The organism is Pseudomonas sp. FBCC-B1565, from assembly GCF_059133265.1.
The window spans coordinates 6,113,428-6,171,098 of sequence record NZ_CP101438.1 but is presented as its reverse complement, the minus strand read 5'-3'; the positions used below and the strand labels follow the sequence as shown (position 1 = coordinate 6,171,098).

The 57,671-nt window shown below is 62.2% G+C and carries 47 protein-coding genes and 3 pseudogenes (2 of these 50 only partly in view); 19 read left to right on the top strand and 31 right to left on the bottom strand.

Features of this window, described 5'->3' with window-relative positions; translation table 11 throughout:
* A protein-coding gene (locus NL123_RS28465; protein WP_371858609.1) for a penicillin-binding protein 1A crosses the window boundary here: on the bottom strand, positions 1 to 353 show its 5' end (the start). Its footprint begins 2,107 nt before the window's first position; only the first 353 of its 2,460 coding nucleotides appear in the window; its start codon is at positions 351 to 353; its stop codon lies beyond the left edge, outside the window.
* 51 nt (positions 354 to 404) lie between these two features.
* Here NL123_RS28465 and NL123_RS28460 point away from each other — a divergent pair, with 51 nt between their 5' ends.
* From NL123_RS28460 to hemE, 11 genes and pseudogenes are all read left to right on the top strand, one after another.
* The gene (locus NL123_RS28460) at positions 405 to 551 is read left to right on the top strand and encodes a hypothetical protein (RefSeq protein WP_494356803.1); all 147 of its coding nucleotides are present in this window, start codon (positions 405 to 407) and stop codon (positions 549 to 551) included.
* A 23-nt stretch (positions 552 to 574) separates the two neighbouring features.
* Complete coding sequence (gene pilM / locus NL123_RS28455) at positions 575 to 1,228, top strand: type IV pilus biogenesis protein PilM (protein WP_248485777.1); 654 nt, start codon at positions 575 to 577, stop codon at positions 1,226 to 1,228.
* On the top strand, positions 1,225 to 1,779 hold the full coding sequence (locus tag NL123_RS28450; protein WP_494356802.1) for a PilN domain-containing protein: 555 nt from the start codon (positions 1,225 to 1,227) through the stop codon (positions 1,777 to 1,779). The genes pilM and NL123_RS28450 overlap by 4 nt, the downstream gene beginning before the upstream one ends.
* Positions 1,776 to 2,741, top strand: a complete 966-nt coding sequence (locus tag NL123_RS28445) for a pilus assembly protein PilP (RefSeq protein ID WP_494356801.1) — start codon at positions 1,776 to 1,778, stop codon at positions 2,739 to 2,741. Before NL123_RS28450 ends, NL123_RS28445 begins: the two co-directional genes overlap by 4 nt.
* A gap of 139 nt (positions 2,742 to 2,880) precedes the next feature.
* A pseudogene (locus NL123_RS28440) lies at positions 2,881 to 4,137 on the top strand (type IV pilus secretin PilQ); the annotation flags it as partial.
* A gap of 4 nt (positions 4,138 to 4,141) precedes the next feature.
* Positions 4,142 to 4,660, top strand: a complete 519-nt coding sequence (gene aroK / locus NL123_RS28435; protein ID WP_003171222.1) for a shikimate kinase AroK — start codon at positions 4,142 to 4,144, stop codon at positions 4,658 to 4,660.
* A gap of 125 nt (positions 4,661 to 4,785) precedes the next feature.
* Complete coding sequence (gene aroB, locus NL123_RS28430) at positions 4,786 to 5,886, top strand: 3-dehydroquinate synthase (RefSeq protein WP_494356800.1); 1,101 nt, start codon at positions 4,786 to 4,788, stop codon at positions 5,884 to 5,886.
* Positions 5,887 to 5,896: 10 nt separating this feature from the next.
* On the top strand, positions 5,897 to 7,456 hold the full coding sequence (locus NL123_RS28425; protein WP_058423662.1) for an SPOR domain-containing protein: 1,560 nt from the start codon (positions 5,897 to 5,899) through the stop codon (positions 7,454 to 7,456).
* 350 nt (positions 7,457 to 7,806) lie between these two features.
* Positions 7,807 to 12,252, top strand: coding sequence for a glutamate synthase large subunit (gltB, locus tag NL123_RS28420; RefSeq protein ID WP_494356799.1), 4,446 nt, complete (start codon positions 7,807 to 7,809; stop codon positions 12,250 to 12,252).
* A gap of 32 nt (positions 12,253 to 12,284) precedes the next feature.
* Positions 12,285 to 13,703: an FAD-dependent oxidoreductase gene (locus NL123_RS28415; protein ID WP_058423660.1), complete on the top strand. Its 1,419-nt coding sequence runs from the start codon at positions 12,285 to 12,287 to the stop codon at positions 13,701 to 13,703.
* Between the two features lie 197 nt (positions 13,704 to 13,900).
* Positions 13,901 to 14,968 carry a uroporphyrinogen decarboxylase gene (gene hemE, locus NL123_RS28410; RefSeq protein WP_012721820.1) on the top strand — a complete coding sequence of 356 codons (1,068 nt, stop codon included), beginning with the start codon at positions 13,901 to 13,903 and terminating at the stop codon, positions 14,966 to 14,968.
* Positions 14,969 to 15,025: 57 nt separating this feature from the next.
* Here the strand turns inward: hemE and NL123_RS28405 are convergent, their stop codons facing one another.
* Entirely contained in the window at positions 15,026 to 16,267 is a 1,242-nt protein-coding gene (locus NL123_RS28405; protein WP_494358350.1) for an MFS transporter, read from the bottom strand.
* A 157-nt stretch (positions 16,268 to 16,424) separates the two neighbouring features.
* On the opposite strand from NL123_RS28405, the gene NL123_RS28400 reads away from it, so the two are divergent.
* Positions 16,425 to 17,318 carry a LysR family transcriptional regulator gene (locus tag NL123_RS28400; RefSeq protein WP_494356798.1) on the top strand — a complete coding sequence of 298 codons (894 nt, stop codon included), beginning with the start codon at positions 16,425 to 16,427 and terminating at the stop codon, positions 17,316 to 17,318.
* Between the two features lie 369 nt (positions 17,319 to 17,687).
* Here NL123_RS28400 and NL123_RS28395 read toward each other — a convergent pair whose 3' ends face one another.
* From NL123_RS28395 to NL123_RS28300, 20 genes are all read right to left on the bottom strand, one after another.
* On the bottom strand, positions 17,688 to 18,137 hold the full coding sequence (locus NL123_RS28395) for a hypothetical protein (protein WP_248485783.1): 450 nt from the start codon (positions 18,135 to 18,137) through the stop codon (positions 17,688 to 17,690).
* A gap of 26 nt (positions 18,138 to 18,163) precedes the next feature.
* Positions 18,164 to 19,390: a beta-ketoacyl-ACP synthase gene (locus NL123_RS28390; RefSeq protein ID WP_058423656.1), complete on the bottom strand. Its 1,227-nt coding sequence runs from the start codon at positions 19,388 to 19,390 to the stop codon at positions 18,164 to 18,166.
* The gene (fabG, locus tag NL123_RS28385; RefSeq protein WP_071492356.1) at positions 19,390 to 20,118 is read right to left on the bottom strand and encodes a 3-oxoacyl-ACP reductase FabG; all 729 of its coding nucleotides are present in this window, start codon (positions 20,116 to 20,118) and stop codon (positions 19,390 to 19,392) included. Before fabG ends, NL123_RS28390 begins: the two co-directional genes overlap by 1 nt.
* Positions 20,115 to 20,576: a hotdog family protein gene (locus tag NL123_RS28380; protein ID WP_248485784.1), complete on the bottom strand. Its 462-nt coding sequence runs from the start codon at positions 20,574 to 20,576 to the stop codon at positions 20,115 to 20,117. Before NL123_RS28380 ends, fabG begins: the two co-directional genes overlap by 4 nt.
* Complete coding sequence (locus NL123_RS28375) at positions 20,573 to 21,739, bottom strand: beta-ketoacyl-[acyl-carrier-protein] synthase family protein (RefSeq protein WP_248485785.1); 1,167 nt, start codon at positions 21,737 to 21,739, stop codon at positions 20,573 to 20,575. Before NL123_RS28375 ends, NL123_RS28380 begins: the two co-directional genes overlap by 4 nt.
* Positions 21,736 to 22,218 carry a hypothetical protein gene (locus NL123_RS28370; RefSeq protein WP_248485786.1) on the bottom strand — a complete coding sequence of 161 codons (483 nt, stop codon included), beginning with the start codon at positions 22,216 to 22,218 and terminating at the stop codon, positions 21,736 to 21,738. The genes NL123_RS28375 and NL123_RS28370 overlap by 4 nt, the downstream gene beginning before the upstream one ends.
* On the bottom strand, positions 22,215 to 22,949 hold the full coding sequence (locus NL123_RS28365) for a class I SAM-dependent methyltransferase (RefSeq protein ID WP_248485787.1): 735 nt from the start codon (positions 22,947 to 22,949) through the stop codon (positions 22,215 to 22,217). The genes NL123_RS28370 and NL123_RS28365 overlap by 4 nt, the downstream gene beginning before the upstream one ends.
* Positions 22,946 to 24,193, bottom strand: a complete 1,248-nt coding sequence (locus NL123_RS28360; protein WP_494356797.1) for an NAD(P)/FAD-dependent oxidoreductase — start codon at positions 24,191 to 24,193, stop codon at positions 22,946 to 22,948. The genes NL123_RS28365 and NL123_RS28360 overlap by 4 nt, the downstream gene beginning before the upstream one ends.
* Before the next feature lie 33 nt (positions 24,194 to 24,226).
* Positions 24,227 to 26,539 (bottom strand): MMPL family transporter, encoded by a 2,313-nt coding sequence (locus NL123_RS28355; RefSeq protein WP_494356796.1) that lies wholly within the window; start codon positions 26,537 to 26,539, stop codon positions 24,227 to 24,229.
* Positions 26,529 to 27,182, bottom strand: a complete 654-nt coding sequence (locus tag NL123_RS28350) for an outer membrane lipoprotein carrier protein LolA (protein ID WP_494356795.1) — start codon at positions 27,180 to 27,182, stop codon at positions 26,529 to 26,531. Before NL123_RS28350 ends, NL123_RS28355 begins: the two co-directional genes overlap by 11 nt.
* A gap of 29 nt (positions 27,183 to 27,211) precedes the next feature.
* Positions 27,212 to 27,637, bottom strand: coding sequence for an acyl-CoA thioesterase (locus NL123_RS28345; protein WP_058423647.1), 426 nt, complete (start codon positions 27,635 to 27,637; stop codon positions 27,212 to 27,214).
* Positions 27,630 to 29,171, bottom strand: a complete 1,542-nt coding sequence (locus NL123_RS28340; RefSeq protein WP_071497129.1) for an HAL/PAL/TAL family ammonia-lyase — start codon at positions 29,169 to 29,171, stop codon at positions 27,630 to 27,632. The genes NL123_RS28345 and NL123_RS28340 overlap by 8 nt, the downstream gene beginning before the upstream one ends.
* Entirely contained in the window at positions 29,155 to 30,090 is a 936-nt protein-coding gene (locus NL123_RS28335; protein WP_248485792.1) for a lysophospholipid acyltransferase family protein, read from the bottom strand. Before NL123_RS28335 ends, NL123_RS28340 begins: the two co-directional genes overlap by 17 nt.
* Entirely contained in the window at positions 30,087 to 30,821 is a 735-nt protein-coding gene (locus tag NL123_RS28330; protein WP_494356794.1) for a glycosyltransferase family 2 protein, read from the bottom strand. Before NL123_RS28330 ends, NL123_RS28335 begins: the two co-directional genes overlap by 4 nt.
* A 167-nt stretch (positions 30,822 to 30,988) precedes the next feature.
* Entirely contained in the window at positions 30,989 to 32,659 is a 1,671-nt protein-coding gene (locus tag NL123_RS28325) for an ApeI family dehydratase (RefSeq protein ID WP_494356793.1), read from the bottom strand.
* Complete coding sequence (locus NL123_RS28320) at positions 32,656 to 33,201, bottom strand: COG4648 family protein (RefSeq protein WP_248485795.1); 546 nt, start codon at positions 33,199 to 33,201, stop codon at positions 32,656 to 32,658. The genes NL123_RS28325 and NL123_RS28320 overlap by 4 nt, the downstream gene beginning before the upstream one ends.
* Positions 33,198 to 33,452: an acyl carrier protein gene (locus tag NL123_RS28315; RefSeq protein WP_016979215.1), complete on the bottom strand. Its 255-nt coding sequence runs from the start codon at positions 33,450 to 33,452 to the stop codon at positions 33,198 to 33,200. The genes NL123_RS28320 and NL123_RS28315 overlap by 4 nt, the downstream gene beginning before the upstream one ends.
* Before the next feature lie 9 nt (positions 33,453 to 33,461).
* A complete protein-coding gene (locus NL123_RS28310; protein ID WP_058423641.1) occupies positions 33,462 to 33,731 on the bottom strand; it encodes a phosphopantetheine-binding protein in 270 nt (89 codons plus the stop codon).
* A complete protein-coding gene (locus tag NL123_RS28305; RefSeq protein WP_248485796.1) occupies positions 33,709 to 34,521 on the bottom strand; it encodes a lysophospholipid acyltransferase family protein in 813 nt (270 codons plus the stop codon). The genes NL123_RS28310 and NL123_RS28305 overlap by 23 nt, the downstream gene beginning before the upstream one ends.
* Positions 34,497 to 35,216, bottom strand: a complete 720-nt coding sequence (locus NL123_RS28300; protein WP_058423639.1) for a beta-ketoacyl synthase chain length factor — start codon at positions 35,214 to 35,216, stop codon at positions 34,497 to 34,499. The genes NL123_RS28305 and NL123_RS28300 overlap by 25 nt, the downstream gene beginning before the upstream one ends.
* 349 nt (positions 35,217 to 35,565) lie before the next feature.
* Between NL123_RS28300 and NL123_RS28295 the strand changes: the two genes are divergently transcribed.
* The gene (locus NL123_RS28295; protein ID WP_248485798.1) at positions 35,566 to 36,336 is read left to right on the top strand and encodes a ParA family protein; all 771 of its coding nucleotides are present in this window, start codon (positions 35,566 to 35,568) and stop codon (positions 36,334 to 36,336) included.
* A gap of 128 nt (positions 36,337 to 36,464) precedes the next feature.
* Here the strand turns inward: NL123_RS28295 and trxC are convergent, their stop codons facing one another.
* The 6 genes and pseudogenes from trxC to NL123_RS28265 all read right to left on the bottom strand — a co-directional run.
* Entirely contained in the window at positions 36,465 to 36,899 is a 435-nt protein-coding gene (gene trxC / locus NL123_RS28290; RefSeq protein ID WP_494356792.1) for a thioredoxin TrxC, read from the bottom strand.
* 218 nt (positions 36,900 to 37,117) lie between these two features.
* Entirely contained in the window at positions 37,118 to 38,581 is a 1,464-nt protein-coding gene (gene selO / locus NL123_RS28285) for a protein adenylyltransferase SelO (protein ID WP_494356791.1), read from the bottom strand.
* Positions 38,582 to 38,629: 48 nt separating this feature from the next.
* Complete coding sequence (mscK, locus tag NL123_RS28280; RefSeq protein WP_494356790.1) at positions 38,630 to 41,968, bottom strand: mechanosensitive channel MscK; 3,339 nt, start codon at positions 41,966 to 41,968, stop codon at positions 38,630 to 38,632.
* 50 nt (positions 41,969 to 42,018) lie between these two features.
* Positions 42,019 to 43,761 (bottom strand): potassium/proton antiporter, encoded by a 1,743-nt coding sequence (locus NL123_RS28275; RefSeq protein ID WP_058423526.1) that lies wholly within the window; start codon positions 43,759 to 43,761, stop codon positions 42,019 to 42,021.
* Positions 43,762 to 43,996: 235 nt separating this feature from the next.
* A pseudogene (locus NL123_RS28270) lies at positions 43,997 to 44,596 on the bottom strand (methyl-accepting chemotaxis protein); the annotation flags it as partial.
* 303 nt (positions 44,597 to 44,899) lie between these two features.
* Positions 44,900 to 45,556 (bottom strand): annotated as a pseudogene (locus NL123_RS28265) (MCP four helix bundle domain-containing protein); the annotation flags it as partial.
* A 343-nt stretch (positions 45,557 to 45,899) separates the two neighbouring features.
* Between NL123_RS28265 and NL123_RS28260 the strand changes: the two are divergent.
* Positions 45,900 to 46,130 carry a hypothetical protein gene (locus tag NL123_RS28260; RefSeq protein ID WP_494356789.1) on the top strand — a complete coding sequence of 77 codons (231 nt, stop codon included), beginning with the start codon at positions 45,900 to 45,902 and terminating at the stop codon, positions 46,128 to 46,130.
* Positions 46,127 to 46,420, top strand: coding sequence for a cell division protein ZapA (locus tag NL123_RS28255; protein ID WP_071492333.1), 294 nt, complete (start codon positions 46,127 to 46,129; stop codon positions 46,418 to 46,420). Before NL123_RS28260 ends, NL123_RS28255 begins: the two co-directional genes overlap by 4 nt.
* Here NL123_RS28255 and NL123_RS28250 read toward each other — a convergent pair.
* Positions 46,417 to 48,219: an acyl-CoA dehydrogenase gene (locus NL123_RS28250; protein WP_494356788.1), complete on the bottom strand. Its 1,803-nt coding sequence runs from the start codon at positions 48,217 to 48,219 to the stop codon at positions 46,417 to 46,419. The two genes, NL123_RS28255 and NL123_RS28250, sit on opposite strands and share 4 nt — an antisense overlap.
* A 204-nt stretch (positions 48,220 to 48,423) precedes the next feature.
* Entirely contained in the window at positions 48,424 to 52,377 is a 3,954-nt protein-coding gene (gene putA / locus NL123_RS28245) for a trifunctional transcriptional regulator/proline dehydrogenase/L-glutamate gamma-semialdehyde dehydrogenase (protein ID WP_494356787.1), read from the bottom strand.
* 81 nt (positions 52,378 to 52,458) lie between these two features.
* Between putA and NL123_RS28240 the strand changes: the two genes are divergently transcribed.
* The 4 genes from NL123_RS28240 (at position 52,459) to NL123_RS28225 (ending at position 57,211) form a co-directional block, all read left to right on the top strand.
* Complete coding sequence (locus tag NL123_RS28240; protein ID WP_248485806.1) at positions 52,459 to 52,848, top strand: hypothetical protein; 390 nt, start codon at positions 52,459 to 52,461, stop codon at positions 52,846 to 52,848.
* Positions 52,838 to 54,322 (top strand): sodium/proline symporter PutP, encoded by a 1,485-nt coding sequence (gene putP / locus NL123_RS28235; protein WP_058423520.1) that lies wholly within the window; start codon positions 52,838 to 52,840, stop codon positions 54,320 to 54,322. Before NL123_RS28240 ends, putP begins: the two co-directional genes overlap by 11 nt.
* Positions 54,323 to 54,527: 205 nt before the next feature.
* A complete protein-coding gene (locus NL123_RS28230; protein ID WP_494356786.1) occupies positions 54,528 to 56,501 on the top strand; it encodes a type VI secretion system Vgr family protein in 1,974 nt (657 codons plus the stop codon).
* 26 nt (positions 56,502 to 56,527) lie between these two features.
* Positions 56,528 to 57,211, top strand: coding sequence for a DUF4123 domain-containing protein (locus tag NL123_RS28225; RefSeq protein ID WP_248485808.1), 684 nt, complete (start codon positions 56,528 to 56,530; stop codon positions 57,209 to 57,211).
* On the opposite strand, the gene NL123_RS28220 is transcribed toward NL123_RS28225, so the two are convergent.
* Positions 57,197 to 57,671, bottom strand: partial view of an O-acetylhomoserine aminocarboxypropyltransferase/cysteine synthase family protein gene (locus tag NL123_RS28220; protein ID WP_494356785.1) — the 3' portion only. 803 nt of this gene lie beyond the right edge of the window; the window shows 475 of its 1,278 coding nt (coding positions 804-1,278); its start codon lies beyond the right edge, outside the window; it ends in the stop codon at positions 57,197 to 57,199. The genes NL123_RS28225 and NL123_RS28220 overlap by 15 nt on opposite strands.

Genomic DNA, 57,671 nt, shown 5'->3' with positions numbered 1-57,671 from the left:
CCGCCGGATTGAATGTGTCCGCTTTTTACCAATTGTGTGGCCGCACGCACCAGGCTGCTGGGGTCGACACCATAGTGGTTGGCAAAATTATCGTCTTCGGCCGAGAGCAGGGCGCTGATGAAATTGGGTGGAATATCGGCAAAACGGATCGGTGTGCGGCGCATTTCGCCGAACTCCGCGATCAGTTTTTCATCGCTGCTGTAGACCCGTAAAGGAATCTGCAACTGGATACTTCTGAGGGCCTCTACGGAGGGCAAACCCGGACTAAGGTAGAGGTAGGCCCCGCTGAGCACGAGCAGCAGCCCGCAAACGATGGCGACAATGGAGTACCCGAAAAACTTCAGCAGACGAATCAAGGCTTTTGGATTTCCAGAGAAAAGAATGGGTTAGGCGTCGGGGCTGGCATGGCAAACGATGGATCGACCCGAGCTGCAGATAAAAAGCGGCAAAAAACGCTGGGCATTAAAGCATTTTTCGACTTGGGGCGTCATTCGCACCTGCTCAACAAGTCGACCGAATGCATGACGCCCGGCGGCAATCAGGCGGTATGACAGGCAAAGCTTTAGGGAGTTTTATGGGAAAAGGATTTTTCACGGGAAAACTCGACACCTTGCTGGGCGTCGACATCAATGACACGGCAATTCGGCTGGTGGAGCTGGGCCGTTCAACCTCTGGTTACAACATTCGCGGCTACGTCACCCAGGCATTGCCGATACGCTCGGTGGTCGACGGCACATTCCTGGATCTCGAAGGCGTGGGACGCACCTTGCGCAGTGCATTGTCACGGTTGGCGACGTCGGTCCGTGGCGCTGCCGCTGCGGTGTCCGGGCCTTCGGTGATCACGCGCATGATCGAGATGGAGGCGGGGCTGACTGACGATGAGATGGCCTGGATGATCCAGATGGAGGCAGACCAGTACATTCCTTATCCATTGGATGACGTGGCCATCGACTTTCAAGTGCGTGGGCCTACCGCCCTGGACCCAGGTCGTGTCGAGGTGCTGCTGGCGGCGTGCCTGAAGGAACATGTCGAGGCACGGGAGGCGGTTCTGGCGCTGGCCGGGCTGGTGCCGAGGGTGATCGATGTCGAAGCGTTTGCATTGGCGCGCGCTTGCAGTCAGGATTTCGCCAGCTTCACGCCGAGCCATCGAGTCGATGGTGCACAATGGGCCGTGGACGCCCAGGGGATGGGAATTGCTTGCGGGTTGGCCCTGAGGAGTTTCGCTTGAAGACACGAATCAACCTTTTGCCTTGGCGCCAGGCGCTGGCGGAGCGGCGACGCAAGTACCTGCTGGCGTGTTTGCTGGCGTTCGCCTGCGCGGCGCTTGCGGCTGTGTGGCTGGCGGACCAGGTGATCGACCAGGCCATTGACCGGCAAGTGACCCGTAATGACCATCTGGGCAAGCAAATCACCGGCCTCGATTCGCGCATCAGGACCATCGACGACCTGCAGGAGCAAAGCCAGCAGTTGGCACAGCGCATGAAGGTTGTGCAGGACCTGCACGACTCCCGCTCGTCCGGCGCGCAATTGTTGGATCAGTTGGCGCGCGCAGTACCCGATGGTGTGCATCTGCATGAAGTGGTGGCGAAGGGCGATACGGTGAGTATCAGCGGCAGTGCCGAATCCAGCCAGGATATCGCCCAACTGATGCGTCGCCTGGAGGCCGCACAAGGCGCCCATTCCACGCGGTTGCAACAGGTGCGCACCGAAGGTGCGCGCGGCAACAATGAATTCCAGTTGATGGTGCGACAGGGCGAGCCCGCCGAGGCGCAACCTTGAGCCCGTTGAGGCTCAATCTTTCTGCACTCACTCACAACGCTGCAAAATGGCCCCTACCTGGCAAGGCCCTGTTGGGCTGTGCGCTGGCGAGCCTGATATTTGTGGTGGGTGACCTTGTGTGCCTGAGCCCGTCGCGGCAACGGTTGCATCAGGTTGAGGTGCGGGAAGTAGCCCTGCAACAGCAAGTCGCTGAAAAGACGGCCCTGGCTGCCACCCTTGAGGCGCGCGTGCAGCAGTTCCAATTAATGCAGGCGAAAGCGGATGAGCTTTTCCGGGCGTTGCCGGGGAAATCCGAAATGCCCGGCTTGCTCGAAGACATCGCGCACTTGGCAGTGGCCAATGGTCTGGTGGTCGAGAGTGTCACGCCATCGGACGAACAGTCTCAGCCGTACTATCACGAGCAGCCGGTACAGGTCGGCGTGGCAGGGGCTTACCACGACCTGGCGACGTTCCTGAGTAGCCTGGGTGGTCTGGCGCGAATCGCGACGGTGCACGATGTTGTCCTGCGACGTGATGGCAATCTGCTGCGCCTTGATGTGCTGGTCAAGACCTATTGGCAGCCGGGCGGCGGGGGAGGTGGTCAGGCCCGCCAGGGGCAACTCTTTGTCTACGAGGCTTCCGGGCTGCGCGACCCTTTTCAACGGCTTGCCGTTCAGGTCGATCACCTGCCTGGGCGGCCCGCGCGTGCGCCAGACCTCGCCCGGCCACGCGCAGCCCTGGAAAGCCTTGCGTTGGACCAGTTCGAAATGGTCGGCACGCTGTCCCGCGGGTCGCAGGTCTTCGCCTTGCTGCGTGCGGCCTCCACGGTGCATCGCCTGGCGGTCGGTGACTACCTGGGGCCGGACCATGGCCGGGTCACGGCCATCGATGAGCGTTACATAGAGCTGGTCGAGCTGTTTCCCGATGGTCAGGGGGCATGGCTGGAGCGCCCGCGAACCCTGGTGTTAAACGTCAACTCATAACGGAATCGAATCAATGAAAAGGATTTTCTCGTCCTTCGGTGTAGCGCTATGGATAGCGTTCACGGCGCCGATGGCTATTGCTGTGCCCAATCGTGTAGACCTGATCCAGTTGCCACCGCCTGGCAATGCCACGTCGGGCGCCTACACCGGCGATAAGCTGAACCTTAACTTCCAGAGCATCGAGTTGCGCACCGCGCTGCAACAGATTGCCGATGTAGCGGGCCTCAATCTGGTAGCCAGCGACGATGTGCAGGGCTCGATTACCCTGCGCCTCAAGGATGTGCCCTGGGATCAGGCGTTGGACCTGGTGCTGCAAGCCAAGGGCCTGGATAAGCGGGTAAAGGCCGGTGTATTGCTGGTCGCGCCGGCCGAGGAGTTGGCGGCGCGTGAGCTGCTGACCCTGGAATCGCGCAAGCAAATGGCTGAACTGGCGCCGTTGCGTCGGGAGCTGTTGCAGGTCAATTACGCCAAGGCGGCGGACCTGGCCAAGTTGTTTCAGTCAGTCACGGGCCTTGAGGGCGTCACCGACGAGCGTGGCTCGGTGGCGGTGGATGATCGCACCAACAACATCATCGCCTATCAGACTGGCGAGCGGCTGGAGGAGCTGCGCAGGATCGTGGCGCAGTTGGATGTGCCGGTGCGCCAGGTGATGATCGAGGCGCGGATTGTCGAGGCCAATGTCGATTACGACAAAAGCCTGGGCGCTCGCTGGGGTGGGCGGCTCACTCGCGGCAACTGGGGCGCCGGCGGTATTCCGAAGCCTCTGGCGGATGGCGCGGAGCCTGCGGAAAACCCACCCAGTTCACCTTTTGTGGACTTGGGGTCACTCACCGGCTCATCGGGCCTGGGCATCGCCTTTATCACCGACAACCTGCTGCTGGACCTGGAGCTCACCGCCATGGAGAAAACCGGCAACGGCGAAATCGTCTCGCAACCCAAGGTGGTCACTTCCGACAAGGAAACCGCACGCATCCTCAAGGGCACCGAGATTCCCTACCAGGAATCCAGCTCCAGCGGCGCGACCTCGGTGTCGTTCAAGGAAGCCTCGCTGTCGCTGGAGGTCACCCCGCAAATCACCCCTGACGACCGCGTGATCATGGAGGTGAAAGTCACCAAGGATGAGCCCGACTACCTGAACAAACTCAACGATGTGCCGCCGATCAAGAAAAACGAGGTTAACGCCAAGGTGCTGGTCAAGGATGGCGAGACCATCGTCATTGGCGGGGTTTTCTCCACTACCCAAAGCAAAGTGGTAGATAAAGTGCCATTTTTGGGCGATGTGCCGTATCTTGGCCGCCTTTTCCGGCGCGATGTGCTGGCGGAGAAAAAATCCGAGCTGCTGGTATTCCTGACTCCGCGTATTATGAATAACCAGGCGATTGCTGTGAGTCGTTGATTCTGTGCGAAATTTGATTCTTGTAGGACCGATGGGGGCTGGAAAAAGCACCATCGGCCGTTTGCTGGCCAAAGAGCTGCGCCTGCCGTTCAAAGATTCCGACAAGGAAATTGAATTGCGCACGGGCGCCAATATCCCATGGATCTTCGATAAGGAAGGCGAACTGGGCTTTCGTGACCGCGAGCAGGCGATGATCGCCGAGCTGTGCGGCTGCGATGGCGTGGTATTGGCGACAGGTGGTGGCGCGGTGATGCGTGACGAGAACCGCCGCGCGCTGCATGCCGGTGGTCGGGTGGTCTACCTGCATGCGTCGGTCGAGCAGCAAGTGGGCCGCACCGCCCGTGATCGCAATCGCCCGTTGCTGCGTACGGCCAACCCGGAGAAAACCCTGCGGGATCTGCTGGCGCTGCGAGATCCGCTGTATCGGGAAATTGCCGATCTGGTGGTAGAAACCGATGAGCGGCCACCCCGGATGGTGGTCCTCGACATTCTTGAGCGCCTGCAACGGCTGCCACCCCGTTAAAGCCAGGCCCGAAATGCGCTATTCTCGGCGGCGCGCCAACACCTCCCAAGGTGTGGCGTAGAGCCATCAGGCGACGTCAGCGTTTGACGTTGCCGGTCGTCAATACATCTTCAACGCGGGGACACATGCAGACACTTAAGGTCGATCTAGGCGAGCGCAGCTACCCGATCCATATTGGCGAAGGTCTGCTGGACCAGCCCGAGTTGCTCGCACCGCATATTGCCGGGCGGCAAGTGGCGATCATCTCCAATGAAACGGTCGCGCCGCTGTATCTTGAGCGTCTGAGCCGCAGCCTCGCGGCGTACTCCGTTATTTCTGTGATCCTGCCCGACGGCGAGGCCCACAAGAACTGGGAAACCCTGCAACTGATCTTTGATGGCCTGCTGACTGCACGCCATGACCGCCGCACCACCGTGATCGCCCTGGGCGGCGGTGTGATCGGCGACATGGCCGGCTTTGCAGCGGCCTGCTACCAGCGTGGCGTGGACTTTATCCAGGTGCCAACCACCCTGCTGTCCCAGGTCGATTCGTCGGTGGGCGGCAAGACCGGCATCAACCACCCGCTGGGCAAGAACATGGTTGGCGCGTTCTACCAGCCGCAAGCCGTGCTGATCGACACCGCGACCCTCAACACCTTGCCGCCGCGTGAGCTGTCGGCGGGCCTGGCGGAAGTCATCAAGTACGGGCTGATCTGCGACGAACCGTTCCTGACCTGGCTGGAAGAACATGTCGACGCGTTGCGCAACCTGGACCAGGCGGCACTCACCGAAGCTATTTCCCGCTCCTGCGCCGCCAAGGCGCTGGTGGTGAATGCCGACGAACGGGAGTCCGGCGTACGGGCCACGTTGAACCTTGGGCACACCTTCGGCCATGCGATCGAAACCCACATGGGCTATGGTGTGTGGTTGCATGGAGAGGCCGTTGCGGCTGGCACAGTGATGGCATTGGAGATGTCGCAGCGCCTGGGCTGGATCAGCGCCCAGGAGCGTGACCGTGGCATCCACCTGTTCCAGCGCGCCGGTTTGCCGGTGATTCCGCCTGAGGAAATGACCGAGGCGGATTTCCTCGAACATATGGCAATAGACAAGAAAGTGATCGACGGTCGACTGCGACTGGTGCTGCTGCGCCACATGGGCGAAGCGGTGGTGACCGACGATTATCCGAAAGAGATTTTACAGGCCACGCTGGGAGCGGATTACCGCGCCCTGGCCCAGCTTAAAGGTTAATAAGATCCCGATGACTAGTTTGCATGCCGACGAGGCGTTCCTCGGCCATTACCAGTTAAGCCACGACCCTTTTGCTCCACGGGTGCCTGGTTTCAAATTTTTCCCGGCCCAGCGCAAGCCAGTGCTCGGTCAACTGCACCATCTCGCGCGCTACAGCCAGTTGCTGCTAGTCGTGACCGGCCCGCTGGGCAGCGGCAAGACCCTGCTGCGCCAGGCCCTGGTGGCCAGCACCAACAAGCAGTCGGTCCAGAGCGTGGTGGTGTCGGCCCGTGGTGCCGGTGATGCGGCAGGTGTCCTGCGCCAGGTCGCCCAGGCACTGGACGTGGCCACTGCCGAGCCTAACGCGATCCTCAAGCAGGTGGTGCAGCTGGGCCTGACCGGCCAGGAAGTCTACCTGCTGGTGGATGATGCCGAGCAGCTCGACGAATCCGCCCTCGAAGCGCTGCTGGCGCTGGCGGCGGGCACGCCGGAAGGCCGTCCGCATGTATTCCTGTTCGGTGAGTCGTCGCTGATCGCCGACCTGGAGCAGATCAGCGGTGATCAGGAGCTGTTCCACGTCATCGAACTGCAGCCGTACGAAGAGGAGGAAACCCGCGAATACCTGGCTCAACGCCTGGAAGGTGCAGGGGCGGGTATCGAACTTTTCTCCGCTCAACAGATCTCTGATATTCACGAAAGCTCCGACGGCTGGCCTGGCACCATCAACCAGGTTGCCCGCGATGCCATGATCGAAGCCATGATTGCCAGCCGCACCGCGGTCAAGCGTCCAAAGATGGGGTTCACTATGCCTAAGAAACACGTATTGGCTATTTCCGCCGTTGTTGTGGTCGCTGTTGCCGCCGCCTGGTTGATTCCGGGTCGCAGCAAGGCGCCGACCACCGCCGGTGCGCCAACCGAGCAGGCGCAATTGCCACTGGGCAAACCCACGCCAAATGTTGAGTTCGCCAATTCCGGCCAGCCGACCAACCTGCCGATGGTCGGCCAGCCTGTCATGCGTGGCCCGCTCGCCGAAGAAGCCGGTGGCATTTCCGAAGGCGACGACGGCGTGCCGGTGGAAGGTTCCAGCGCCACACCGCCGACCGTCACGACCACAGCACCACCTGCTGGCGTGCCAGCCGGTCAGCCAGCGGCAAAACCAACGCCGGCACCGACTGTTGCAACCGCCAAGCCAGCGCCCGTGACCAAGCCGGTCGCGCCTGCGCCAGCCGCCAAGCCAGCGCCAGCCCCGGCCGCCAAGCCCGCTGAAAAACCAGCTGCCACCGTTGCCAAGGCCGGTGCTGCGGGTAGCGGTTGGTACGGCAGCCAGCCTTCCGGTAACTTCGTGGTGCAGATCCTCGGCACCAGCTCTGAAGCCAACGCCCAGGCGTTCGTGAAAGAGCAGGGCGGCGAGTACCGTTATTTCAAGAAAGTGCTCAACGGCAAGCCTCTCTACGTGATCACCTATGGCAGTTTTTCCAGCCGTGCAGCGGCTGATTCTGCCATCAAGGCCTTGCCAGCGAAGGTTCAGGCTGGTAAACCTTGGCCTCGCACTGTTGCCAGCGTTCAACAAGAACTCGCAACAACTCGCTGAAGATCAGGCGGCCTTACCCAGGCCGCCCTCCCGGCACCTCAAAAAAACTACAACAGCGTGCAGCCCTGAAGGCCGCGCGCTTTGTGGTGTCTGCGTCACAGTGGCTTTTGAGTCGTAGCGGTCAGAATTAAAAAAGTTTTGACTAGCACAGCATATCGCTTTAAACCTTTCATAAATGCGACATAGATTTGCGACATTTCGTCGCTAAATTTGTGAGCGTCTGTGTCGGTGTGTACAATGACCTCCCTTTTGCCCCCGCTAAGCCGGCGTACGTTCGGCGTGGAAGGTAACCGGTTGAATTGAAAAGAAATTTGCCTCGAAATAAGAGGCAGCCTGGTGAGAAAGTGTCTATGAAAGCAGGTCTGTACCAACCCGATGAATTCAAGGATAACTGCGGTTTCGGCCTGATAGCCCATATGCAGGGCGAGCCCAGTCATACCCTTCTGCAAACGGCCATCGAGGCCCTGACCTGCATGACCCACCGCGGTGGGATCAACGCCGACGGCAAGACCGGTGACGGTTGCGGCTTGCTGATTCAAAAGCCCGACCTGTTCCTGCGCGCTGTCGCAAAAGAGCAATTTGCGGTCGACCTGCCCAAGCAGTACGCGGTGGGCATGGTGTTTTTCAACCAGGACCCGGTCAAAGCCGAAGCTGCTCGCGAGAACATGAACCGCGAGATCCTGGCCGCCGGCCTGCAACTCGTCGGCTGGCGCAAAGTGCCGATCGACACCAGCGTACTCGGCCGCCTGGCCCTGGAACGCCTGCCGCAGATCGAGCAAGTGTTTATCGCAGGCGATGGCCTGAGCGACCAGGACATGGCGATCAAGCTGTTCACGTCGCGTCGTCGCTCGTCCGTGGCCAACGCCGCCGACACCGACCACTACATCTGCAGCTTTTCCCACAAGACCATCATTTATAAAGGCCTGATGATGCCGGCGGACCTCACCGCCTTCTATCCGGACCTGAGCGATGAGCGCCTGCAAACCGCAATCTGCGTGTTCCACCAGCGCTTCTCCACCAACACCCTGCCGAAATGGCCGCTGGCCCAGCCATTCCGCTTCCTCGCCCACAACGGCGAGATCAACACCATCACCGGTAACCGCAACTGGGCCGTGGCCCGTCGCACCAAGTTCGCCAACGACCTGATGGACCTGGAAGAGCTCGGCCCGCTGGTCAACCGCGTGGGTTCCGACTCCTCCAGCATGGACAACATGCTCGAACTGATGGTCACCGGCGGCATCGACCTGTTCCGTGGCGTGCGCATGATCATTCCGCCAGCGTGGCAGAACGTTGAGACCATGGACCCGGACCTGCGTGCATTCTACGAGTACAACTCGATGCACATGGAGCCGTGGGACGGCCCGGCCGGTGTCGTGATGACCGACGGCCGCTACGCGGTCTGCCTGCTCGACCGTAACGGTCTGCGCCCGGCGCGTTGGGTCACCACCACCAACGGTTTCATCACCCTCGCGTCGGAAATCGGCGTGTGGGACTACAAACCCGAAGACGTCATCGCCAAAGGCCGCGTGGGCCCAGGCCAGATCCTCGCCGTGGACACCGAAACCGGGCAGATCCTCGACACCGACGCCATCGACAACCGCTTGAAATCCCGTCATCCGTACAAGCAATGGCTGCGCAAGAACGCCCTGCGCATCCAGGCGACCATGGAAGACAACGACCACGGTTCGGCGTTCTACGACGTCGACCAGCTCAAGCAATACATGAAGATGTACCAGGTCACGTTCGAGGAGCGCGACCAGGTGCTGCGTCCGCTTGGCGAACAAGGCTACGAGGCAGTCGGCTCCATGGGCGACGACACGCCGATGGCCGTGCTGTCCCAGCGCGTGCGCACGCCGTACGACTATTTCCGCCAGCAGTTCGCCCAGGTGACCAATCCACCGATCGACCCGCTGCGCGAAGCCATCGTGATGTCCCTGGAAGTCTGCCTCGGTGCCGAGCGCAATATCTTCCAGGAATCGCCTGAGCACGCCTCTCGTGTGATCCTCAGCTCGCCGGTCGTGTCTCCGGCCAAGTGGCGCTCGTTGATGACCCTGGAGCGTCCAGGCTTCGACCGCCAGATCATCGACCTGAACTACGACGAAAGCCTCGGCCTTGAAGCCGCGGTGCGCAACGTCGCCGACCAGGCCGAAGAAGCCGTGCGCGCCGGTCGTACCCAGATCGTCCTGACCGACCGCCACATCGCGCCGGGCAAGCTGCCGATCCACGCCTCGCTGGCGACTGGCGCGGTGCACCACCGCCTGACCGAAAAAGGCCTGCGTTGCGACTCCAACATCCTTGTCGAAACTGCCACGGCCCGCGACCCGCACCACTTTGCGGTGTTGATCGGCTTCGGCGCCTCGGCGGTGTACCCGTTCCTTGCGTACGAAGTGCTGGGTGACCTGATCCGTACCGGTGAAGTGCTGGGCGACCTCTATGAGGTGTTCAAGAACTACCGTAAGGGCATCACCAAGGGCCTGCTGAAGATCCTGTCGAAGATGGGCATCTCCACCGTTACGTCCTATCGCGGTGCGCAACTGTTTGAAGCCATCGGCCTGTCCGAAGAAGTCTGCGACCTGAGCTTCCGGGGTGTGCCAAGCCGCATCAAGGGCGCGCGTTTCGTCGACATCGAAGCCGAGCAAAAAGCCTTGGCAGCCGAAGCCTGGAGTGCGCGCAAGCCGATCCAGCAAGGCGGCCTGCTCAAGTTCGTGCACGGTGGCGAATATCACGCGTACAACCCGGACGTGGTCAACACTCTGCAAGCCGCCGTGCAGCAGGGCGACTACGCCAAGTTCAAGGAATACACCTCGCTGGTGGATAACCGCCCGGTGTCGATGATCCGCGACCTGTTCAAGGTGAAGACCCTGGACACGCCGATGGACATCAGCGAAGTCGAGCCCCTGGAGTCGATCCTCAAGCGCTTCGACTCCGCCGGTATTTCCCTGGGCGCGTTGTCGCCTGAGGCGCACGAAGCGCTGGCCGAAGCCATGAACCGCCTGGGTGCGCGTTCCAACTCCGGCGAAGGCGGTGAAGACCCGGCGCGTTACGGCACCATCAAGAGCTCGAAAATCAAGCAGGTTGCTACCGGCCGTTTCGGCGTGACCCCGGAATACCTGGTCAACGCCGAAGTGCTGCAGATCAAGGTGGCCCAGGGCGCCAAGCCCGGTGAGGGCGGCCAACTGCCAGGCGGCAAGGTCAACGGTTTGATCGCCAAGCTGCGTTATGCAGTGCCGGGCGTGACCCTGATCTCGCCGCCGCCGCACCACGACATCTACTCGATCGAAGACTTGTCGCAGTTGATTTTCGACCTGAAACAAGTCAACCCGCAGGCCCTGGTCTCGGTGAAACTGGTGGCAGAAGCCGGCGTGGGCACCATCGCCGCTGGCGTGGCCAAGGCCTATGCCGACCTGATCACCATCTCCGGCTACGACGGCGGCACCGGCGCTTCGCCGCTGACCTCCATCAAGTACGCCGGTGCGCCGTGGGAACTCGGCCTGGCCGAAACCCACCAGACCCTGCGCGGCAACGACCTGCGCGGCAAAGTGCGGGTGCAGACCGACGGCGGACTGAAAACCGGCCTCGACGTGATCAAGGCCGCGATCCTCGGCGCCGAAAGCTTCGGCTTCGGTACTGCGCCGATGATCGCCCTGGGCTGCAAATACCTGCGCATCTGTCACCTGAACAACTGCGCCACCGGCGTCGCCACGCAGAACGAGAAGCTGCGCAAGGATCACTACATCGGCACCGTCGACATGGTGGTGAACTTCTTCACCTACGTCGCCGAAGAGACCCGTGAGTGGCTGGCCAAGCTGGGCGTGCGTTCGCTGGAAGAGTTGATCGGCCGTACCGATCTGCTGGAAATCCTCGAAGGCCAGACGGCCAAGCAGAACCACCTGGACCTGACGCCGCTGTTGGGCAGCGATCACATCCCGGCCGACAAACCACAGTTCTGCGGCGTGGACCGCAACCCGCCGTTCGACAAAGGCCTGTTGGCCGAGAAGATGGTCGAAATGGCCGGCTCCTCGATCAACGACGCCAGCGGTGGCGAATTCGCCCTGGATATCTGCAACTGCGACCGTTCCATTGGTGCACGCATCTCCGGCGAAATCGCGCGCAAGCACGGCAACCAGGGCATGGCCAAAGCGCCGATCACCTTCCGCTTCAAGGGCACCGCGGGCCAGAGCTTCGGCGTGTGGAACGCCGGCGGCCTGCACATGTACCTCGAAGGCGACGCCAACGACTACGTGGGCAAGGGCATGACCGGCGGCAAGCTGGTGATCGTTCCGCCTAAAGGCAGCGTGTACAAGACCCAGGACAGTGCCATCATCGGCAACACCTGCTTGTACGGTGCCACCGGTGGCAAGCTGTTCGCTGCCGGTACCGCCGGTGAGCGTTTCGCCGTGCGTAACTCCGGCGCCCACACCGTGGTGGAAGGTACCGGCGATCACTGCTGCGAGTACATGACCGGGGGCTTTGTCGCGGTACTGGGCAAGACCGGTTACAACTTCGGTTCGGGCATGACCGGCGGTTTCGCCTACGTGCTCGACCAGGACAACACCTTCGTCGACAAGGTCAACCACGAGTTGGTCGAGATCCAGCGGATCAGCGGCGAAGCCATGGAGTCCTACCGGAACCACTTGCAGCACGTGCTGGACGAGTACGTCGAGGAGACCGGCAGCGAATGGGGTCGTAACCTCGCCGAAAACCTCGATGATTACCTGCGTCGTTTCTGGCTGGTCAAGCCCAAGGCTGCCAACCTGAAATCGTTGCTTTCCAGCATCCGTGCCAACCCGCAGTGATATGCGCCTGAAGAGTTTGATGAGGTTTTAACATGGCTGAACGTCTGAATAACGACTTCCAGTTCATCGATGTCGGGCGCAAAGATCCGAAGAAGAAACTGTTGCGTCAACGCAAGAAAGAGTTCGTGGAAATCTACGAACCCTTCAAACCCCAGCACTCGGCCGACCAGGCCCACCGTTGCCTGGGGTGTGGTAACCCGTATTGCGAATGGAAGTGCCCGGTGCACAACTTCATTCCCAACTGGCTCAAGTTGGTGGCCGAGGGCAACATCCTCGCCGCCGCCGAGCTGTCGCACCAGACCAACACCCTGCCGGAAGTCTGCGGCCGGGTGTGCCCGCAGGACCGTCTGTGCGAGGGTGCGTGCACCCTCAATGACGGCTTCGGCGCGGTGACCATCGGTTCGGTGGAGAAGTACATCACCGACACCGCGTTCGCCATGGGCTGGCGCCCGGACATGTCCAAGGTCAAGCCGACCGGCAAGCGCGTCGCGATCATCGGTGCCGGCCCTGCCGGCCTTGGCTGTGCCGACGTATTGGTGCGTGGCGGCGTGACCCCGGTGGTGTTCGACAAGAACCCGGAAATCGGCGGCCTGCTGACCTTCGGCATCCCCGAGTTCAAGCTGGAAAAAACCGTCCTGAGCAACCGTCGTGAAGTGTTCACCGGCATGGGTATCGAGTTCCGCCTCAATACCGAAATCGGCAAAGACATCACCATGGAGCAACTGCTCGAAGAATACGATGCGGTATTCATGGGCATGGGCACCTACACCTACATGAAGGGCGGTTTTGCCGGTGAGGACCTGCCGGGCGTGTACGACGCGCTCGACTTCCTGATCGCCAACGTCAACCGCAACCTGGGTTTTGAAAAGTCGCCGGAAGACTTCGTCGACATGAAAGGCAAGAAGGTCGTGGTGCTCGGCGGTGGTGACACCGCGATGGACTGCAACCGCACCTCGATCCGCCAGGGCGCCAAGTCGGTGACCTGTGCCTATCGTCGTGACGAAGCCAACATGCCCGGCTCGCGCAAGGAGGTGAAGAACGCCAAGGAAGAAGGCGTGAAATTCCTCTACAACCGCCAGCCGATCGCCATTGTCGGTGAAGACCGCGTGGAAGGTGTGAAGGTGGTCGAGACCCGTCTCGGCGAACCGGACGCCCGTGGCCGTCGCAGCCCCGAACCGATCCCGGGTTCCGAAGAGATCATCCCGGCCGACGCCGTGGTCATCGCCTTCGGCTTCCGCCCAAGCCCGGCGCCGTGGTTCGAGCAGTTCCAGATCCAGACCGACAGCCAGGGCCGTGTCGTGGCTCCGGAACAAGGCCAGTACAAGCACCAGACCAGCAACCCGAAAATCTTCGCAGGTGGCGATATGGTGCGCGGTTCTGACCTGGTGGTGACGGCGATCTTCGAAGGGCGTAATGCCGCCGAAGGGATCCTGGATTACCTGAACGTCTAATCTCGTTCAAGCTGAAATGCGGTCAAAAATGTGGGAGGGGCGGTGCGACGACTCGACGCACCGCCCCTCCCACATTTATTTTTGCAGCGCTTTCAAGCCCGCGACAAATTGACCCGATAGACAAAAGGCACGGCTCATACCGTGCCTTTTGCGTCTGGCTCTGAGAAAATGCCCGCACTTTTTTTGCGGATGCCGACATGACTGCCCTCAAGAACGACCGTTTCCTTCGTGCCCTGCTCAAGCAACCCGTGGACGTCACCCCTGTGTGGATGATGCGCCAGGCCGGTCGCTACCTGCCGGAATACCGCGCCAGTCGCGCCAACGCCGGCGATTTCATGAGCCTGTGCATGAACCCGGAGTTCGCCTGCGAAGTCACCATGCAGCCGCTGGACCGCTACCCACAACTGGACGCGGCCATCCTTTTTTCCGACATCCTCACCATTCCTGATGCCATGGGGCAGGGCCTGTACTTCGAAACCGGCGAAGGCCCGCGTTTCAAGAAAGTCGTCAGCACCCTGGCCGATATCGAAGCCCTGCCGATTCCAGACCCACACAAAGACCTCGGTTATGTGATGGACGCCGTTAGCACCATCCGCCGCGAGCTTAATGGCCGTGTGCCGCTGATCGGCTTCTCCGGCAGCCCCTGGACCCTGGCCACCTACATGGTCGAAGGCGGCTCGTCGAAAGACTTCCGCAAGACCAAGGCCATGCTCTACGACAACCCGCAAGCCATGCACTTGCTGCTGGACAAGCTGGCGCAGTCGGTCACGTCCTACCTCAACGGCCAGATCATGGCCGGCGCCCAGGCGGTGCAGATCTTCGACACCTGGGGCGGCAACCTCTCGGCGGCGGCGTACCAGGAGTTCTCCCTGGCCTACATGCGCAAGATCGTCAGCGGCCTGATCCGCGAACACGAAGGCCGCAAGGTACCGGTGATCCTGTTCACCAAAGGTGGCGGCCTGTGGCTGGAAAGCATTGCCGACGCGGGTGCTGACGCCCTGGGCCTGGACTGGACCTGCGACATTGGCGAAGCTCGCCGTCGCGTTGGTGGCCAGGTCGCGCTGCAAGGCAACATGGACCCGACCGTGCTGTACGCCAAGCCGGAAGCGATCCGCACCGAAGTCGGCCGCATACTGGCCAGCTACGGCAAGGGCACCGGGCATGTGTTCAACCTCGGTCATGGGATTACTCCGGAAGTGAACCCGGAGCACGCTGGCGCATTCCTGCGCGCGGTGCATGAGTTGTCGGCGCAGTATCACGAATAACACGCAAAACAAATGTGGGAGGGGGCTTGCCCCCTCCCACATCAAAGCCAGAGAAACTCAGGCCTTCGCTTGCCCCAACGGCGGCAACTTCGCCAATTTCAACGCCACCAGCAACGCGCCAATCAACAACGCCACGATAAACGCGCCGATCCCGTTCCACCCGGCGAAGTGCCAGAAGAACCCGCCTGCCGTTCCGGCAACACTCGACCCCACGTAGTAGCAGAACAGATACAGCGATGACGCCTGCCCCTTGGCCTTCACCGCGCGGCGGCCGATCCAGCTGCTGGCCACCGAGTGGGCGCCGAAGAAGCCGAAGGTGAAGATCAGCATGCCCGGCACCACCAGCCACAGCGGGCTGAACAGGGTCAGGGCCATGCCGGCGAGCATCAGCACGATGGTGCCCCACAGCACGCGACGGCGGCCGAGGCGGTCGGCGAGGGAGCCGATTTTCGCCGAGCTGTAGATGCCGGAGAGGTATACCAGCGACAGCAGGCCGACCACCGCCTGGCTCAGGTCGTACGGATCGGCCAGCAGGCGATAGCCGATGTAGTTGAACATCGTCACGAACGCGCCCATCAGCAGGAACGCTTCGAGGAACAGCCAGGGCAGGCCGGCGTCCTTGAAGTGCATGACAAAGCCGTCCACCAGGCTGCGCGGCTTGAGGCTGGTGGCGCGGAAGTTGCGCGATTCGGGGAGGATTTTCCAGAATACCGTGGCGGCGATCAGCGCCAGGGCACCGATGATCAGCATTGCGGTGTGCCAACTGACGAAGTCGATCAACACGCCGATGATCAGGCGCCCGCTCATGCCGCCGATGGCGTTGCCGCCGATATACAGGCCCATGGCCAGGCCGATGTGCTGCGGGTGGATCTCTTCGCTCAGGTAGGTCATGGCCACGGCGGCCAGGCCGCTCAGTGACAGGCCCACCAGCGCGCGCATCAGCAGGATGCCTTCCCAGGTTGGCATCAGGCCACTGGCGATGGTGGCCAATGCGGCGCAGAACAGCGCGGACACCATCACCGGCTTGCGCCCCAGCCGGTCGGAGATCGGCCCGGTGATCAGCAAGCCGAACGCCAGCATCGCCGTGGCCACCGACAGGATCAGGCTGCTTTGCGCCGCGTTGATGGAAAATTCGAGGGACAGCGCGGGCATCATCGGCTGCACGCAATACAGCAGCGCAAAAGTGGCGAATCCGCCGGAGAACAGTGCCAGCACCGTGCGCATGAACATCGGCGTGCCTTTTTCGATGTACGCATCGTTGAGCTGGGCCACCACCTCATCCAAGGCAGTGGGCGGGATTTCTTGAGCGAGTGGAGCGACAGCAGCTTTCACGGGGACCTCGGGGAGGAAGAGCCTGCCGGGACCGGCAATGCAAAAAAGAATATAGCTCCCTAATGATTCTTTCCAATATATTGTTCGACCTGTTTGATAGCTTTAACGACCTAATGAGGCTTGCATGGAATTGCGTCACTTGCGGTACTTCATCGCCGTCGCCGAAGAACTGCATTTCGGCCGGGCCGCGCAGGTGCTGGGCATCTCGCAGCCGCCGTTGAGCCAGCAGATCCAGGCGCTGGAGCAAGAGGTCGGGGCACGCTTGTTTGAGCGGACCAATCGTCGGGTCGAGCTGAGCGAGGCCGGGCGGCTGTTCTTGCAAGAGGCGCGATTGGTACTGGCGCAGGTCGACAAGGCGGCGGATGTGGCGCGGCGGGCGCAGTTGGGCGAACTGGGGGAGTTGAAGATTGGTTTCACTTCATCGGCACCCTTCAACTCCAGCATTCCCCAGGCGATCTTTGCGTTTCGCCAGGCGTTCCCGGCGGTGCACCTCAATCTTCAGGAAATGAGCAGCACCGAAGTGGCTGAGTCGCTGGTGGATGAGTCAATCCAGGTGGGCCTGATGCGGCCGCTGCCGTTGCCGGATTCCTTGAGCGTGGTCGAGTTGATGCGCGAACCCTTGGTGGCGGTGTTGAACGCGGGGCATCCGTTGGTGCGCGGCAGTGAACGTGGTTTGCACCTGGCGCAGTTGGCGGACGAACCGTTTGTATTTTTCCCGCGCACCTACGGCAGTGGGCTCTATGCGCAGTTGCTGAACCTGTGCCGTGACGCGGGTTTCAGCCCGCACTTCGCCCAGGAGGCGGGCGAGGCGATGACCATCATCGGCCTAGTGGCGGCGGGGCTGGGGGTGTCGGTGCTGCCGGCGTCGTACCAGCGCATACGGATCGATGGGGTGGTGTATCGCACGTTGTTGGATCAGGAGGCGATGACGGCAGTGTGGCTGGTGCAGCGCAGAGGTGTGCAGACACCGATGGCGAAGGCTTTTGTGGAGTTGTTGACGCGCAAGGCTGCCCAATAACCTCCGGCAAGCAAGTTGTTGTGGCGAGCGAGCTTTTTGTGGTGAGCGGGCTTGTCCCGCGCTGGAGTGCGAAGCGCTCCCAAGATCTTTGGGGCCGCTACGCAGCCCAGCGCGAGCAAGCTCGCTCACCACAACAGCCCGCTCGCCACAGGTACTGCGTTAGTCGTCAAATCGGCACTTTGCCACGGGTTGTCGGAAGGCTGTTTTCAGGCATACTGCCCCAAGTTCCCGAAAGGGGCTTGTGAGACTCTGAGGATCCTGGGCAACCAGCCATCGCAGAGCCAGGCAGGAAGCGGCGATGACAAGCCAACCTGTTTGTGAAGAGGGCGCCGAATGGCGCCCTTTGTCGTTTCTGGAGCAGCGCCGGCCTTAATTCTGTTTGGAGCTGCCCGTCTGCTCAAACAGCTGCGCCGCTGCCCCGGTCCCGTCCGCGCCGTTGTTGCGCAACCCCGCCATGATGTCGCGATCCAGCATGCTCACCCAGCGGTTGTAGTTGCGATGGATCTTGCCATCCTTGTAGCCCAGTTCGCGGCTATCGCGGTAGGTGATGGCGTAGCTGTTGCGGGTGTAGCGGATGTCGATGGCGGCGTAGTACTGGTTACGCACATTGATCTCGGCCTGCACCAGTTGCGGGCTCAGGCGTTGTACCGTCCATTCGCGCTTTTGCAGGGCGTTGACGATCACCATTTTCATTTTTTCTTCGCTGACCTGGGCGTTGGCCGGCAGGTCGTGCTGGGTGTTGAGGATCGGCTTGCTGGTGCAACCGGCGGTGACCAGCAGGGCCAGGGTGATCAAGGTGACGCGTAGCAAGGAAGACATTCCGTTTTCTCCAATCGATTAAAAAGTCAGGACCAGCGGCGGAAAATCAGCGAGGTGTTGACGCCGCCAAAGGCAAAGTTGTTGTTCATCACATAGTCGTGGTGCATCTCGCGGAACTCACCCTGCAGGTAATCCAGCTCGCCGCATTGCGGGTCTACCGAATCCAGGTTGAAGGTGTGCACGTACTGGTCGCGGTTCATCATCTCGATGCTGAACCACGACTCCAGCGCGCCACACGCGCCGAGGGTATGGCCGAGGAAACTCTTCTGCGAACTGATGGGCATGCGGCTGCCGAACAGGCTGCTGGTGGCCAGGGTTTCAGCGATGTCGCCTTGGTCCGTGGCAGTGCCATGCCCGTTCACGTAGCCGATCGCGGACGGCTCAAGCCCGGCATCTTCCAGGGCCAGCTCCATGGCGCGGCGCATGGTTTTCTGCTCCGGGCGGGTGGTGTGCTGGCCGTCGGCGTTGCTGCCGAAGCCGACGATCTCGGCATGGATATGCGCACCGCGCGCCAGGGCATGTTCGAGTTCCTCGAGTACCAGCATGCCGCCGCCTTCGCCTATCACCAGGCCATCGCGGCCGCTGTCATAGGGGCGTGGGCTGGTTTGCGGGGCGTCGTTTTTCAGGCTGGTGGCGTAGAGCGCGTCGAACACCATGGCTTCGGTGGGGCACAGCTCTTCGGCGCCGCCGGCGAGCATCAACGGCAGGCGGCCGAACTTGATTGCCTCGTAGGCATAGCCGATGCCCTGGCTGCCGCTGGTGCAGGCGCTGGAAGTGGGAATGAGTCGCCCGGTCAGGCCAAAGAAGATGCTGATATTCGCCGCCGTAGTGTGCGGCATCATGCGCACGTAGGAGTTGGCATTCAGCCCCTCGGCCACCGAGTTCAGCAGCATGTTGCCGAACGCCTTGATCTCGTCGGTGCTGCCGGTAGACGAGCCGCAGGCCACGCCCATGCGCCCGTCCTTGATGGATTCATCGCCGAGCAAACCGGCGTCCTGCAACGCCTGTTCCGCTGCCCACACCGCCAGGCGCGAAACCCGGCCCATGCTGCGCAATTGTTTGCGCGTCCAATGGGCGGGCACGACGAAGTCGTCGATCGGCCCGGCCAGGCGCGTGTTCAGTTCCGTAAAGCGGTCCCACTCGTCCATGCGCCGGATGCCGCTGCGGTTGGCGCGGAAGTTGGCCGAAATGGTTGCCCAATCGCTGCCCAGGGAGGTCATGCCGGCCATGCCGGTGACGACGACGCGCTTCATCAGCACAAACCTCCATTCACGGCCAGGACCTGGCGCGTGATATAGCCGGCTTCGGCCGACATCAGGAAGTTCACCGCACCAGCCACCTCTTCCGGCGTACCCATGCGCTGCGCCGGGATCATTTTCATCAGCTCTTCCACCGGCACGTTTTCATCCAGCATCGCCGTGTCGATCAAGCCGGGAGCGACGCAGTTGACGGTGATCTTGCGCTTGCCCAGCTCGATGGCCAGGGCCTTGGCCGCGCCAATCAGACCGGCTTTGGACGCGCTGTAGTTGACCTGGCCACGATTGCCGATCAAACCGGAAACCGACGTGATGCACACGATACGCCCAGCCGCGCGCCGACGAATCATCGGCATCATCACCGGGTGCAGCACGTTGTAGAAACCGTCCAGGTTAGTGCGCATCACCACGTCCCAGTCCTCCTCCGACAGGGCCGGGAATGCGCCGTCACGGGTCAGGCCGGCATTGAGCACCACGCCGTAGTAGGCGCCATGTTGCTCCACATCGGCCTCGAGAATCTCCTTGCACAGCGCACGATCCGCCACATCGAACTGCAGCACCCGCGCCTTGCGGCCCAGGGCTTCAACCTCGGCCTGCACCGCATCGGCGTCGCTACGCCCGCTGCGGCAGTGCAGCACGAGGTCATGCCCGGCCTGGGCCAGGCGCAGTGCAATGGCGCGGCCGATGCCACGGCTGGAGCCGGTGACCAGTACGGATTCAGTCATGGCGTTACGTCCTTCGATTCATCTAAATAATTGGCCGCCTGGGGCGGTCGAAATACATTCAAGCGGGCGCTCGCCTGGATACCGTCAGCGGTCAGGTGGCATTCGAACACACCCATGCCATTGTCGTCTTCCAGGGAACGCAGGCCGTGGATGCTCAGCTCGGCGCCTGCCGGAAAGTGCTCCACGTTGCACTCGAACTTGCGCGTGCCAAGCAGGAAGCCCAGTGCCACCGCTTCGCCTTTCTGGCGCGCGTGGCAACCGGCGTAGGCGGCGACGCTCTGCGCCATCAATTCGATGCCGACCCAGGCCGGCAGGCTGCCGTCAGCGCGATTGAACAGGCCGCCTGGCTTGACCGTGGCGCGAGTGTGGATCTGCTCTTCATCGAACGACAGCACCTGGTCGATCAGGATCATGTCGCCCGCATGGGGCAGCAGTTCGGCGAGTGGCCAATCGATCATGGGGCCTCTCCAATAATCAGGCTGACATTGTTACCGCCGAAGGCAAACGAGTTGCTCATCAGGCAGCGTTTTTCCAGGGCCTCTGTGGCTTGCGCCCAGTGCAAGGCGGGCAGTGCCGGGTCGGCCTGGCCGTCCCAGACATGCGGTGGCACCCGGTGGTGGACCAGGCTCAACCAGCAGAACGCCGCTTCCAGCGCACCGGCAGCACCCAGGGTATGCCCGCTCATGGGTTTGGTCGATGAGCAAGGCACGCCGTGGGGGAACAGGCTGGCGACGGCCAGGCTTTCCATCGCATCGTTATGCTGGGTGGCGGTGCCGTGCAGGTTCAGGTAGCCGATCTGCTCGGGCTGCAATTTCGCGCTGGTCAGGGCCTTGCGCATCGCCTGCAACGCACCTTTGCCGGTGGGTTCGGGCGCGGAGATATGGTGTGCATCGCAACTGGCGCCGCTGCCCAGCAGGGCGATGGGTGCGGGCGCCTTGCTCATCAGGAACAGCACCGCTGCTTCGCCAATGTTGATGCCGTTGCGGTTCACCGAAAACGGATTGCAACGCTGGTTCGACACCGCTTCCAAGGCACTGAATCCGTTGAGCGTGAGCTTGCACAGGCTGTCGACGCCGCCGCAGATCACCGCGTCGCACATGCCCAGGTCCAGCAGGCGCTGGGCGCTCATCAGTGCGCGGGCGCTGGAGGTGCAGGCGGTGGAGATCACATAGGCCGGGCCGCTCAGTTGAAGCCAGTCGGCGAGGAAATTCGCCGGGGCGCTGAGTTCCTGCTGCTGGTAGTCGTAGTCGCCAGGGAACTGGTGTTCGCGCAGGTAATGGGCAATACCGCGACTGGCTTCATCAATACCCGAGGTGCTGGTGCCGAGCACGATGCCGACCCGCGATGCGCCGTAGATGCGGATCGCCTGGCGGATCTCGCCCTCGATCTGCAACGCTGCCTCCAGCAGCAACTGGTTATTGCGGCTGCTCTGCTGGCCCAACTCGGTGGGTATGGTTGCCAGCTCGCCGTGCACACCGGCCACCGGCAGCACACGTTCCGGGACCCAGCCGCTTTCGGCGCGCATGCCGGAGCAGTCACCGGCAAACAGGCGGCGGCTGACCTCGGCCTGGCCACGGCCGAGGGCGCAGATCACGCCGAGTGCGTTGAGGTAGGCGCTCATCGTGCCGTTCCTAGCGGCGTGATGCGGTAGCTCAAGGGCTGGCCGGTCATGTTCACGCTGAACACCTCGGACGACTGGTACACGATCTGCCAATGGCCCGGCAGCGTACGCGTCAAATCCATCGCCTGCGCGCTGGGGTACAGCGCACGCACGTCATCCGCCGAGGTCAGTGCAAACAACAGCGCGGCGAACAGCTCGCGTGCCTGGGGATTGGGCGGCAGCAAGCCATCGGCCTGCCACTCGCCATCGATCAACTTTTGCCGGGCCTGGGGGATGCCCAGCGGGTCCATCATCGACCAGCGAATGCCGCTGCCTTCGCGCTGGATCACCAGCAGCCAGTCCTGGCTCTGGCCGTCAGCCAGGCGTTGCACATGCAGTTGCAGCGGCAAGGCCAGGGCCGGGATTTTCGCGGGCAACGGCGCCTGGCTGGCGCAGGCCCCCAGCAGCAACAGGCAACCGATCAACAGCCAGCGCATCATGACGCGGTACTCGCCAAAGGCTTGCGTGCCACGCAGTTGACCAACGTTTCTTCGCGCTGGCCCACCGGCGGTGCCTTGCGCAGCCCCCAGCGTTCCAGCAGGCCGAAGTCACTGGCGCGGCTCCACCACAGGTATGGGTACGAAACGTTTTGCGGGCCAAACTCAAAGCCTTGTTCGCGGAGCATCTCCAGGTATTCTTCGGCGCTTTTCTGCACATGCATCGGGTGGCGGAACAGCCAGCGGATCACCCAGGTATCGATATAGGCTTCGGTGGACTCGGCAAACAGCAAGTAACCGCCCGGCTTGAGCACGCGGTAGAACTCCTTGAGTGCGCGATGCTGCTCAACCAGGTGATGGAAGGTCTGGTGGCAGAACAGGATGTCCACGCTGTCGTCCGGCACCTGCAGGGTGGCGCAGTCACTGCCGATCAGCTCGATGGCCAAGCCTTGGCGCGCCGCTTCTTCACGGCTCAGTTCCAGGCTGTGCGGGTCCGCATCCAGGCCGATCAGGCGCGCAGGGGCGAATACCTGCTGCAACAGCTTGAAGGATTTGCCCTGGCCGCAACCGGCGTCCAGCAGCACCGGTGCCTGGGGCAGCGGCTCGGTGAACAGGCCGCGCAGGTCATTGATCGCTACGCGCAACACATGGTGCTGCCAGGTGTGGCTGCGCAGGAACCAGAAGCCGAACCGGGTTTCCTCGACGTAGTTCTTACTCAAATACTGACTGCTCACGCGGCATCCCCTGCACAAATTTCCGACAACATCCGCAAGCGTCGCTTGGGCTCACTCACAAACGGGTTGCGCTCATCCCACGCATAGCCGGCGAGGATCGACGCGATCATCCGGCGAATCTCCGGCGAGCTGCCCGGATGGAAGATCACATCCTGGAACGTCCCGGCGTACCAGCCTTCGACGTAGCAACGGAAGGTATCGACACCGCGCTTCAACGGTTCGGCAAATTCGGTCTGCCAGTCGACGGTTTCGCCGTTGAGCTGACGATGCAGCACGCCGGCTGCCATGCTCGCCGAACGCATGGCGATGGTCACACCCGAAGAGAACACCGGGTCGAGGAATTCCGCTGCGTTACCCAGCAAAGCGAAGCCCGGACCGTGCAGGGCTTTGACGTTGGCCGCATAGCCGCCGATGGTCCGCGCCGGCGTATCCCAGACGGCGTTTTGCAGCACGCCGGACAGGCTCGGGGTTTCATCGATGAAGCCGCGCAGGCAGGCGTCGAGGTCAGCATCGCGACCGTCAAAATGCGGCTTGGCGGCGACCACGCCCACCGAGCAGCGGCCGTTGCTGAACGGGATGGTCCAGAACCAGATATCGCGCTTCGTAGGGTGTGTGGTCACCAGGATCTTGGTGCGGTCGAAGTCCGGGTGTTCGATGCGATCTTCGATGTGGGTGAACACCGCCTGGCGCACCGGAAAGTCCGACGGTAGATCCAGCTCCAGCAGGCGCGGCAATACCCGGCCGTAGCCGCTGGCATCGAGCACAAACTTAGCCTTGAGGTGGTACTCGCTGCCGTTCTCCCGGCGTACATGCAGGTAGCGCGACTCGCCCTTGAAGTCCACGCCGACGATGGTTTCGCCGTAGCGGATATCCACGCCTTGCTTGGCGGCCTGATCGGCCAGCAACTTGTCGAACTCGCCGCGCTGCACCTGGAAGGTGGTCGGTTTGCCGTTGCTGAAGGTGTCGCCGAAATCAAACGCGCTGTAGCGCTCGCCCCACGCAAATGCGGCGCCGGTCTTCACCTGGAAGCCCGCCGCCTGCACGGCGTCGAGCATGCCGGCTTCTTCGATAAAGTCGATGCAGTGCGACAGCAGGCTCTCGCCAATCGAGAACCGTGGGAAATGCTGGCGCTCGATGATCAATACATCATGCCCTTTGCGCTTTAACAGCGCGGCGGCGATGGCCCCGGATGGACCGGCACCGATCACCACCACCTGGCGACGTTCCATTTCAACTGTGGGCACGAGGGCTCCTTGCCACATTGGCGATAATCACATTCATAAGGCGTGCTTCTGTCGCCCGGCCCAGGGCGCCAGCATAAAGCTGAAGGCCAGGCCCAGGCTGACTGATAAGCCGAAATTGCTCACCGCTGGTGTACTGGACACCGCCAGCAGGCCAAACGACAACCAGGTCGTCAACGCTGCCAACAAGGTCCCCAAGAGACTGACCGCAGGACCGCCGATTTGCTCGCGCATCAGGATCGCGTAGTCGACGCTGATGGCCGTGACCAGCAGCAGGCCGAACAGGCTGAACAGCGTCAGCGGCTGGCCCAGCCAGCCGAGGCTGGCCAGGCTGCACAGCGCCGCCAGCAACGGCAGGGCGACGATACGCAAGGCACCGCCGAAGCCGAACGGCAGGATCAGCAGCAGCACGATCAATACGCAGGACATCAACTTCAATTCCGCGGCGCTGATCTGGGTGTCGGCAAACACTCGGTTCAAGTCGCCCAGGCGGTCGACTAACTGCACGCCGGGCAGATCCAGCGCTTGCACACGCAGCAGCGCGGGGTTGTTCAAGCCTTGCAGGCTGACCATCGCCGCCACGCCGCCGTCCGCCGGCCCGAGCCACAGCGTGCGCCAAGGTTCGGCCAGCGGGCCTTTCAGCGCGGCGTCGATGTCTTGTGTAGGCAGTGCTTGCAACTGGGTGACTTCGGCTTGCAGGGCACTGGCGGGTACGCCGAGGTCCAGCAGTGGTTGCCAGTGTTGCGGCAGTGCGTTCAGCGCATCGCGCACTTGTTGCTGTTCGGCGGGCAGGCTGACCAACTGATTGAGCGCCAGATAGCCCTGGAGCTTGTCCATGTTCACCAACTGATCAAGGCGTTGGCCCAGCGCGCGTTGACGCTCCAACAGTTGCTGCTGGTTATCTGCACGCACCAGGAAGAACTGGCTGGTAGGCTGGAACCCGGTGATGCGCGCCACGGCCTGGGCTTCTTGCAGCAATTGTGGCGGCGCACCGATCCATTGGCGAATATCGTTCTTGCTGTTCAGGTGCCACAGGCCACCGGCGCAAAACAGCAGCACCAGCGCCAGCAATGCCGGGCTCGGCACGCGCTTGAGCAACGACTCGCGCACCAGCCACAGGCATTGCGCGATGCGCAGCGGCCATTGCGCCGGGCGCAGTTCGACGCCCTTGAGCAGCGCTGGCAGCAGGCACACGGCGGACAGGTACGCACCGACCAGACCCGCCGCGGAGAACACCGCAATCTGGGTCAGCGCCGGGAACGGCGTCCAGGCCAGCGCCAGGTAGCCGATGCAACTGGTGGCCAGGCTCAGGCTCAAGCCCGGCAAGGTGATGCGCAGCGCCGGCCAGCTGCGCCAGGGGCTCATGCTCCAGCTCTTCGACAGGTAATGCAGCGGGTAATCCACCGCCACGCCGATCAGGCTGGAGCCCAGCACCAGCGTCATCACATGCATATGGCCGAACAGCGCCACACAGGCCACCGCGCCAAACAGCATACCCACCAGCACCGGCACAAACGCTAGCAACACGCGCCAGCGGCGGAAGGCGAGCAGCAGCAACAACAGGATGCCGACGGTAGCACCGCCACCGACCCAGGTAATCTCCCGCGTGGCCTGCTGCTGACCATTGGCGGCGTACAACAAACCGCTGGCGGCGAGCAACTGCGCGCCTTGCTGACCGGCTTGCGCGCGGCTCGCCTGGAGCAGATCCGCCACTTGCAGCGGCAGTTTCATGTCGAAGGCACTGCCGGTGGTGCGTGCCCGCAGCAGCACCCAGCTTTTGCCGTCGGCATCGGCGATCAGCGCACCGCTGCCGATATCCAGCTGCACCGAACCGTGTTGCGGCTGGCTGTTCTGGATACGTCCGGTCAGGCCCAGCCAGTCATCCTGGCTCGACACCAGGCTGAACCCGGTGAAAGGGTCGAACAGCGCTTGTACGCGTTGCTGGATAAACGCATCGGGATGCTCGATCAGTTGCTCGCGGTCCTTGGCTGACAGCATCGCCAGGCGGCCACGCAGCAATTGCTCGCGCAGCGCCGGCAAGTCGGCTTGCAGGTTCCATTGCACCCTCTCAAACAGCCCGCTGGCCTGCCAGCGCTCGCCCAACTGTTGCGCCACGGCGACGGCTTGCTGGCGGTCGGCATGCCCCACCAGCACCAGCATTTCGCGGTTCAGCGGTTCTTGCATGCGTTGTTCGGCTTGCTGTTCCAGTGCATCCGGGGTGTTGCCCGGCACCAGTTCCATCAGGTTGGCCGACAGCGGCGCGCCGTGACGCCATTGCCAGCCGGCCAGGGCCAGCACGGCCGCCAGCAGGATCAGGAACAGGCGCGGCAGCAGGCGCTCACTGGGCAAAGTCGTGTTGCTCCGCGTCGCTCAAGGGCTGGGCTGCGGTGCTGTCCTGCATGCGCAGCACGGTGCTGTCGCCCTGGGTTTCCAGCAGCTCGATTTTTTGCACCAACTCGCCACCGTCGATATTGATCTGGGTGAAGACTTGTTTTAACAGCAGCGAGCGTGGGATCAACGTCAGCTTCCAGTCGTTGGCTTCGCCTTTCAATTGCAGTTCGAAGTCTCGCTGCAAACCACTGCTGTCGCCCTGCAGTACGGCGAGGAACAGCCGATTTTGCTCGGCACCGGCGCTCTTGTTCGGCAGCAGTTGCCAGCCATTGGCATCGCGACGGGCAATGCCCTGGGCGCTGATGCGGTAGTCCTGTTGTAGTGGGGTTTTCAGCAGCCACAGCAGGCCATGGTCCTTGGCGAGCACGAAGGTGCCTTTGCTGACCAATGGCTTGGGCAGGGCGCGCAGGTGTTTTTCCTGGGTAAAGTTGCCGTGGATCACCGAGGGTTTGGCCAGTTGGTCGCTGAGTTGCTGCAAATCGAAAGCGTGGGCACTGAAACTCAGGAACAACCCGATCAAAAATGTGGGAGCGGGCTTGCCCGCGATGAGCCTGAGGGCGCTGCGTAGTGTCCGGCGGATCGCGTTATCGTTGAAGTCCATCGGGGGCAAGCCCCCTCCCACATGGGATTTCATTTCAGGGCCCTTTCGACGGCGTCGGTGAAGACTTTGGGGGAGGCCAACTGCATCTCGCGGCTGGCAATCTCAACTGCCACCTGCACGGTGCTGGCGCGGGTCAAACGCTCGCCGCTGGCCAAATCGGTGATCAGGTAATTGACCTTCAAGCGGTTCTCCCACTCCACCAGGCTGGCGCGTACGTTGATGGTCTGGCCGAACACGGCGCCGCGCACGTAGCGCAGTTGCAGGTCGATCACCGGCCAGGCGTAGCCCGATTCGAGCATCGCCGTGTAGTTGTGGCCGAGCTTGTCCAGCAACGCGCAACGCGCCACTTCCAGGTACTTCACGTAATGCCCGTGCCACACGACGTTCATGGTGTCGACGTCAAAAAACGGCACGAGGATTTCAGTGTCGCAATGCAATACGCCCTGGCTACGCATGCAGCCTCCAATGTTGTTCGGCGATGCGTTGCAGGCACAGGCGCAGTTCGCCTTCCAGGGCGCGGTCTTCGATGACCGGTGGGAAGTCCTTGGCCAGCTCTTCATGCATCGCCGCCAAGGCGGGTGGCAGCGGCCGTGCATCCTCGGCCTGGGCCCGCAGCCACACGCCCTGGTTTGCGGCGAGCAGGGTTGCGGCGGCGACTTGTTCGGTCAGCTCCAGCACGCGGATCGCATCGCGGGCGGCGATGGTGCCCATGCTGACCTTGTCCTGGTTGTGGCACTCGGTGGAGCGCGAGAACACGCTGGCGGGCATGGTGTTTTTCAGGGCTTCGGCGGTCCAGGCGCTGGTGCCGATCTGCACCGCCTTGAAGCCGTGGTTGATCATGGCGCGATCAGCCGGCGCGCCGGACAGGTTGCTCGGCAGGCCGTGGTTGTAACGCACGTCCACCAGCAGCGCGAGCTGGCGGTCGAGCAGGTCAGCGACGTTGGCCACCAGGGTCTTGAGGCTGTCCATGGCGAAGGCAATGTGCCCGCCGTAGAAGTGCCCGCCGTGCAGCACGCGTTCTTCTTCGGCGTCGATGATCGGGTTGTCGTTGGCGCTGTTCAGCTCGATCTCGATGAACGAGCGCAGCCAGTTCAGGCTGTCGGCCAGCACACCGAGGACGTGGGGTGCGCAACGCAGCGAGTAGCGGTCTTGCAGGCGATGCAGCGGCGCGGTGGGCGCATCGATGGCCAGGTCCTTGCGCAGCCAGGCGGCGACTTGCATCTGCCCCGGGTGCGGTTTGGCGGCGAACAGGCGCTCGTCGAAGTGTTCCGGGTTGCCTTGCAGCGCCACTACGTTCAGCGCGGTGATGCGCGTGGCCAGTTGCAGCAGATAGTCGGCGCGGGCAAAGGCCAGGCACGCCAGGCCGGTCATCACGGCGGTGCCGTTCATCAGCGCCAGGGCTTCCTTGGGGCGCAGCACCAGCGGGTCCCAGCCCAGTTCGCGGTGCACGTCGGCGGCCTGGCGGCGCTCGCCACGGAACATCACTTCGCGTTCACCGGACAGGGTTGCGGCCACGTAGGACAGCGGCGTCAGGTCGCCGCTGGCGCCGACCGAGCCTTCTTCCGGGATCAGCGGCAGCACGTCGTGTTCGAGGAACGCGTGCAGGCGCTCCAGCAACTCCACGCGCACACCGGACACGCCGTGGCACAGCGACTGCAAACGTGCGGCCAGCACCGCTCGGGTGGCCTGGGCGTCGAGCAGCTTGCCCAGGCCGCAACCGTGGAAGGTATACAGATGACGCGGCAGCGCCTCGACGTGCTGCAAGGGCACGGCCACCACGCACGAATCGCCGTAGCCGGTGGTCACGCCGTAGATCACGCCTTCCTTGTCCAGCAGCGAGTCGAGGAACTGCGCGCCCTTGGCGATGCGCTGGCGATAGGCGGCGTCATCCTGCAACTGCGTAGGCGCCTGACGGTTGGCCAGGGCCAGCACGTCTTCGATGCGCAAAGGGCGTTCGCCAAAGGTTACCGGCTCAAGATGCGTGGTCATCGGTCTTCCAGAAAGGGTAAAAGTTGAACCATTGTTGGGGCGCTTCCAGGCAGAACTGGCCCAGGCGTGCGGCGTAGCGCGCGGTCCACAGGGCTATGACCTGCTCGCGGGTGGTGCGTTTCCATTCGATCAGCGGCGTAAACGGCTCGATGCTCAGGCGATAGCGGCTGCCGTGCTTGAGGCACATCAACAGGTTCACCGGGCATTTGAGCAGGCCGGCCAGCAGCCACGGGCCTTGGGGGAAGGCGGCGTCGTGGCCGAGGAAATCCACGCGTACCGTGCGCCCGCCATGCAGCGGCACGCGGTCGCCGGCGATTGCCAGCCACTCGCCATCGTCCAGGCGCTGGCTGAGCAGCAGCATGGTGGCCGGGTCCAGCTCGCTGACCTGGATCAGGCGCAAGTGCGTCGCCCCGGCCTCGCCCAACAGGCGGTTGAATTGTTCGGCGTGCTTGGTGTGCACCAGCACGTTCATGGTGACCTGTTCACCGATCTCGGCCAGCGCGCGGCACACTTCGAGGTTGCCCAGGTGCGCGCCCACCAGCATCTGCCCGCGCTCACTGCGCAGTTGCCCGCGCAATTGCGCCGGGTCGTTGATTTCGATCTGCTCCAGACGCAGCTTGCCGTTCCACACGTCGAGCTTGTCGAGCAAGGCGTCGGCAAAGGCCATGAACTGGCCGAAGACTTTCCAGTGGCTGGGGCGCAGTTCGTCACGCCCGCTCCAGTCGGCCAGGCGCTGCTGGTACTGCCAGGCGCTCTGGCGCGCGGTCCGGCCGAACAGGAAGAAGTACAGGACGATGCCGTACAGCACCGGGCTCAGCAGTCGACGACCAAGGACCTTGGCGGCGAAGGCGGTGAGTTTCATCAGCCAATAGCTGCCGCGTTCCTCGCGGTCGGCCCAGTGTTTGCTGCTGTCGCTCATGCCTGCCACCGTCGCCACAGGATCATCGGTGCGCGGATCAGCATGCCGAAGAACAACCGGGTGTGCATGGCCGAGATGCGTACGTTGTCGCGGAACAGGCGGAAGTGCGACAGTCCATCGGCCGGGTAATGCACCTGGGTCGGCAGCCAGCGCATCGGCTGGTTGCGCCAGGCCAGGCGCACCAGGATGTCGGAGTCGAAGTCCATGCGCGTGCCGATGTAGGCCGAGTTCATCAGCGCCAGCACCGGTGCCAGCGGGTACACGCGAAAGCCGCACATCGAGTCGCGGATCTGCAACGACAGGGTGTTGATCCACACCCACACGTGGGTCAGGTAGCGCGCATACAAACGGCCCTTGGGCACGCTGTCGTCGTATTCCGGGTAGCCGCAGATGATTGCATCGGGGTGCCGGCGCGAGGTGTCGATAAAGGTCTCGACTTCGCGCAGGTCGTGCTGGCCGTCGGCGTCGACTTGCAGGGCATGGCTGAAACCCAGGCGTGCGGCTTCGCGGAAGCCGGCCATCACTGCGCCGCCTTTGCCCTGGTTGTTGGGCAGGGTCAGCAGGGTGACGTTTTCCAGGGTCGCCAATTGCGCCAGTACCGCCGCGCACGCCGGGCTGCTGCCGTCGTCCACCAACAGGCAGGGCAGGCCGCTGTCCAGCAGGCTGCGCACCACGGCCGTCACGGCGGCTTCGTGGTTGTAAACCGGGATCAGGGCGCAGGGGTTATGCATGGCTCACCCAGCTGGCTGATAAACAACCTGTGGCGAGCGGGCTTGCCCCGCGTTGGGCTGCGAAGCAGCCCCAAAACCTATGCTGGAGTTCTGTCTGATACAACTCGGTTACCTTACTGGGGCTGCTTCGCAGCCCAACGCGGGGCAAGCCCGCTCGCCACAAGAGCCTATGCATGGTCGGCTTCCAACTGGATCCGGCCGCTGGAGCAGGCCGCAACACCATTGCGATAGGCGAAATACAACTTGCCGCGCTGCGCATCAAAGCGCAGGTGCAGTTCGATCGCATCGCCTGGGCGCACCAGTTGCTGAAACTTGAGCACTTCCATACCCGCAAAACTCGCTGGCAAATCGAGCAGTTGCTGGCCCAGGTTGAACGCCCACTCGACCTGCACCACGCCCGGCAGCACCGGCGTGACCGGGAAGTGGCCGCTGAAGTAGGCCAGATCTGGCGGTACGCTCAGTTGCACGGTCCATTCGCCGTTGGCTTCGACGCGCTCCAAGACTTCCGGTGCCTTGGGCCGGGGTGCCAGCAGCAGTGCCTCGATGTCGGCCTGAGGCAGTTTGCCTTGGCTGTTCAGCGGTAGCTGTCTCAGTAGCCGCCAACGACGCGGCAGCGCCAGGGCTTCGCAGTGCTGGCTGAGGTGTTGGCGCAAGGTTTGGGTGACGGTTCGGCGGCCTTGATTGCGCAACGCATGCAGGCCTTCAGCGCTCAACACCACCAGCGCACCGAGTGAAGCGCGATTTTCCTGGACTACGCCCAGACGGGTTTCGGCGACCCACGGGTGGGCCATCAGCGCGTGTTCCAGCATGGGCAGGGAGATGCGTTTTTCTTCCAGCTTGACGATGCGGTCCAGGCGGCCGAGCAGCTCGAAACGGCCATCGGCATGGATGCGTGCGGCGTCGGCGGTTTGTTCGACATGCCCCTCAGGCAGGTATGGCGATGCAATGCGCAGGGCGCCGTCGGCATCCTGGCTCAGTTGCACGTCCGCAAACGGCTGCCAAGGCTGTGCGCCTTGGCGCCAGGCGATGCCGCCGGTTTCCGAGCTGCCGAGAATCTCGGTCGGCCACTGTTGCAAGCGGTCGTACAGGCTGCCGGCGGCGTCCACCGGCAATGCGCCGCCGGACGAAAACACCCGCGACACCTGGCTCAGCGCCGGCCAGTCGAGGTTATCGCCCATGCGCTTGAGCAGTGCCGGGCTGGCAACCCAGGCAAAGTGCGCGTGCTCGCGGCTGGCGCGCTGCATGTCTTCAGGGAATGCCAGTTGCCTGCGCACAAAGGTACGGCCGGCGCACAGCGGCCAGAGTACGCGGAACAGCAAACCGTAGATGTGTTGGGTGGCGACGCTGCCGATGATGCAGGCGTCCTTGAGGTCCTGGCCCCACAGGGTTTCCAGGGCCTCGACCTCGTTGGCCAGTTGGCGCAGGGTCTTGTCGATGCGCTTGGGTTCGCCGCTGGAGCCGGAGGTGCACAGGCTCAGGTGGCAAGTGTCCAGGTCAAGTGCGGCAGCGCTCAGTGGCGCCGCATACAGCGACTCAAGGTCAACCGCTTCGGTCAGCCAAGCATCGACGGCCTCATCCCAGCGTTGGCGGGTCTGAGGTTGCAGGTCGGCGGGCAGCAGTACGCTGACCCCGGCCCGCCAGGCACCCAGCAGGGCAATCGCCAGCAGGCCCGCGTCTTCCAGGTACACGGCCAGGCGCTGGATACCACGCGCTTGCAGGCCTGCGGCCAGGCTCAGGGAGTCTGCCCACAGCTGGGCGTGATTCATGGCAGGTTCGGTGGTGACCGGACGCTGTTCCAGCGGCTCAAGCAGCACGTGCTCAAGTTTCAACCCATTCATACGCGGCCTCGAACCCTTTGTCGTACCAGCCATTCCACGGCAAACAACAGCCCCATCAGCCCGTAGGCGATCAGGCCGTTGTACAACGTCCACCAGCTCAGCGGCGCCCACAGGGTGAGGGCGGCGGCGAGCAGGCCATTACACAGAAAAAATACACTCCACACCACGGTGACCTGGCGGGTATACACGATGGCGTGGGGCGGCAACACCGGGTCGGTCATGCGCGCCAGGCGCTCGACCATCGGCGGGCCATATTTGAGGCTCAGGCCGAACAACGCCAACATGAACCCACTGACCAGGCTCGGGTACCAGCGCAGCAAGTGCGGGTTGTCGAACCAGGCCAGCAACAGGCAGAACACAATTACCGCCAGCGCCATCCAGCGGCTGCCGGGGCGTCGTGCACCGGTCAGCGCGCGCAGCAGCCACAGGCCACCCAGCAACAGGCCGAACTGCCACGGTGCGAAGTGTTCGGTGCCGTAATACACCGCGAAGGGGTACAGCAGCCCCGCCAACAACAGGCCAAGGCCGATCAGCCGGCTCATGCGGCAGGCGTGACCAGACGGTACACCGCCTCAACCACGTCGTTCACGGTGCGCACAGCCTTGAATTCCTCGGCGGCGATCTTCTTGCCGGTCTGGCGCTTGATATGGTCGATCAAGTCGACGGCGTCGATGCTGTCGATTTCCAGGTCCTGGTACAGGTTGGCGTCGAGCGTGACGCGTTCCGGCGGCAGTTCAAACAGTTCCACCAAGGCATCGCGCAGGGTGTTGAAAATATCGTCACGAGTTTGCATGGTCCGGTCTCAAGCTGCCTGTCTGGCCGTGACGAACGCCGCAAGGCTGGCCACGTTGGTGAAGTGATTGCGGGTGTCCTTGGCATCGGCATCGATCTTGATGCCGTACTTTTTCTGGATCGCCAGGCCCAGTTCCAGGGCGTCTACCGAATCCAGGCCGAGGCCTTCGCCGAACAGGGTCTGCTCGCTGCCGATGTCGTCGACGCTGATGTCTTCCAGGCCTAGGGCCTCGATGATCAGCGCCTTTATGTCGTGCTCAAGGCGGTGTTGGTCGCTCATCTTCGGCGAGCTCCTTAATAAAATAGTGATGCAGGTAATCGTTGAGCTTGCGTGAGGCCTGGGGCGCTGGCCCCAGTGTTGCGAACGCCTGTGGTTCTATATCGGCACCCACCCGCAAACTGAAGTGCACGCGGCATTTCGGGATGCGATACCAGGGTTCGGCCTTGGTCAGCGTGGTCGGGCTGACCTTGATCACCACGGGGGTGATGATTGTCGCACCCCGCAGTGCAATGGCGGCACCGCCGCGATGAAAGGCAGGCGCCGCGCCGGGTGTGGTGCGGGTGCCCTCGGGAAAGATGATCAGGGTCTGGCCACTGCGCAGGGCGTCTGCGGCGGCATCGAGCATCTCGGCACTGCCGTCGTTGCTGATATAACCGGCGTCGCGCACCGGGCCGCGGGTGAACGGGTTCTGCCACAGGCTCTGCTTGACCACGCAATTGGCCTGGCGCACCAGGCCGATCAGGAACACCACATCGATCAGCGACGGGTGGTTGGCGATGATCATCTGGCCAGGGCGGCCGAGCTTGTCGGCGCCTTCGACGCTGTAGGTCAGCACGCCGGCGCGTTGCATCAGGCGGATAAAGAACCAGAACAGCCAACTGATCGTGTGGCGGGCTCGGCTGCGGTGTCTTGCAGCGCTGCCTGGCAGGCAACTGAGCAACGGAAACACCAGCAAACGCAGGCACAGCCCGCCGAAGCCGAACAGCGCAAAGCTGGCGGCGGTGGCGAACAGACGCCAGTAATAGGCGTCCCGTGGTTTGTCATTCAGGGCTTGCGTTGCCAGTTCCATACGCGGTTCTTCCAGGCATGTTGGCAGGCGACCTGTTCAGTGAGCAGGGTGCGCAGCAGGTTCAGGGCGTGGGGCCACTGGGTTTGAGTGTGTTGGACAGTGCCGCTGTTCAGTTCCAACTGCCACTCGTCGCCCGGCGTCAGCAGCAGACCGAGGGCGTAGGGGAAGGGCACGTCAACGATCCAACTGGCATAGGCTTCGGGCGGCTGCTCTTCGGTAATCACCAGCAAAACCGCCGGCGCGCCTTCGTTGAGCAGCGCGGCGGCTTCGAGCATGCCGTGCTCCAGGCCATCGCCGGCGGCGGCGAGGGCGGTCATTTCGCTGGTTTCATTGCGCAGGATCGACCACAGCCCAATCACCGCATTGTGCACCGACAGGCTGAACTGGGTCGGCGACAGCGGCTGTTCGCTGGCCAGGTCGCTGAGGATGTCGAGGGTGCGCGGGGTTTCGCCATGCCGGGAGATGAACACCAGCGGCAGGTCCTGCAGGCCTTCGGCCAACGGCCAACCCACGCTGAATGCCATGCGTGCCAGCCTGCTCAGGCGGCGGCGCTGCATGGCCGGCAGGAACGAGACGTCAGGGGCTGCATCACTTGCGGGCAGCAACGCCGGGGCCTGACACCAGGCGCGCCAGTCGTCCACGCTATCGAGCCCGGGGGCCCAGGCGCGCCATTGGGCGATGTTGAAAGTGATCACTGAGAAGTTATCCCGCCCCTGCGGGCTTCCATGTGCGGCTGTTGGCCCCGAATACCGGGACAGGGAACAATAGCCGAATGGCGCGCATTATCCCGGTGCCGTGGGGTTCTAGCAAACTTTGGTAAAGATTTGTGCACGGTCGATTACAAAATAGTGGAAAGAATTTACAGATTGTCCTTTACCCAGGGGCTGGCTGGATTGTCGGACCGTTCTTTTTAATCTGTGGGCTGTGTATGACAGTCATCGCGCCAATGGCATGGTGATGCAGCAGTGCATGGATGAACGAGGTAGCTAACAGGCGCTTTTGCCCTCTACACTCGGACATTCATTGATACACGGAGGTTTTTCCATGCGGCGTGTGGTGTTCAATCAAAAAGGCGGCGTTGGCAAGTCCAGCATCGCCTGCAACCTGGCGGCAGTCAGCGCCAGCGAAGGTTATCGAACCCTGTTGGTGGACCTCGATGCGCAAGCCAACTCAACCCAATACCTCACTGGGTTGACCGGCGACGATATACCCATGGGCATTGCCGAATTCTTCAAGCAAACCCTGTCTTCCGGGCCGTTTTCGAAGAAAAACCGGGTGGATATCTACGAGACGCCCTTCGACAACCTGCATGTGATCACCGCAACCGCAGAACTGGCGGACCTGCAGCCCAAGCTCGAAGCCAAGCACAAGATCAACAAGCTGCGAAAGCTGCTGGATGAGCTGAGCGAAGATTACGACCGGATTTACCTGGATACGCCACCAGCACTGAATTTTTATGCGGTTTCGGCGCTGATTGCCGCTGATCGCGTGTTGATCCCCTTCGATTGCGACAGCTTCTCGCGCCAGGCGTTGTATGGCCTGCTGGCTGAAATCGAAGAGCTGAAGGAAGACCACAACGAAGGGTTGGAAGTGGAAGGCATCGTGGTCAACCAGTTCCAGGCCCGGGCGAGCCTGCCGCAGCAGATGCTGGATGAGCTGATTGCAGAAGGCTTGCCGGTATTGCCGGTGTACCTGGCCAGTTCCGTGCGCATGCGCGAGTCGCACCAGGAGAGCAAGCCGCTGATCCACCTGGACCCACGGCACAAGCTGACGCAGCAGTTTGTAGAGTTGCATAACCTGCTGGAAAACGCGTAACGAAGATTCAATGTGGGAGGAGGCTTGCCCCCGATGACGGAGAGCAGGTCGACACCTATGTGACTGATACACCGCTATCGGGGGCAAGCCCCCTCCCACATTGGCCGGCGACGCTCTTGAAATTTAGGTTAGATGCCTTGGCTACGTAACCAGCTCATCAACTGCGGCAACGCAAACGCCCCGCTCTGGCGCGCCACTTCGCGGCCGTTCTTGAACAGAATCAAACTGGGAATCGAGCGAATCCCCAACTGTGCCGACAACTGCTGATTGGCCTCGCTGTCCAGCTTGGCCAACCGACACTTGCCCGCCAACTGCCCAGCCGCCTGTTCGAACACCGGTGCAAACGATTTACACGGCCCACACCAGTCGGCCCATACATCCACCAGCAACGGCAGGTCGCCTTTGATCTGGCTGGCGTAGTCGCCTTGTTTCAGCTCAAACGGCTTGTTCAACAAAACCGGCTGCTTGCAGCGCCCGCACTTTGGCGCATCACCCAGGCGTTCACCGGGGATGCGGTTGAGGCCGTTGCAGTGAGGGCAGGGTATGACGAGGGGTTCGGACATTGAGGGCTCCTAGAATGTGGTCGATGGATCCTACTTGGAGCCAGGGCCGGTATTTATCAAGACAGCAGCATCATTGTGGCGAGCGGGCTTGCCCCGCGTTGGGCTGCGTCGCAGCCCCCAAGATGGTTGCGCGATTTCGGGTGACTAATCAGGGCCGCTTCGCGCCCCAACGCGGGGCAAGGCCGCTCGCCACAATGGAGGGCATCGTTCTTACGATCTTAGGAAGAACAACTAATCTCCAAATGCTCCCCCCAATCCGGCGGCCGCTGTGCGTACTGCTCCATCCCCGCCTGCTCCTCAAACGGCCTGGAAAGCACTTCATGCAGCCGTCGCACCTCGCTGTAATCCCCAGATTCGGCGGCAACGATGGCGTTCTGCGCCAGGTAGTTGCGCAAGATATACAGCGGGTTCACCGCATGCATCCGCGCTCGGCGCTGTTCTTCGCTGTATTCCCCATCCCGCTCAACGCGCGCCTTGTACTGCTCGGCCCAGGCATCAAACCCGGCCAGGTCGACAAAGTCATCGCGCAACCGTGCCACGGCCAACGCCGCCGACTCATCCCCCAGGCGGCGGAAGAACAGCGTGTAATCCACGCCGCTGTTCTGCATCAGCTTCAACAACCGCTCGACCAGCTGCTGGTCATCGTCTTCGGCGGTGGTCAGCCCCAGGCGGCGGCGCATCAGGTCCAGGTAGTTCGCCTGGTACAGCGGCAGATACAGCCCCAGTGCTTCCTTCAACGCATCGACGCTGATAAACGGTGTCAGCGCCTGCGCCAATGCACTCAAGTTCCACTGCCCGATCGGCACCTGATTACTGAAGGAATAGCGCCCTTCGTGGTCCGAGTGGTTGCAGATGAAGTGCGCGTCAAAGTCGTCCAGGAACGCAAACGGCCCGAAGTCGAAGGTGATGCCCAGGATCGACATGTTGTCGGTGTTCATCACCCCATGGCAGAAGCCGTAAGCCTGCCATTTGGCGATCAGCTCGGCATTGCGCTCGACGATTTGGCGGAACATCGCCAGGTACGGCTCGGGCTGTTCGCGGCACTCGGGGTAGTGCAGGTTCAATACGTGCTCGGCCAGTTGCGCCTGCTGCTCGGGCTTCTTGGTGTAGTAGAAATACTCGAAATGCCCGAAGCGGATATGGCTGGGCGCCATGCGCAACACCATCGCGCCGCGTTCCTGTTTTTCGCGCCACACCGGGGTGTCGGAACCGATTACGCACAGCGCGCGGCTGCTGGGGATGCCCAGCGCGTGCAATGCTTCGGACGCCAGAAACTCGCGGATCGACGAGCGCAATACGGCGCGACCATCGCCCATGCGTGAGTAGGGCGTCATTCCTGCGCCCTTGAGGTGCAGGTCCCAGTGCTCGCCCGCTTCGTTGTACACCTCGCCCAGCAACAAGCCACGGCCGTCACCCAGTTGCGGGGTGTAGCCGCCGAACTGATGTCCCGAATAGACCATCGCCCGCGGTTCCGCCTCGGCCCATAATTTGTGGCCGCCAAACAATTCGGCAAATACCGGCGTTTCGGCCACGGCGGGGTCCAGGTCAAGCAGGGCCATGGCGGCCTCGCTCGCCACGACCAGGCGCGGTGCGTCGAGGGGCTCGGGCAATACGTGGGTTGAGAACGCGTCGCCCAGGCGTGCGAAGCGGTTGTCGAAGGTCAGTTCGTCGAGGGCTTTCACCGGCCATCTCCAGCAGAATGTCCGAGCATTCTGCTGGGGATGGCGCGGTTAGTCGAGTTTGCTCGGCGGTGGTTCCTGCACGCCGCCGTCGTTGGCGGGCTTGGCCGGGGTGTCGACTTCCACCAGTTTGTATTCCTGGCCGTGGAGGTTCTTGAGATAGACCTCCATCTGGCGGAACGAGATGTTGATGTGCTCTTTCTTGAACTCGCGATTGATAAAGCGGTTCACTTCGTCGATCACCGGGTTGCGGTCGCCCAGGTCGCGCACGTGCATGCGCAGCTCGTGGTCGAGGGTGCTTTCGCCGAAGTTGAGGAAGTACACGTGAGGCTCCGGCTCCTTGAGCACCCGTGGGTTGTCGCGGGCGGCCTTGAGCAGCAATTCCTTCACGCGATCCAGGTCGGAGCCGTAGTCCACGCCCAGTTTCAACGTGACACGGGTGATGGTGTCCGTCAGCGACCAGTTGATCAGTTGCCCGGTAATGAAGGTCTTGTTCGGGACAATGATGTCCTTGCGGTCAAAGTCGGTGATCGTCGTGGCGCGGATGCGGATCTTGCTCACCGTGCCCGACAGGTTGCCGATGGTGATGGTGTCTCCGATGCGCACCGGGCGTTCGAACAGGATCATGATGCCGGAGATGAAGTTGGCGAAGATCTCCTGCATACCAAAGCCCAAGCCCACCGACAGCGCCGCCACCAGCCATTGCAACTTGTCCCAGCTCACGCCGAGGGTCGACAGGGTGGAGACGAAACCGACGCCGGCAATCACGTAGGACAACAGCGTAGTGGTCGCGTAGGCGCTGCCCTGGGCCAGGTCCAGTTTGGACAGCACCAATACTTCGAGCAAACCCGGCAAGTTGCGCGCGAGCGCGAAGGTAATGCCGATGATGATCAGCGCGCCGAGCAAGTCGCCGATGCTGATGGGCACCATGCTGATATTTGCACCGGTGCCGCTGGTGTATTCGTACAGCGTGACGTTATCCAGGTAGGAAAATACCGAGATCAGGTCCGACCACACCCAATACAGCGCGGCGATAAAGCCGCCGAGCAAGGCCAGGCGTATCAGGCGCATGGATTGTTCGTTGACCTGCTCGATGTCCAGGGTCGGCTCTTCGATCACCGCTTCGCCGTCACCGGCTTCCTTGGCGGCCTGGCGTTTGGCCAGGGCGCGCGCATAGGCCAGGCGCCGGGCGGCGACGCCCAGGCCACGGACGAAGGTGGCTTCGATCACCAGCCAGAACATCAGCAGGTACAGGGTGTTGATCAGTCGGTCGCTGAGCTTGAGTGCGGTGTAGTAGTAGCCGAAGCACACAGCGATGAACAGCGCGATGGGCAACGCAGTGAACAGCAGGCCCACGGCTTTGCGGAACAGCGAGGCTTTTTCATGGGTCGGGCTGTGCAACAGCAGGCGGCCCAGCAGCCAGGCCATCAGCGCGTAGCAGGTCAGCACCACGCCGATGCCCAACACATCGTCAGCCAACGCCGCCGGTTGGTGCTCGGCAATTGCCACCACGGCCACCAGGGCCAGTACCACCAGCCCGAGTTTGCGCACCCAGCCTTGCAGGAATTCGACCTGGGGTTTTTCCCAGCGGAAGTGCAGTTCAGCCACGCCACCCGGCGCCAGGATGCGATAGGCGGTGTAGAACACCAGCCAGGCCTGGGCGATCTGCAGCAGGGCCGAACCGAGGTTGGCGTTTTGCCCACGGGCGTCGATTTGCAGCGCGTAGCCGCACAGCGCCAGGCCGAGGAACACCGGCATTGCCAGCAGGATGTTGATCAGGATGGCCTGGGGCGTGTGCCACTGGCTGTCGCGCTTGAAGTGGCCGATGTCCAGGTGCACCTTGCTCAAGCGTTGATACAGATTTTTACGCCGCCACAGCAACGCGCCGATCAACAGCAGCAACGGCAGGAACAGCAACGGGCGCTGGGTCAGGCCGTCATACAGCTCGCTGACGCTGGAGGCCCAGGGCAGGGTGGCAACTTGCTTGCTCAGGTGCGCGGGAACGGTTTCCAGCCATTCGGTATCCAGCGGCTTGTTGCTGGGAATCCAGAACATCTGCTCATCCAGCGTGGCCCGCAGGGTGGTGGCGGTGCTGAGCAGTTGTTTCTGGTTCAGTTGCAGGGTGATGGATTCGTTGAGCAGCGCGCTCAGCTCACGGCTCAGGCGCTCCAACAGGTCGCTGCGGGTGATCGCCAGTTCCAGCAGGGTGCGGCGCAGTTGCGGGGTGACGTCTTCCGGCGCCTGGTTGGCCAGCAGGTTATCCACATAGGCGCTGGGCGAGCTGATCAGCTCGCGCTGTTGGTTGACCTCGAACTGGTACAGGCGAATGTTGGCGATGTCGTCCGCCAGGTCGCGGTCCACGGTGAGGCGCGGCAGGGCCTGCTTTTGCTTGTAGAGGATCTTCGACAGCAGCAGGCTGCCCTTGAGCACGTTGATCTGCTCGTCCAGGGCCGAGTCGCTCTGGGTCACGGTGTCCAGTTGCTGCTTGGTCTGCAGGTTTTTCTGGGTCAGGTCGTTGAGGCGGTCGGTACTTTTGAGCAGGTAGTCGGACAGCTTCAGGTTCGCCGCGCTTTCCGTGGCCAGCAGGCTGCTGCCACCGGCCTTTTGCGCTTCGATGGACTGCTGGGTCACGGTCTGCTGGGACTGGGCCAGGCGTTTCTGGTTGATCAGGGTTTGCAGGTCCTGGATCTCTTGTTCCAGGCGCGCGGTCTTTTCCATCACCAGATCGTGCTGGCTGTTGCCCAGGTCTTGCAGTTGGCTGTTGCCGGCCAGTTCCTGGCGGCGCAGGGGGATCAGCGCATTGAGCGCCGCGAGTTCAGCGTTGAGCTGGTTACGCTGGTCGGCGCTGAGGGTCTTGCCGTTGTCTTTGCCGGCCTTGAGCGTCGAATTGATCTGCAGGATGCGCGTCTGGCTGTTGCTGATTTCGGTCTGGGCGCGCTCAGGACGGGTCTGGGCGGCGATGGACAGGCTGTTGGCGTCCGCCAGTTCCTTTTGCAGGTCGCCTTGCTGGGTGCTGCGCTGCACCAGCAATTGCTCAAGCTGCGGCACCGGCAGGCTGGCGTAGCGCTGGGCGACCGGGATGACTTTGGTGGCCTTGAGCCGGGCCAGTTCGCGCTGGTTGTCGGCGGTCTCGCGCGGGGCGTCTTCCAGTTGGCGCTTGAGGTCGACTAGGCGCTGTTCGTAATCCTGCTTGTTGCCCAGGTATGTCAGGGTCTGCTGCAGGATGGTCTGCAAGGCCTTCATGTCGGCGTCGGGCAGCTTGCGGTCGGGCAGCTTGTCCAGGGTTTGCTGGATGGACTCGGCGCTGGGCGGGTCGGCGGCGTGGACGACGCTGACACACAGGGTCAGGCTCAGCAGGGCAGTGGCGAGAAGAGTGCGCAAGGTTGGCATAGAGACCGGTCGTGCAAGGTGAAGAATCGGGGGCGTCGTCGCCCCGCAGTTTAGAGGAAGAGTCCGGGGCCCGGGCGACTTCCTTCGGGGAATCTGACGCCCACTTTGCCGATCTTGTTCCCGTCCATGACCGCGACAGTCCAGATGGTGTTGTTCCACTCCACCTGGTCGCCGACGATGGGCGCGCCCCCGACTTTCTGGGTGATGAAGCTGCTCAGCGGCATGTCCGGGTCGATACCCTCCAGCTTCAGGCCGTACAGGGCCGACACTGCGCCCAATTGGGCGTCGCCTTCCAGCACGAAGTCGCCGAAGAAGCGCAAATCCAGACCGCGTTGCGGCGCCTGGCTGAACAGTTTGCCTAGGGCCGGCAGGTTGTGTTCGTGGCCGATCACGCAGAGTAAATCGCCGACTTCCAGCACGGTACTACCCGACGGATGGAGCAGTTGCTGGCCACGGAACAGCGCGGCAATCCGCGTGCCTTCGGGCATTTTCAGCTCGCGCAGGGCGGCGCCGATGCACCATTTTTCCGCGCCCAGGCGGTAGACGAACAGCTCCCACTCGCTGGTGACGTGCACTTCCAGGGCTGCGCGGGAAATCGGCGCCGGGTCCGGCGGGACGGTGACCTTGAGCAGCTTGGCCACCCACGGCAGGCTCGTGCCCTGCACCAGCAGCGACACCAGCACGATAAAGAACGCCAGGTTGAAATACAGCTGCGCATGGGGCAAGCCGGCCATCAGCGGGAACACCGCCAGAATGATCGGTACCGCGCCGCGCAAGCCCACCCAGGCGATAAAGGCTTTTTCGCGGCCATGGAACGCTTTGAAGGGCAGCAGGCCGACCATCACCGACAACGGTCGCGCAAACAGGATCATCCACAGCGCCAGGCCCAGGGCCGGCAGGGCAATCGGCAACAAGTCATGGGGCGTGACCAGCAGGCCCAGCACCAGGAACATGCCGATCTGCGCCAGCCAGGCCATGCCATCGAGCATATGCAGAATGCCATGACGGCTGCGCACCGGGCGGTTGCCGATCACCAGGCCGCACAGGTACACGGCGAGGAAGCCACTGCCGTGCAGGGCGTTGGTCACGGCGAACACGAACAGGCCGCCGGCGATCACCAGGATCGGGTACAGGCCGGTGGCCAGGTTGATGCGGTTGACCATCTGCAGCATCAACCAGCCGCCGCCCAGGCCGACGATGCCGCCGATGCCGAATTCGCGCACCAGGTGAGTCAGCAGGCTCCAGTGCAGGCCGGTCTGGCCGCTGGCGAGCATGTCGATCAGGGTGACGGTGAGGAATACCGCCATCGGGTCGTTGCTGCCGGATTCGATTTCCAGGCTGGCGGTGACCCGTTCGTTCAGGCCTTTGCCGCCGAGCAGCGAGAACACCGCTGCGGCGTCCGTGGAGCCGACAATCGCGCCAATCAGCAGGCCTTGGATGATATTGAGATCAAACAGCCAGGCCGCCGCCATGCCGGTGAGGCCGGTGGTAATCAACACCCCCACCGTGGCCAGCGACAACGCCGGCCAGAGTGCCACGCGGAAACTCGCCACCCGTGTGCGCAAACCGCCATCGAGCAGGATTACGGCCAAGGCGAGGTTGCCCACCAGGTAGGCGGTTGGGTAGTTATCGAAGATGATGCCGCCGCCATCGACGCCGGCGACCATGCCCACGGCCAGGATGATCACCAGGATCGGGATCCCCAGGCGGGACGAAAGAGAACTCACCAGAATGCTCGCACTTACCAGCAACGCGCCGATCAGGAACAGGCTGTTGATGGTCGTCGCATTCAAAGGCAGTACTCCATGGGCAAACAAGACGGGGCGCAAACTGACCATGCAGTCTGCGTGCCAGCGATTCTAACCTGTTGAATTGCTGCGCTGTCAAAAAGCTTTTAAAGACAGGCGTAGATCTAAATGTGGGAGGGGGCTTGCCCCCGATGGCGGCCTGTCAGCCAACTTATCTGTAGCTGAACCATCGCAATCGGGGGCAAGCCCCCTCCTACATTATTTGAATCAGGTGTGTCAGTTAGAGGCGGAAGCGGCCGACCATGCCGTTCAAGTCCACCGCCAGGCGCGACAACTCATTACTCGCCGCACTCGTCTGGCTGGCGCCGGTGGCCGACTGCACCGACAAATCACGGATGTTCACCAGGTTGCGGTCCACTTCCCGCGCCACTTGCGCCTGCTCTTCCGCCGCGCTGGCGATCACCAGGTTGCGCTCGTTGATCTCCACAATCGCGGTATTGATGGTATCCAGCGACATTCCGGCGCCTTTGGCGATGTTCAGCGTCGATTCGGCGCGTTCGGTGCTGTTGCGCATCGAATCCACCGCGTGCTCGGTGCCGGCCTGGATACTGCCGATCATCCGCTCGATTTCGCTGGTCGACTGTTGGGTGCGATGGGCCAATGCCCGCACTTCATCGGCCACTACAGCAAAACCGCGACCGGCCTCACCGGCGCGCGCCGCTTCAATCGCCGCGTTCAGCGCCAGCAGGTTGGTCTGGTCAGCCAGGCCACGGATCACGTCGAGCACCTTGCCGATATCGCGGGACTCATTGGCCAGGTCGCCAATCAGGGTCGCGGTGGCTTGCACGTCACCGCTCATGCGTTCGATGGCGCTGACGGTTTCCTGTACCAGGTCACGGCCATCACCGGCGGAAGTGGTGGCGTTGCGCGACGCTTCGGAGGTGCTCACCGCATTGCGGGCCACTTCTTCGACGGCGCTGGTCATCTCATTCACCGCCGTGGCGGCTTGTTCGATTTCGTTGTTTTGCTGGGTCAGGCCACGGGCGCTTTCGTCGGTGACCGCGTTCAACTCTTCGGCGGCCGAGGCCAACTGGGTGGCGGAGCCGGCGATGCGTTGCAGGGTGTCACGCAGTTTGTCCTGCATCTTGGCCATGGCCGCCAGCAGGCGCCCGGCTTCGTCGTTGCCGTCGACCTTGATCGGGCGGGTCAGGTTGCCTTCGGCCACTTCTTCCGCGGCTTCCAACGCCTGGGAAATGGGTAGGGTGATGCTGCGGGTCAGCAGCCAGGCGAACAACAGGGTCAGCAGGGTGGCGACCGCCAACAGGCTTACCACCAAGTTGAAGGCCATGTTGTATTGGTCCTCGGCTTCCTTATTGGTCTCCAGGGCCATCTTGTTGTTGAGGTCCAGCAGGCGCGTGAGCACGGCGTTGACCTGTTCGGAGTTGCTCAGCAGTTCGGTGTTGAGCAGGCTGCGCAATTCTTCCACCTGGTTGGCCCGCGACAGGCTCTTCATGCGCTCTTCAATCTGGTGGTACTGGCCGAGCAGGCGAACGTATTCGTCGTAGGTCGAGCGTTCTTCAGGGCTTTCGATGAGTTTTTCGTAGATGCCCTGGGCGGTGCGGATCTGCTGGTTGCGCAGTTCGAAGGCTTCCAGGGTCTTTTGCTGCACGTCCGGCTCGCGGTTGGTCAGCAGGCGGTACGACAGCACCCGCAGCCGCAGGGTCAGTTGGGTGAACTCATCCAGGGCGCGAATGCTCGGCACGCTGGACAGGGTGATGTCTTCGGTGGCGCCGCGGATCTTGCTCATCTGGTTCAGCGCGAACACACCGAGAAACAACATCAGCGCACCAATAAACGCGAAGCCGAGGAAGGCCCTAGGAGCGATATTCATATTACGAAGCGACATGCGGGAATCCTGGGGGAGAGCGCGATCCATGCGGCCATGAAACGGAGTGTCCCTCTCTATCGGTCGTACGACTAAAGTCTAAAGGGCGCTGTGCGTTTTTGTCGCACCTGACGAGGGGTTTGCTCGATTCAGGAACCAGATCGGGTAAATGCAGTCACTAAGGCTCGAAAGTGCGGCCCGGCCCTTAAAAATCGGGCTGCGCGCCGGGGATAACCCTGGCATCCGAGGTGAATTTTCTTTATCGTCACCGCCCTTTGAAAAAGCCCGAGAAATCAAAATGTTAGAAGCATCCCTCAGCCAATTGGAACAACTGGTCAGTGACCTCGTACAGCAGAATCAGGACCTGCTGGGCAGCAACGAATCCCTCAAGGCCGAACTGGCCCGCGCCAAGGATGATAACGACAGCCTGCAACTGAACCTGATGGAACAGGAAGAGAAGCACGGTGCCACTGCCGCGCGTATCCAGGCGCTGGTTGAGCGTGTGAGTGCAGGGCCTGTCAGCGCATGAGTGAAGGGATAAAGGTCGTTTCGATTCTCGGAGAGGATTACTCGATCAAGGCCCCGCCTGGGGAAGATAAAACCCTGATGCACGCCGTGACCCTGCTCAAGGCCTCCCTGGCCACCACCAAGAAAAAGTACCCGACCCTGATCGGTGACAAATTACTGGTGCTGGCGGCTCTGAACCTGTGCGCCGAGCAGATCGAAATGCAGCAGGCTCACCAGCAGGAACTCGACCGTTACCAAGAGCAAGTCAGCGCCACGGTCGATGTGATTTCCAAGGCGATCGGAACGCCTTAGAACCACTCATCCTGCATCCCGAGGCACGTATCATCGCGTGCCTCCAGAATCGCCAGTTCATGATGGCAGCCCGGTACTTCCCAGGTCAGGAAGTACCGGGCGGCCTGGAGCTTGCCTTTATAGAAGGCCACATCGGCCGCGTTGCCCTTGGCCAAGCCTTCTTCGGCACGAATGGCCTGTTCCAGCCAACGCCAGCCAATCACCGTATGCCCGAACACCTTCAAGTACAGCGCCGAATTCGCCAGGCTGCTGTTGACCTTGCCCTGGGCGAGATCCGTCAGCAGGCCGATGGTCACGCTTTGCAGGCGGTTTACCAACTGCTCCAACGGTTCCCTTAGCGCAGTGAGGCTTGGGTATTGCTGCGCACGGGCGCCGGTTTCGGCGATCAGCCGGATGAGTTGCTTCAAGCCCGCGCCGCCATTCTGTGCCAGCTTGCGTCCGAGCAAATCCAGGGACTGAATGCCATGGGTGCCTTCATGGATCGGGTTCAGGCGGTTATCGCGGTAGTACTGCTCCACCGGGTATTCACGGGTGTAGCCGTGGCCGCCGAGAATCTGGATCGCCAGTTCGTTGGCCTTGAGGCAGAACTCCGACGGCCAGGATTTGACGATGGGGGTCAGCAGGTCCAGCAGTTCGTGGGCCTGTTTGCGCGCGTCTTCGGTTTCCAGGGTGGTGGTGTCGTCGAACAGGCGTGCGGCGTAGAGGCCCAGGTCGAAGGCGCCTTCCACGTAGGACTTTTGCGTCAGCAGCATGCGCTTGATGTCGGCGTGCTGGATGATCGAGACCGGTGCAGTCGTGGGATCCTTGCTGTCCGGCAGGCGACCTTGAGGGCGCTCGCGGGCGTACTCCAGGGAATAGAGGTAACCGGCGTAACCGAGCATCACCGCCCCCATGCCGACGCCAATACGCGCCTCGTTCATCATCTGGAACATGCAACTCAATCCCTGGTGCGGTTTGCCCACCAGATAGCCGACACAGTTGCCGTTATCGCCGAAATTCAACGCCGTGGAGGTGGTACCGCGCCAGCCCATCTTGTGGAACAGCCCGGCAAGCAACACATCGTTGCGCTCGCCCAGGCTGCCATCGTCGTTGACCAGGAACTTGGGCACGATAAACAGCGAAATGCCCTTCACTCCCGCGGGCGCGTCCGGCAGCTTGGCCAGCACCATGTGCACGATGTTTTCTGACAGCGGGTGGTCGCCGCCGGAGATGAAGATTTTGTTGCCCTTGAGTCGATAGGTACCGTCAGCCGCTGGCTCTGCGCGGGTACGAATATCCGACAGCGATGAGCCGGCGTGGGGTTCGGTGAGTGCCATGGTGCCGAAGAAACGGCCATCGATCATCGGTTGCAAAAAGCGTTGCTTCTGATCGTCGGTGCCAAAGCTTTCGATCAGGTTGGCGGCACCCATGGTCAGGAACGGGTAGGAGGTGGACGCCGCGTTCGCCGATTGGAAGTGCGCGAAACAGGCTTGTGAAAGCAGTGTGGGCAGTTGCATGCCACCGGCGTCGAAATTGCGTGCGGCGTTGAGGAAGCCCGCTTCGAGGAACGCATCCACCGCTGGTTTGACCTCCGGAATCAAGATGGCCTTGCCGTCTTCGTAGCGCGGTTCGTTCTCGTCGTTCTTGCGGTTGTGGGGGGCGAAGTATTTTTCCGCAATGCTGCGGGCGGTGCTGATGGCCGCATCGAAGGTTTCGCGATTGTGCTCGGCAAACCGCTCGCGCTGGGTCAGGCCCTCGGCATCGAGGACTTCATACAGCTCGAAAGCCAGATTACGGGAACTGAGCAGCGTCTCGGACATGGCGGATTACCTATGGAGGAGTTTGCCTGAGTCTAAGTGCGCGAATAGAGGCTGGATAGCAAGATTGATTTGGGTGATGCACAGGCAAATGTGGGAGGGGGCTTGACCCCGGTGGCGATGTGTCAGTCACCAAGTGCATTGGCCGATCCACCGCTATCGGGAGCAAGCCCCCTCCCACATTTTTTACCGCATTTCGTCAGGCAGTTAGCCGATGGTCATCAGGCTGGCGTTACCGCCCGCCGCAGCAGTGTTAACACTCAACGCCCGTTCGATCACCAACCGCTCCAGCGCAATCGCCGTCTCGCCCTGCGACAAACCATGCACCCCGACAATCGCGCCACCACGCTGCGCCACTTGCTGGCACACCGCACGCAACTGGTCGGAATCGCCGTGGTGCAGAACTGCGTCGAATACCACTTCGTCCTTGGTCCAGTCAGCCACGCGCTTGATCTTCGCCTGAATCTCCTTCGGCAGGCGTGGGAACAAGGCCTTGGTCTGGTCGGTTTCCGGCCATACCGCCGAACCACCTACGGCCAGCACTGCCGCCAGTTGCGTCAACAGATCAGCTTCCACGTCCGCCAGGCACAGTACGTGCTCGCGGGGCAGGATGGCGTAGCTGTTGCGCTCGCCGGTCGGGCCGGCCAGTTGGCGGGTGATACCGCTTTGCGATTGCGCGGCGAACTGGCGGCACAAGGCGCTCAGGTCGCTGGACTGATTGCTGTCGGCCCAGGTTTTGAGGGCGGTCAGCGGTTGGCTCATGGCATCGCGCAAACGAACATCCGGTGCGGCCAGTGCGTCGCCGCGTACGAAGGATTGCTCGATGGCATCCGTAGGACGGGTCGACAGCAGGCGGTACAGGTACAGCGGGCCGCCGGCTTTCGGGCCAGTGCCCGACAGGCCTTCGCCGCCGAACGGTTGCACGCCAACCACGGCGCCGACGATGTTGCGGTTCACATAGACGTTACCGGCATGGACGTTGTCGATCACCTTGGCGATGGTCTCGTCGATGCGGGTGTGCACGCCCAGGGTCAGGCCATAGCCGGAAGCGTTGATCTGGCCGATGAGCTGGTCGATCTCTTTGCGCTTGTAGCGCACCACGTGCAGCACCGGACCAAAGATCTCGCGTTGCAGTTCGTCGAAGCTTTCCAGCTCGATCAGGGTTGGCATCACGAAGGTGCCGCGCTTGATCTCTTCACCATCGGCAATCGCCACCTGGTACACATTGCGGCCTTTGTCGCGCATGGCCTGGATGTGTTTCTCGATGCCGGCCTTGGCTTCGGCGTCGATCACCGGGCCGATATCCACCGACAGACGCTCCGGGTTGCCCAGGCGGCATTCCGCCATGGCCCCCTTGAGCATTTCGATCACGCGGTCTGCCGAATCTTCCTGCAGGCACAGTACACGCAGGGCCGAGCAACGCTGGCCGGCGCTGTCGAAGGCCGACGAAACCACGTCGATCACGACTTGTTCGGTCAGTGCCGAGGAGTCGACGATCATCGCGTTCTGGCCGCCGGTTTCGGCGATCAGCGGGATCGGACGGCCCTGGGCATCCAGGCGTCCGGCGACGTTGCGTTGCAGCAGGCGCGCCACTTCGGTGGAGCCGGTGAACATCACGCCTTTGACGCGATCATCACCCACCAGGCGGGCACCGACGGTTTCACCCTGGCCTGGCAGCAGTTGCAGCACGCCTTGCGGAATGCCGGCTTCCAGCAAGATGCGCACAGCTTGTGCAGCGACCAGCGGGGTTTGCTCGGCGGGCTTGGCCAGCACCGGGTTACCAGCGGCGAGCGCGGCGGCGACCTGACCGCTGAAAATCGCCAACGGGAAGTTCCACGGGCTGATGCAGACCACCGGGCCCAGTGGACGGTGGGCGTCATTGGTGAAGTCGTTGCGTGCCTGCACCGCGTAGTAGCGCAGGAAGTCCACGGCTTCACGCACTTCGGCGATGGCGTTGGCGAAGGTCTTGCCGGCCTCGCGGGCCAGCAGGCCCATCAGTGGCTGGATCTCGCCTTCCATCAGGTCGGCGGCGCGCTCCAGGATGGCGGCGCGCTCGGCGGGCGGGGTGGCCTGCCAGATCGGACCGGCACTGATGGCGCATTGGATCGCGTTGTCGACGTCTTCGACAGTGGCTTCTTGCACATGACCGACTACATCACGCAGGTCGGACGGGTTCAGCACCGGCGCCGCCGCTTGCTCGCTTGAGGCGCAACCGAGCATTGGCGCGGCTTTCCAGTTGTTGTGAGCGGTGGCCAGCAGCGCGCAGGACAGCGATGCCAGGCGATGTTCGTTGGCCAGGTCGATACCGGCCGAGTTGGCGCGGTCGCTGCCGTACAGGTCGCGCGGCAATGGAATACGCGGGTGCGGCAGGCCGAAGCCGCCTTCCAGCGTGGCCATTTGCTCGATGCTGGCCACTGGATCGGCCACCAGCTCCTGGATCGAGATGGATTGGTCGGCGATGCGGTTGACGAACGAGGTGTTCGCGCCGTTTTCCAGCAGGCGACGGACCAGGTAGGCCAGCAGCGTTTCATGGGTGCCGACCGGTGCATACACACGGCACGGGCGGTTCAGCTTGCCATCGGCAACCTTGCCCACCACCTGCTCGTACAGCGGTTCACCCATGCCGTGCAGGCACTGGAACTCGTACTGGCCGGGGTAATAGTTCTGACCGGCGATATGGTAGATGGCCGACAGTGTGTGGGCGTTGTGCGTGGCGAACTGCGGGTAGATGACTTCCGGCACCGACAGCAGTTTGCGTGCGCAGGCAATGTAGGAAACGTCGGTGTACACCTTGCGGGTGTACACCGGGTAGCCTTCCAGGCCTTCGACCTGGGCGCGCTTGATTTCGCTGTCCCAGTACGCGCCTTTTACCAGGCGGATCATCAGGCGGTGGCGGCTGCGGCGCGCCAGGTCGATGACGTAGTCGATCACATACGGGCAACGCTTCTGGTAGGCCTGGATCACGAAACCGATGCCGTTCCAGCCGGTCAGTTGTGGCTCGAAGCACAGGCGCTCGAGCAGGTCCAGGGACAGCTCCAGGCGGTCGGCTTCTTCGGCGTCGATGTTCAAACCGATGTCGTATTGCTTGGCCAGCAGGGTCAGGGACAGCAGGCGCGGGTACAGCTCGTCCATCACGCGCTCATACTGCGCACGGCTGTAGCGCGGGTGCAGCGCCGACAGCTTGATGGAAATGCCCGGGCCTTCATAAATCCCACGGCCGTGGGAGGCTTTGCCGATGGAGTGAATGGCTTGTTCGTACGAGGCCAGGTACTTCTGCGCATCGTGTTCAGTCAGCGCGGCTTCACCGAGCATGTCGTAGGAATAGCGGAAGCCCTTGGCTTCGAACTTGCTCGCGTTGGCCAGGGCCTCGGCGATGGTTTCACCGGTGACGAACTGCTCGCCCATCAGGCGCATGGCCATGTCGACGCCCTTGCGGATCATCGGCTCGCCGCTCTTGCCGATGATGCGGCTCAGGGACGAGGTGAGGCCGGCTTCGTTGTGGGTGGCGACCAGTTTGCCGGTCAGCAGCAGGCCCCAGGTGGCGGCGTTGACGAACAGCGACGGGCTGTTGCCCAAGTGCGGCTGCCAGTTGCCGGTGCTGATCTTGTCGCGGATCAGTGCGTCGCGGGTGCCTTTGTCCGGGATGCGCAGCAGCGCTTCGGCCAGGCACATCAGCGCCACGCCTTCCTGGGACGACAGGGAAAACTCTTGCAGCAGGCCCTGAACAATCCCGGCACGGCCACCGGCACTCTTCTGGTTACGCAGTTTTTCGGCAATCGAGGCAGCCAGCTTGTTGGTGGCTTCGGCCATCGGCGCCGGCAGGCGGGCCTGTTCGATCAGCATCGGCACCACTTCCGGCTCGGGGCGACGGTAAGCAGCAGTGATCGACGCGCGCAGCACGGATTGCGGCAGGATGCTTTCGGCGAATTCAAGGAAGCACTGGTGGGCGTGGTCGGTCTGGACCTCGCCAGCGTCGTCAGCGTCCTTGCTGCTCAAACCATTGAGTTCGGTCAGGGTTGCACCACCCTCCAGCTTCTCCAGGTAATTGAAAATTGCCTGCTTGATCAGCCAGTGCGGCGTGCGATCAATGGAGGTCGCGGCGGCCTTGAGGCGCTCGCGGGTTGGGTCGTCAAGTTTGACCCCAAGGGTGGTCGTAGCCATTTTCTTATCCTCATGGGTGCCACTACCGAGTGGCATCAGCTGGCGGCAAGATTAGCTTTGCGCATGCAGAGGTGCAACCGGGTGCAACCCATTTTCTTCATGATTTTTTCGATCGTGGTCGGGAAAAAATTCGGCCTTCGACGGAATCCGCTTCGCCTTGGTGCATTTGCTTCTGAGATCGGCTGTTCTTGCTCCGAAAAGGAGCAAAAACCGGGTGTTTTGCGCATTTCACATCAAGGTGCAACTTATTCTCGCGAAACTGGTTGCACCTTATTTGCTTTGTTGAATAGCATTCGCGCCCAAGGTGCAACCACCTCTGAGGTTCGGTTCATCGGCTGGCGGCTTTCCTGGGGAAACGTCAGTCATAAATGCGCGGCACGCAGCTACGTCTACCTACTTCCAGTGGGTGGTCGTCTGACAGACCGCCGCTACATAAAAACAAAGCCAGGGCGTCACTCTTATGAGCGTTAGTAATCCAACCCTGATCACGTTCGTGATCTACATCGCAGCAATGGTGCTGATCGGCTTCATGGCCTATCGCTCCACCAACAACCTTTCCGATTACATCCTGGGCGGTCGCAGCCTCGGTAGCGTGGTGACTGCCTTGTCGGCTGGCGCTTCCGACATGAGCGGCTGGTTGCTGATGGGCCTGCCGGGCGCGATCTACATGTCCGGCCTGTCGGAAAGCTGGATCGCCATCGGCCTGATCGTCGGCGCCTACCTCAACTGGCTGTTCGTCGCCGGTCGCCTGCGGGTCCAGACCGAGCACAACGGTGACGCCCTGACCCTGCCGGATTACTTCTCCAGCCGTTTCGAAGATAAAAGCGGCCTGCTGCGGATCATCTCCGCCGTGGTGATCCTGGTGTTCTTCACCATTTACTGCGCTTCTGGCATCGTCGCCGGCGCCCGTCTGTTCGAAAGCACCTTCGGCATGTCCTACGAGACCGCCCTGTGGGCCGGTGCTGCGGCGACCATTGCCTACACCTTCGTCGGTGGTTTCCTGGCCGTGAGCTGGACCGACACCGTACAAGCCACCCTGATGATTTTCGCGCTGATCCTCACGCCGATCATCGTGCTGCTGGCCACCGGTGGCGTCGACACCACCTTCCTGGCGATCGAAGCCAAGAACCCTGACAACTTCAACATGCTGAAGAACACCAGCTTCATCGGCATCATCTCGCTGATGGGCTGGGGCCTGGGTTACTTCGGCCAGCCGCATATCCTGGCGCGTTTCATGGCGGCGGACTCGGTGAAGTCGATTGCCAAGGCGCGTCGTATCTCCATGACCTGGATGATCCTGTGCCTGGGCGGCACCGTGGCGGTGGGTTTCTTCGGTATCGCCTACTTCTCGGCACACCCGGAAGTGGCCGGTCCCGTGACCGAAAACCACGAGCGTGTATTCATCGAGCTGGCCAAGTTGCTGTTCAACCCATGGATTGCTGGTGTACTGCTGTCGGCTATCCTGGCCGCCGTGATGAGTACCCTGAGCTGCCAGTTGCTGGTGTGCTCCAGCGCCCTGACCGAAGACTTCTACAAAACCTTCCTGCGCAAGACCGCCTCCCAGGTTGAGCTGGTGTGGGTCGGTCGTGCCATGGTGTTGCTGGTGGCACTGGTCGCTATCGGCCTGGCCGCCAACCCGAACAACCGCGTACTGGGCCTGGTGAGCTACGCCTGGGCCGGTTTCGGCGCTGCGTTCGGTCCTGTGGTGCTGATCTCGGTGATCTGGAAAGGCATGACCCGTAACGGCGCACTGGCCGGTATCCTGGTTGGCGCGATCACCGTGATCGTGTGGAAACACTTCGAGCTGCTGGGCCTGTACGAAATCATCCCAGGCTTCATCTTCGCCAGCCTCGCGATCTACTTCGTGAGCAAGCTGGGCGCACCGACTGCCGGTATGGTCGAGCGCTTTGATGCGGCGGAAAAAGACTACAACCTCAACAAGTAATTCGCCGGGCGTTAAGCGCCTGATGAGTTGAAAGAAAGGCCCGCTTCCTACGGATAGCGGGCCTTTTTTTGCGTGTGCTTTACGCAGACCCAGAGAGGATTCGTACGCGTTCTTGTAGGGTTTTACTGATTTGTCCGGCGCGTGTTCGGATGACGGCAGCCGTGATGCAGAATCGGCCACCTTACCCCTCGCAGAGAAACACCGGATGTTCGCTCCTGCCAATCAAAGTGCCTTTACCCTGTCCCTCGATGGGGCGCCCAGTGAATTCAAGGTCCATGGATTCATGGGGAGTGAGTTCATCAGCCTGCCTTTTCGCTTTGACCTGGAGTTGGTCAGCGAGCAACCCGACCTCGACCTTGAGAGCTTGATGCACCGTCAGGCGTTCCTGGGGTTTGACGCGAATGGTCATGGCATTCATGGCCTGGTGTACCGGGTGGCCCAAGGCGATTCGGGCAGGCGCCTTACGCGCTATCAGATCACCCTGGTGCCGCAGCTGGCTTATTTGGAGCACAGCACTCATCAGCGGATCTTCCAGAAAAAAACAGTGCCCCAGATCATTGCGCAGGTATTGGAAGCCCAGGCCATCAAGGCTGATGCCTTCGCGTTTCATCTGAGCGGCAAGTATCCCGAGTGTGAGTATTGTGTTCAGTTTGGCGAAACCGACCTGGAATTCATTCAGCGCTTGTGTGCCGAATGGGGCATTCATTATCACTTCCAGCACAGCTCCGAGCGCCACCTGTTGGTGTTTGGCGACGATCAGAGCGTGTTTGCGCGGCCGGAGCACACCACGCCGTATTCACCCGGCTCCGGGATGGTTGCCGATGGGCCTGCGATCAAGCGCTTTATGCTGCGGCTGAAGACCCGCACCAGTGATGTGAACCTGCGGGACTACGACTTCAAAAAGCCCAACCTGACGTTGGAAAGCGCAGTCTCCAGCCAGCAGCAACCCACGCTGAACGACCAGCGTTACCCAGGGCACTTCGTGGATCGTGAGCGTGGCAAGTACCTGGCGCAACGCGTGTTGGAACGTCATCGCAGCGATTACCGCCAGGCCAGCGGCCATAGCGACCAACCGGCGTTGGTCACCGGACAGTTCCTGAAGATGGCTGGGCACCCTCGTCAGGAGTGGAATGACTTATGGCTGGTCACCCAGTTGCAACATGTTGGGCGGCAACCTCAGGTGTTTGAGGAATCTACCCCTGAAGGGTATGGCGATGAATCCTCTCAAGGCTACCGCAATGAATTTGTCGTAACGCCTTGGGACGTGCTGTTTCGAACACCGCTCTTGATGGCGCGGCCGCCCATGTCGGGTTACCAGAACGCAGTGGTGACGGGCCCCGCCGACAGTGAAATCCATTGCGACGAATACGGCCGGGTCAAGGTGCAATTCGCCTGGGACCGCGCCGGTGAACGCAACGATCAGTCCAGTTGCTGGCTGAGGGTTGCCAGCGGTTGGGCCCATGATCGTTATGGTTCGGTACTGATCCCGCGGGTCGGCATGGAAGTCCTGGTGGGCTTCGTCAATGGCGACCCGGATATGCCGCTGGTGATGGGTTGCCTGCCCAATGCGGCAACACAGGTGCCCCTCGATTTGCCAGCGGACAAAACCCGCAGCATCTTGCGCAGCCAGAGCAGCCCCGGGGGTGGTGGCTATAACGAGCTGCGCATCGAGGATCGCAAGGGCGCCGAGGAAATCTACCTGCGCGCCCAGCGGGACTGGACGCAGCATGTGCTGCATGACCATCGGGTGACGGTGGACGGCGAATCGCACCATGAAGTACAGGGCGAAGAGCAGCGGATAAACCATGGCAGCCGCCTGACCGAGCTCAAGCAGGACGACCATCTGGTGGTGGGCGGTTCGCAGCAGGTGCGGGCCGGGCAGACCATCCAGATAAGCGCAGGACAAAGCATCGTCATCGATGCGGGCGCGACCGTCACGATTCAGGCGGGTGGGCAGTCGATCACCCTGTCTGCCGGCGGCATTTTCAGCAGCGTACCGATCCAGCCTGGCGGTGGGCCCGCTGCTGTAGCCGCGCCGTTGATGCCGGGAGTGAAGGCAAAACTGTTGGCAGTGATCCCCGCTCCGCTTTCTCGCGTGCAGGTTGCCAGCCTGAAACGCAGCGCACCGTTTTGCCAAGAGTGCGAGCGTTGCAGGAGCGGCCAGTGCGACCTCACCTGACTTCCATCTAGAAGGACTCTAAGTCGATGCTTCAACCCTTGCTTGCTGGTGAAAAGATCTTCGCAGTACTCGGCGCTGCCAGCGACGCCGAGCCCTTGAATGCGTGGCGAACGCTGGCCAGCGGAGCGCCTTTGCATCCCGTTTGGGCCGGTACGGCCTATGCGACCTGGGAGGAGGTGATGCCCTATGTGGGCGTCGTCGATCCAGGGAGCGCGTTCCTGGAATGGGCCGCCGCCACTGACGCTACGGATTGGGGTTGGCTGGCCGTATCGTCCAGCTCGTTGGACGTGGTGGTCGCACACTTGCAAAGCCTGACCAAGGTGTACCTGGCCGATGGGCAGGAGGTGTTCTTGCGCTTTTGGGATGGGGCGCAGTTTCTGCCGATCCTTCAACAGCAGGGTGAAGAAATATTGCCGGTATTCCAGCGCTACCTGATCAATGGCCAACCACTGTCGGGGGCATCTGGCCCAGTCACTGCCGCCAAAGCCAGCCCATGGTGGCGGGTGCCGGCACCTTTGCTGGAGCACTTGGCGGAGCAATCGCCGCAAACCCTGATCGGTAACCTGTTGCAATGGCTCGAAGAGCAGCGCCCCGACCTCTACACAGCTTTTGCGCCGACGACCTTGGAGCACAAGGTCGCCTACTTTGCGCGTCGGTCGGATATCAGCCATGAAGCGCTGGCTGACTACCTGGCCTCAGAGCTGAGTTGAGCCCAGCGCCTGCTGCAGATCTTCGAGCAGGTCTTCAATGGCCTCGATGCCCACCGACAGGCGAATCATCTCCGGCTTCACACCGGCCTTGGCTTGTTCCAGTTCGTTCATCTGCCGATGGGTGGTGGAGGCGGGGTGGCAGGCCAGGGATTTGGCATCGCCGATGTTCACCAGGCGCTTGAAGATGTGCAGTGCGTCATAGAAGCGCACGCCGGCCTCATAGCCGCCTTTCAAGCCAAAGGACAGGATCGCTGAGGGTTTGCCTTGCAGGTACTTCTGCGCCAATTCGTGGTGCGGGTGGCCCGGCAGGCCTGCGTAACTGACCCACTCTACCTCGGCATGGCCTTGCAGGAACTGCGCGACTTTCAAGGCGTTTTCAGTGTGGCGTTCCATGCGCAGGGCCAGGGTTTCCAGGCCTTGCAGCAGCAGGAAGGCGTTCATCGGGGCCAATGCCGCGCCA

Coding starts and splice junctions, on each gene's coding strand:
- NL123_RS28390 (WP_058423656.1), bottom strand. CDS start 19,390: ATGAAGCGCGTCGTCGTCACCGGCATGGCCGGCATGACCTCCCTGGGC.
- NL123_RS28400 (WP_494356798.1), top strand. CDS start 16,425: ATGGAATTGCGTCACTTGCGGTACTTCATCGCCGTCGCCGAAGAACTG.
- NL123_RS28295 (WP_248485798.1), top strand. CDS start 35,566: ATGCGGCGTGTGGTGTTCAATCAAAAAGGCGGCGTTGGCAAGTCCAGC.
- NL123_RS28305 (WP_248485796.1), bottom strand. CDS start 34,521: ATGGAACTGGCAACGCAAGCCCTGAATGACAAACCACGGGACGCCTAT.
- NL123_RS28350 (WP_494356795.1), bottom strand. CDS start 27,182: ATGGACTTCAACGATAACGCGATCCGCCGGACACTACGCAGCGCCCTC.
- NL123_RS28375 (WP_248485785.1), bottom strand. CDS start 21,739: ATGAGCGCCTACCTCAACGCACTCGGCGTGATCTGCGCCCTCGGCCGT.
- NL123_RS28340 (WP_071497129.1), bottom strand. CDS start 29,171: ATGACCACGCATCTTGAGCCGGTAACCTTTGGCGAACGCCCTTTGCGC.
- NL123_RS28320 (WP_248485795.1), bottom strand. CDS start 33,201: ATGAGCCGGCTGATCGGCCTTGGCCTGTTGTTGGCGGGGCTGCTGTAC.
- NL123_RS28370 (WP_248485786.1), bottom strand. CDS start 22,218: ATGATGCGCTGGCTGTTGATCGGTTGCCTGTTGCTGCTGGGGGCCTGC.
- gltB (WP_494356799.1), top strand. CDS start 7,807: ATGAAAGCAGGTCTGTACCAACCCGATGAATTCAAGGATAACTGCGGT.
- NL123_RS28325 (WP_494356793.1), bottom strand. CDS start 32,659: ATGAATGGGTTGAAACTTGAGCACGTGCTGCTTGAGCCGCTGGAACAG.
- NL123_RS28310 (WP_058423641.1), bottom strand. CDS start 33,731: ATGAGCGACCAACACCGCCTTGAGCACGACATAAAGGCGCTGATCATC.
- fabG (WP_071492356.1), bottom strand. CDS start 20,118: ATGACTGAATCCGTACTGGTCACCGGCTCCAGCCGTGGCATCGGCCGC.
- NL123_RS28250 (WP_494356788.1), bottom strand. CDS start 48,219: ATGTCCGAGACGCTGCTCAGTTCCCGTAATCTGGCTTTCGAGCTGTAT.
- aroB (WP_494356800.1), top strand. CDS start 4,786: ATGCAGACACTTAAGGTCGATCTAGGCGAGCGCAGCTACCCGATCCAT.
- NL123_RS28380 (WP_248485784.1), bottom strand. CDS start 20,576: ATGATCGATTGGCCACTCGCCGAACTGCTGCCCCATGCGGGCGACATG.
- NL123_RS28415 (WP_058423660.1), top strand. CDS start 12,285: ATGGCTGAACGTCTGAATAACGACTTCCAGTTCATCGATGTCGGGCGC.
- pilM (WP_248485777.1), top strand. CDS start 575: ATGGGAAAAGGATTTTTCACGGGAAAACTCGACACCTTGCTGGGCGTC.
- NL123_RS28345 (WP_058423647.1), bottom strand. CDS start 27,637: ATGCGTAGCCAGGGCGTATTGCATTGCGACACTGAAATCCTCGTGCCG.
- NL123_RS28225 (WP_248485808.1), top strand. CDS start 56,528: ATGCTTCAACCCTTGCTTGCTGGTGAAAAGATCTTCGCAGTACTCGGC.
- NL123_RS28460 (WP_494356803.1), top strand. CDS start 405: ATGGCAAACGATGGATCGACCCGAGCTGCAGATAAAAAGCGGCAAAAA.
- putP (WP_058423520.1), top strand. CDS start 52,838: ATGAGCGTTAGTAATCCAACCCTGATCACGTTCGTGATCTACATCGCA.
- NL123_RS28255 (WP_071492333.1), top strand. CDS start 46,127: ATGAGTGAAGGGATAAAGGTCGTTTCGATTCTCGGAGAGGATTACTCG.
- hemE (WP_012721820.1), top strand. CDS start 13,901: ATGACTGCCCTCAAGAACGACCGTTTCCTTCGTGCCCTGCTCAAGCAA.
- NL123_RS28330 (WP_494356794.1), bottom strand. CDS start 30,821: ATGCATAACCCCTGCGCCCTGATCCCGGTTTACAACCACGAAGCCGCC.
- NL123_RS28315 (WP_016979215.1), bottom strand. CDS start 33,452: ATGCAAACTCGTGACGATATTTTCAACACCCTGCGCGATGCCTTGGTG.
- NL123_RS28395 (WP_248485783.1), bottom strand. CDS start 18,137: ATGTCTTCCTTGCTACGCGTCACCTTGATCACCCTGGCCCTGCTGGTC.
- mscK (WP_494356790.1), bottom strand. CDS start 41,968: ATGCCAACCTTGCGCACTCTTCTCGCCACTGCCCTGCTGAGCCTGACC.
- NL123_RS28230 (WP_494356786.1), top strand. CDS start 54,528: ATGTTCGCTCCTGCCAATCAAAGTGCCTTTACCCTGTCCCTCGATGGG.
- NL123_RS28335 (WP_248485792.1), bottom strand. CDS start 30,090: ATGAGCGACAGCAGCAAACACTGGGCCGACCGCGAGGAACGCGGCAGC.
- NL123_RS28425 (WP_058423662.1), top strand. CDS start 5,897: ATGACTAGTTTGCATGCCGACGAGGCGTTCCTCGGCCATTACCAGTTA.
- trxC (WP_494356792.1), bottom strand. CDS start 36,899: ATGTCCGAACCCCTCGTCATACCCTGCCCTCACTGCAACGGCCTCAAC.
- putA (WP_494356787.1), bottom strand. CDS start 52,377: ATGGCTACGACCACCCTTGGGGTCAAACTTGACGACCCAACCCGCGAG.
- NL123_RS28260 (WP_494356789.1), top strand. CDS start 45,900: ATGTTAGAAGCATCCCTCAGCCAATTGGAACAACTGGTCAGTGACCTC.